Annotated in this window: 39 protein-coding genes (2 of these 39 only partly in view); 34 read left to right on the top strand and 5 right to left on the bottom strand. The window is 58.2% G+C overall.

The window, feature by feature from the left end; all coding sequences use genetic code 11:
• From FHS09_RS12785 to FHS09_RS12645, 29 genes are all read left to right on the top strand, one after another.
• Positions 1-86 carry the 3' portion of a cellulase family glycosylhydrolase gene (locus tag FHS09_RS12785; protein ID WP_183460487.1) on the top strand. 1,309 nt of this gene lie to the left of the window's left edge, so 86 of the gene's 1,395 nt are visible here — the last part of the coding sequence; its start codon lies beyond the left edge, outside the window; the stop codon is at positions 84-86.
• 153 nt (positions 87-239) lie between these two features.
• Positions 240-2,894, top strand: coding sequence for a rhamnogalacturonan lyase family protein (locus tag FHS09_RS12780; protein WP_183460485.1), 2,655 nt, complete (start codon positions 240-242; stop codon positions 2,892-2,894).
• A gap of 78 nt (positions 2,895-2,972) precedes the next feature.
• Positions 2,973-4,511, top strand: coding sequence for an RICIN domain-containing protein (locus FHS09_RS12775; RefSeq protein WP_183460483.1), 1,539 nt, complete (start codon positions 2,973-2,975; stop codon positions 4,509-4,511).
• A gap of 383 nt (positions 4,512-4,894) precedes the next feature.
• A complete protein-coding gene (locus tag FHS09_RS12770) occupies positions 4,895-6,283 on the top strand; it encodes a methyltransferase family protein (RefSeq protein WP_246394973.1) in 1,389 nt (462 codons plus the stop codon).
• Positions 6,284-6,693: 410 nt separating this feature from the next.
• Positions 6,694-9,489: a glycoside hydrolase family 9 protein gene (locus tag FHS09_RS12765; RefSeq protein WP_183460481.1), complete on the top strand. Its 2,796-nt coding sequence runs from the start codon at positions 6,694-6,696 to the stop codon at positions 9,487-9,489.
• Positions 9,490-9,549: 60 nt separating this feature from the next.
• Complete coding sequence (locus tag FHS09_RS12760) at positions 9,550-11,688, top strand: cellulase family glycosylhydrolase (RefSeq protein WP_221191989.1); 2,139 nt, start codon at positions 9,550-9,552, stop codon at positions 11,686-11,688.
• 372 nt (positions 11,689-12,060) lie between these two features.
• A complete protein-coding gene (locus FHS09_RS12755; protein WP_183460478.1) occupies positions 12,061-13,656 on the top strand; it encodes a cellulase family glycosylhydrolase in 1,596 nt (531 codons plus the stop codon).
• 672 nt (positions 13,657-14,328) lie between these two features.
• Positions 14,329-14,745: a TIR domain-containing protein gene (locus tag FHS09_RS12750; RefSeq protein WP_183460476.1), complete on the top strand. Its 417-nt coding sequence runs from the start codon at positions 14,329-14,331 to the stop codon at positions 14,743-14,745.
• A gap of 7 nt (positions 14,746-14,752) precedes the next feature.
• Positions 14,753-15,706: a caspase family protein gene (locus FHS09_RS12745; RefSeq protein ID WP_183460474.1), complete on the top strand. Its 954-nt coding sequence runs from the start codon at positions 14,753-14,755 to the stop codon at positions 15,704-15,706.
• Between the two features lie 25 nt (positions 15,707-15,731).
• Positions 15,732-16,223, top strand: a complete 492-nt coding sequence (locus tag FHS09_RS12740; RefSeq protein WP_183460473.1) for a hypothetical protein — start codon at positions 15,732-15,734, stop codon at positions 16,221-16,223.
• A gap of 8 nt (positions 16,224-16,231) precedes the next feature.
• Positions 16,232-16,369: a hypothetical protein gene (locus tag FHS09_RS12735; RefSeq protein WP_183460471.1), complete on the top strand. Its 138-nt coding sequence runs from the start codon at positions 16,232-16,234 to the stop codon at positions 16,367-16,369.
• A 254-nt stretch (positions 16,370-16,623) separates the two neighbouring features.
• Positions 16,624-19,104, top strand: a complete 2,481-nt coding sequence (locus tag FHS09_RS12730) for a DUF4062 domain-containing protein (RefSeq protein ID WP_183460469.1) — start codon at positions 16,624-16,626, stop codon at positions 19,102-19,104.
• 161 nt (positions 19,105-19,265) lie between these two features.
• Positions 19,266-20,051: an enoyl-ACP reductase FabI gene (locus FHS09_RS12725; protein ID WP_183460467.1), complete on the top strand. Its 786-nt coding sequence runs from the start codon at positions 19,266-19,268 to the stop codon at positions 20,049-20,051.
• A 48-nt stretch (positions 20,052-20,099) separates the two neighbouring features.
• A complete protein-coding gene (locus FHS09_RS12720; protein ID WP_183460466.1) occupies positions 20,100-20,477 on the top strand; it encodes a Tse2 family ADP-ribosyltransferase toxin in 378 nt (125 codons plus the stop codon).
• Positions 20,474-20,707, top strand: coding sequence for a hypothetical protein (locus FHS09_RS12715; protein ID WP_183460464.1), 234 nt, complete (start codon positions 20,474-20,476; stop codon positions 20,705-20,707). The genes FHS09_RS12720 and FHS09_RS12715 overlap by 4 nt, the downstream gene beginning before the upstream one ends.
• 317 nt (positions 20,708-21,024) lie before the next feature.
• Complete coding sequence (locus FHS09_RS12710) at positions 21,025-21,621, top strand: hypothetical protein (protein WP_183460463.1); 597 nt, start codon at positions 21,025-21,027, stop codon at positions 21,619-21,621.
• A 324-nt stretch (positions 21,622-21,945) separates the two neighbouring features.
• Positions 21,946-25,203 carry a M36 family metallopeptidase gene (locus FHS09_RS12705; protein WP_183460461.1) on the top strand — a complete coding sequence of 1,086 codons (3,258 nt, stop codon included), beginning with the start codon at positions 21,946-21,948 and terminating at the stop codon, positions 25,201-25,203.
• Positions 25,204-26,014: 811 nt separating this feature from the next.
• Positions 26,015-26,980, top strand: a complete 966-nt coding sequence (locus FHS09_RS12700; RefSeq protein WP_183460459.1) for a glycoside hydrolase family 6 protein — start codon at positions 26,015-26,017, stop codon at positions 26,978-26,980.
• Positions 26,981-27,157: 177 nt separating this feature from the next.
• Complete coding sequence (locus FHS09_RS12695) at positions 27,158-28,249, top strand: glycoside hydrolase family protein (RefSeq protein WP_183460457.1); 1,092 nt, start codon at positions 27,158-27,160, stop codon at positions 28,247-28,249.
• Positions 28,250-28,570: 321 nt separating this feature from the next.
• The gene (locus tag FHS09_RS12690; RefSeq protein WP_183460455.1) at positions 28,571-29,443 is read left to right on the top strand and encodes a peptidoglycan-binding protein; all 873 of its coding nucleotides are present in this window, start codon (positions 28,571-28,573) and stop codon (positions 29,441-29,443) included.
• 231 nt (positions 29,444-29,674) lie between these two features.
• Positions 29,675-31,480, top strand: a complete 1,806-nt coding sequence (locus FHS09_RS12685) for an endo-1,3-alpha-glucanase family glycosylhydrolase (protein WP_183460453.1) — start codon at positions 29,675-29,677, stop codon at positions 31,478-31,480.
• Between the two features lie 256 nt (positions 31,481-31,736).
• Positions 31,737-33,662 (top strand): hypothetical protein, encoded by a 1,926-nt coding sequence (locus FHS09_RS12680; protein WP_183460451.1) that lies wholly within the window; start codon positions 31,737-31,739, stop codon positions 33,660-33,662.
• A 175-nt stretch (positions 33,663-33,837) separates the two neighbouring features.
• Positions 33,838-35,421: a sialidase family protein gene (locus FHS09_RS12675; RefSeq protein ID WP_183460449.1), complete on the top strand. Its 1,584-nt coding sequence runs from the start codon at positions 33,838-33,840 to the stop codon at positions 35,419-35,421.
• Between the two features lie 51 nt (positions 35,422-35,472).
• Positions 35,473-36,120, top strand: coding sequence for a hypothetical protein (locus FHS09_RS12670; protein ID WP_183460447.1), 648 nt, complete (start codon positions 35,473-35,475; stop codon positions 36,118-36,120).
• Positions 36,117-36,914: a hypothetical protein gene (locus FHS09_RS12665; RefSeq protein ID WP_183460445.1), complete on the top strand. Its 798-nt coding sequence runs from the start codon at positions 36,117-36,119 to the stop codon at positions 36,912-36,914. Before FHS09_RS12670 ends, FHS09_RS12665 begins: the two co-directional genes overlap by 4 nt.
• Positions 36,915-37,317: 403 nt before the next feature.
• Complete coding sequence (locus FHS09_RS12660; RefSeq protein ID WP_183460443.1) at positions 37,318-38,625, top strand: PQQ-dependent sugar dehydrogenase; 1,308 nt, start codon at positions 37,318-37,320, stop codon at positions 38,623-38,625.
• 179 nt (positions 38,626-38,804) lie between these two features.
• Positions 38,805-39,344, top strand: a complete 540-nt coding sequence (locus FHS09_RS12655) for a DUF305 domain-containing protein (protein ID WP_183460441.1) — start codon at positions 38,805-38,807, stop codon at positions 39,342-39,344.
• Positions 39,345-39,459: 115 nt separating this feature from the next.
• Positions 39,460-39,849 carry a DUF6632 domain-containing protein gene (locus FHS09_RS12650; RefSeq protein WP_183460439.1) on the top strand — a complete coding sequence of 130 codons (390 nt, stop codon included), beginning with the start codon at positions 39,460-39,462 and terminating at the stop codon, positions 39,847-39,849.
• A gap of 366 nt (positions 39,850-40,215) precedes the next feature.
• Complete coding sequence (locus tag FHS09_RS12645) at positions 40,216-40,767, top strand: ester cyclase (protein ID WP_183460437.1); 552 nt, start codon at positions 40,216-40,218, stop codon at positions 40,765-40,767.
• A gap of 79 nt (positions 40,768-40,846) precedes the next feature.
• Here FHS09_RS12645 and FHS09_RS12640 read toward each other — a convergent pair whose 3' ends face one another.
• Positions 40,847-43,033, bottom strand: a complete 2,187-nt coding sequence (locus FHS09_RS12640; RefSeq protein ID WP_183460435.1) for a DUF6055 domain-containing protein — start codon at positions 43,031-43,033, stop codon at positions 40,847-40,849.
• Positions 43,034-43,094: 61 nt separating this feature from the next.
• Positions 43,095-44,150, bottom strand: a complete 1,056-nt coding sequence (locus tag FHS09_RS12635) for an expansin EXLX1 family cellulose-binding protein (RefSeq protein WP_183460433.1) — start codon at positions 44,148-44,150, stop codon at positions 43,095-43,097.
• A gap of 200 nt (positions 44,151-44,350) precedes the next feature.
• On the opposite strand from FHS09_RS12635, the gene FHS09_RS12630 reads away from it, so the two are divergent.
• Both FHS09_RS12630 and FHS09_RS12625 read left to right on the top strand, forming a co-directional pair.
• Positions 44,351-45,016, top strand: coding sequence for a class I SAM-dependent methyltransferase (locus FHS09_RS12630; RefSeq protein ID WP_183460431.1), 666 nt, complete (start codon positions 44,351-44,353; stop codon positions 45,014-45,016).
• Between the two features lie 81 nt (positions 45,017-45,097).
• Positions 45,098-45,571: a putative molybdenum carrier protein gene (locus FHS09_RS12625; RefSeq protein ID WP_183460429.1), complete on the top strand. Its 474-nt coding sequence runs from the start codon at positions 45,098-45,100 to the stop codon at positions 45,569-45,571.
• Between the two features lie 235 nt (positions 45,572-45,806).
• Here FHS09_RS12625 and FHS09_RS12620 read toward each other — a convergent pair whose 3' ends face one another.
• Positions 45,807-47,930: a TonB-dependent receptor gene (locus tag FHS09_RS12620; RefSeq protein WP_183460427.1), complete on the bottom strand. Its 2,124-nt coding sequence runs from the start codon at positions 47,928-47,930 to the stop codon at positions 45,807-45,809.
• A gap of 478 nt (positions 47,931-48,408) precedes the next feature.
• Entirely contained in the window at positions 48,409-50,994 is a 2,586-nt protein-coding gene (locus FHS09_RS12615; RefSeq protein WP_183460425.1) for a glycoside hydrolase family 3 protein, read from the bottom strand.
• Positions 50,995-51,333: 339 nt separating this feature from the next.
• On the opposite strand from FHS09_RS12615, the gene FHS09_RS12610 reads away from it, so the two are divergent.
• Positions 51,334-52,545, top strand: a complete 1,212-nt coding sequence (locus FHS09_RS12610; RefSeq protein ID WP_183460423.1) for a helix-turn-helix domain-containing protein — start codon at positions 51,334-51,336, stop codon at positions 52,543-52,545.
• Positions 52,546-52,907: 362 nt separating this feature from the next.
• Here FHS09_RS12610 and FHS09_RS12605 read toward each other — a convergent pair whose 3' ends face one another.
• On the bottom strand, positions 52,908-54,374 hold the full coding sequence (locus tag FHS09_RS12605) for a sugar porter family MFS transporter (protein ID WP_343057481.1): 1,467 nt from the start codon (positions 54,372-54,374) through the stop codon (positions 52,908-52,910).
• Between the two features lie 366 nt (positions 54,375-54,740).
• Here FHS09_RS12605 and tilS point away from each other — a divergent pair, with 366 nt between their 5' ends.
• Both tilS and pyrG read left to right on the top strand, forming a co-directional pair.
• On the top strand, positions 54,741-56,036 hold the full coding sequence (gene tilS / locus FHS09_RS12600) for a tRNA lysidine(34) synthetase TilS (RefSeq protein WP_343057479.1): 1,296 nt from the start codon (positions 54,741-54,743) through the stop codon (positions 56,034-56,036).
• 201 nt (positions 56,037-56,237) lie between these two features.
• Positions 56,238-57,671, top strand: partial view of a CTP synthase gene (gene pyrG, locus FHS09_RS12595; protein WP_183460417.1) — the 5' portion only. 204 nt of this gene lie beyond the right edge of the window; only the first 1,434 of its 1,638 coding nucleotides appear in the window; it begins with the start codon at positions 56,238-56,240; its stop codon lies beyond the right edge, outside the window.

Genomic DNA, 57,671 nt, shown 5'->3' with positions numbered 1-57,671 from the left:
GCCAACTGCAGCCGGGGCAGAGCGTCAGCTTCGGTATGCAGGGTGAGCCGGGCAGTCTGCCGGGCGTCAGCTGTACCGCCGAGTAATTCACAGCCGTGTTGTAGAAGCCTGCTTGCAGGCGAACCGGGGCCGCTACAGGCCCGTTATATGCGAGCCTGCTCGAAATTAAATAGCCAAAAACCGGGAGGCGAACTGCGATCGCAATTTAATCCGGATGCCCCCAAAAAGAGGAAACGGAAATGAAAAATAATCCATTCATCCACGCCTGGACCCTGCCGCTGGCCTGCGGCTGGGCCCTGTCGGCGCAGGCGCAGATATCCTGCGAAGTGGATTACCCCATCAGCGACTGGAACGGCGCCTACCAAGTGGACGTGGGCATTACCAACAGCGGCAGCGAACCCATCGCCGGCTGGTCCCTGGAGTGGGACGTCGGCACGGGGGAAACCCACAGCGGTGGCTGGAACGCCGATATCAACCAGAGCGGCACCCGCATCGCCGCGTCCAACCCGGCCAGCCATTGGAACGGCACGATAGCCCCCGGGGCCACCAACCGTTTCGGCATCCAGCTCAGCGACGGCGCGCCACCGGCCTCCCAGCCGACAGCCTTCACTCTGAATGGCGTCACCTGCAATGGCGGCGGTTCGTCGAGCAGCAGTTCGTCGAGCAGCAGCTCCTCCAGTAGCAGTTCCTCCAGCAGCAGTTCGTCCAGCAGCAGTAGCTCATCCGGCGGCGGCAGCGCGGTCACCCTGCAGGAAAACGCGATGGGCTTCTGCGGCGTCGACGGCACCATCGACAGCAACAACGCCGGCTACACCGGCAGTGGTTTCGCCAATACCACAAACGTCAGCGGTAGTGGCATCCGCTGGAACCTCAACGCGGCCGGCGGCGAATACCTGCTGGAGTGGCGCTACGCCAATGGCGCGGACACCCGGCCGGCGGAAGTACGGGTCAACGGTTCCACCGTCGCCGCGGTGGATTTCCTCTCCACGGGGGCCTGGGACAGCTGGGCCGCGGCGAGCGCGAGCATTTTCCTGGGCGAGGGCGAGAACCGCATAGAGCTGTCGGCCACCGGCGACGCCGGCCTGGCGAACATCGATTCTCTCACGGTGACCGGCAACGCCCCGGAAGCCGCTTCCTGCGCCTCCGGTTCCGGTCGCTACCGTATGGAAGCCCTCGGCCGCGGCGTCACCGTGGTGCCGAGCGGTGGCGGCAACCTGGTGAGCTGGCGCCTGCTGGGTACGGATGATCCGGCCGTGGCCTTCAACGTGTACCGCGACGGCCAGAAGCTCAACGGCTCGCCGCTCACCGGCGCCAGCAATTACCGGGACGGCGGCGGCTCGGCGAATGCGCAGTACATGGTGCGCGCGGTCACCGGCGGCAGCGAGGGCGCGGCGGCTTCCGCGGAAGCGGTGTTCAACGGCAGCGGCTACTTCGATATCCCGCTGCAGCGCCCCGCCGGCGGCACCACGCCGAGCGGCGAGGCCTACAGCTATTCCGCCAACGACACCAGCGTGGCCGATCTCACCGGCGACGGCCGCTACGAATTCATCGTCAAGTGGGACCCCAGCAACGCCCACGACAACGCCCACGAGGGCTATACCGGTAACGTTTACATAGACGCCTACCGGCTGGACGGCCAGCGCCTGTGGCGCATCGACCTGGGCCGCAACATCCGCGCCGGCGCCCACTACACCCAGTTCCAGGCCTATGACTACGACGGTGACGGCACCGCGGAAATCGCGGTAAAAACCGCCGACGGCACTGTCGATGGAACCGGCACCACCATCGGTAACGGCAGCGCGGATTACCGCAACTCCAGCGGCCGCATTCTCTCCGGCCCGGAATTCCTCACCATCTTCAATGGCCGCACCGGCGCCGCCATCGACACCGTCGACTACCAACCGCCGCGCGGCAATGTGAGCAGTTGGGGCGACAACTACGGCAACCGCGTGGACCGCTTCCTGGCCGGCACTGCCTATCTCGACGGCCGCAATCCGAGCATGATCTTCTCCCGCGGCTACTACACCCGCACGGTGATCTGGGCGGTGGATTTCGATGGCCAGAACCTTTCCACCCGCTGGATTTTTGATTCCAATCAGGCCGGCAGCCAGTATGAGGGGCAGGGCGCCCACAGCCTCTCCATCGCCGACCTGGACGGCGATGGCCGCCAGGATGTCGTTTTCGGCGCCATGGCCATAGGTTCCGGCGGGCAGCCGCTGTGGAATACCCGCCTGTACCACGGCGACGCCCTGCACGTGAGCGACTTCCTGCCCAATCGCCCCGGCCAGGAAGTCTTTATGCCCGGGGAGCACAGCAACCAGCCTTCGTCGCGGCTGGTCGATGGCACCAACGGTTCGATCATCTTCCAGACCGCCCCCGGCGGCGACAACGGCCGCGGCGTGGCCGCCAATATCTGGGCCGGCAACGCCGGCGGGGAATTCTGGTCGGCCCGCGTCAGTGGGCTGCTCAACGCCAGCGGCAACAGCGTGGGCAGCAAACCCGGCTCGATAAATTTCCTCAGCTGGTGGGACGGCGACGGCGAGCGCGAACTGTTGAACAGTACGCATATCGACAAGTACGACCCCTCGCAGCGGCTGCTCACCGGCTCCGGGGTCAGCTCCAACAACGGCAGCAAGTCCACCCCGGCGCTCTCCGCGGATATTTTCGGTGACTGGCGCGAGGAAGTGGTGTGGCGCACCTCGGACAGCTCGGCGCTGCGCATCTACGCCACCCCGCACGCGACGGAACTGCGCATTCCTACCCTGATGCACGATCCGCAGTACCGGGTAGCCATCGCCTGGCAGAACACCGGCTACAACCAGCCGCCGCATCCGAGTTTTTACGTCGGCAGCGAGGTGACGGACTATCCCTGGCCGGATATTCAAACACCCTGAGTGAAGGAACAGCACACCGGTTGTGGGAGCCTGCAAGCAGGCTCCCACAACAATCCCGACAAAAAAGGGAGAACTTCCATGAACAGATTTATCAGAATCCTGCTTACCGCAACTGCCGCCTTCTGGCTCGCGGCCGACACGCTTGCACAGGTCAATCCCGACACCTGGTATATGCTGGTCAACCGCCACTCCGGCATGGCCATGGATATCGAGGGCGGATCCACGGAGGCCGGAGCGCGGCTGGTCCAGTGGAATCCCAACGAGGCGCCCAACCAGCAGTTCCGCTTCCTCGATTCCGGCAACGGCTACTACCGCCTGGCCGCCCGTCACTCCGGCATGGTCCTGGACGTATACGAGTGGAACGACGCGGACGGCGCTGACATAGCCCAGTGGGAGGACCTGAACGGCACCAACCAGCAGTTCCGGCTCGACGATATGGGTGGCGGCTATTACCGGCTGGTGAACAACTTCAGCGGCAAGGCGCTGGACAACTGGGACTGGTCCACCGAGGCCGGCACCCGCATCTCCCAGTTCACGCCCACCGACGCCGCGGTGCAGCAGTGGCAACTGGTTCCCGTCGACGGCGATCCCCCCTCCGGCGACTGCGGCGGGGGCACGCCCCAGGCCACCGTGACCGGCGGCCCCGGCAATTACCAGGTCAATGGCAACAGCGTCGGCGGCAACTATTTCAATGCGATCAACACCGCCATCGCCAGCCTGTCATCCGGACGCAATTCACAGGAGCGGGTGACGGTATTCGCCGACGGCTCCATCGGCGCCAACTCCATAGTCCTGCCCAGCCACACGGCGCTGGAAGTGTGCGGCACCATGAATGTGGGCAATGCCGCGGGCAGGGGTGCCATACAGGCGATCGGGGTGGAGAACGTCTCGGTGCCTTTCCTGAAGATGACCGGCAGCCCCTACTTCGGTATGCGCTTCGCCGATGCCCACGACCTGCATCTGGGGCAGATCGACCTGCGCCTGAACGGCGGCCTGGGCATCCGCTTTGACCGCGATCGGCCCGGCAGTACCAATGTGCGGATGGATTACGTTTACGTCTCCGGCACCGGCAACCACGGGGTGGAGACCTGGAATATCGACGGGCTGGAAATCGGCACCATCATCGCGCGCAATACCGGCTACTCGGGCCTGCTGCTGAACAACACCCGCAACGCCGTGATCGGGCTGGTGGACGGCGAGGACACCGGCACCGGAACCGGCTACGCCACCCTGCGCTTTGCCAACGAGAATGGCCGCATCAACGGCGGCTACCCCACCAATATCTTCGTCGATCGGGTCATCTCCCGCCGCGGAGGGCGGGGCTTCTTCTGCGTTTCCAACTCCGGCGGCGCGGTGGTGAACAACATCGACTTCGCCGACAACGGCAACAACTCGATCCTGATCGAGAACTGCCACAACGTCACCGTGGACGGCGGCGTGATCAATGGTGGCGGTGAACTGCGACTGGCGGCGCGCTCCGAGTTCCCCAACAACAGCGACATCACCATTGCCAATCTCGACGTCTTCAACACCAGTGTCCGCGAACAACCTTGCGGCGAGAATGTCAATTGGATTGACGTGAACGTTCAGGGAGGTAACTTTAACGTCTGTAACTAGTGCACCAAAACATAGTTTTGTGCGCGGATTGGCGACCCGCCATGGATGGCGGGGCCGGGGCCTGATCGAAGGCAATGCCGTAGCGCCAAGGATGAGGCTCAGGGATGGGGCTAATGCCGAAACTATTCGGGAACTATTCGCCTGCAAGCGGGCTCCTACAGGGCCATATTCTTGGTAGGATGGGCACAAGGCGCCCGCGAAGCGGGCGAGCGCCATGGATGGCGAGTCAACGGAGCACAGCGACGTACCCATCGTCCGGGCCGGTGATGGGCACGCTTCGCTTTGCCCATCCTACAAAGCCAATAAAAAACGATAAGCACAAGAGGAAATCTTCAGATGCAGAGCAGACTTCCATTATTCAGCGCCGCTACGGGGGATGACCCTTGTCCAGCGGGGTAGCCAACGCGGCGGCGCTGGCCGCCGCAGACAGGGCGGAGAGCTGGATCACCGACCGCGCCTGGGTCGCCGGTGCCGTCGGTGCCATGGCGGTGCTTATCTGCGCGGCGGCCTACAATGCCGGCGGCCTGCTGAACAGCGGCCTCTCCATCGCCGGCTTCCAGATCACCGACAACCGCCTGGACAGCATTCTCGCCGCGCTGATCATCAGCAGCTGCGCGATGCTGGTGGTGGAGCTGCCGCGGCTAAGGCTCTGGCTGGGTCAGGATTTCTTTCGGCTGCACCCGACCCTGGCCCGCGGTCACTGGATGCGCTTTGCCATGGAGGCCCTGGTGCACTACCTGGTCTACCTGGGGCTGCTGGCACTGGTGATTTTCTTTTTCCGCACCGCCGGCGAGTACGGCTTTGCCCGCGGCAACGCCTACTACAAGCCCTGGTTCCGCCTGCTGGACCTGGCCTGGGCCGCCTGGCTCTGGGGCGGCCTGCCCTATGTGTTGCTGACCCGCGCACTCAAGCACTCGCCGGAGGCGGACAGGATGGACCTGGCAAACAGCTGCCTGAAGATGGTCTCGCTGTTCGCATTTCGCTGGCCGAAGTTCGACGAGTACGACCGTAAGAATCTGCGCGCACTGCTGGTGAAACTGTTCTTCGCACCGCTGATGACGGTGTTCTTCGCCGACCAATTTCCCCATCTGGTCAGCAACGTCGGCTATATGTTCGACGGCCTGCCCGCGGCCATCGCGGAAAACCGCTACAGCCACCGCCAGTTCAACCTGGATTTTTTCAATATTTCCGTGGCCCTGGTATTTTCCATCGACGTGGCCCTGGCCTGGTGCGGCTACATGGTTTCCAGCCGCTGGGTGGATAACCAGACCCGCTCCGCCGAGCCCACGATGCTGGGCTGGGTGGTGTGCCTGTTGTGTTATCCCCCGTTCCAGATGTACCTGGGCCTCTACTACGCCTCACCGGGGGAACGGGAAGTGCTGCGCCTGGGTAACCCCTGGTTCGTGACCCTGTTCACTTCCATGATGCTGGCCAGCTACCTGATATACATGGCCGCAACCCTGCACTTCGGGGTGCGTTTCTCCAACCTTACCAACCGCGGCATTATCCGCACCGGTCTCTATTCCCTGGTACGCCACCCCGCCTACGGAGCAAAAAACTTCGCCTGGTGGTGTGTGATGTTCCCGGCAATTGTCTACAGTGCCTTCCACGCCGGCTGGAAACTGGCCCTGGCGCAGACCCTCGGCCTGCTGCTGATGACCTGGATCTATTATTGGCGGGCGACTACCGAAGAGCGTCACTTGAGCGCGGACCCGGACTACGTCGACTACTGCCGGCAGGTGCGTTACCGGTTTTTCCCCGGGCTGCTGTAACGACGCCCAGACCTTACTGTTGTAGGAGCGGTCCGGCCAGCGGCCGCTCCTACAATGGGGCTCGGGAATGATTTCACGGCTTTCCCGGAAATCGGCAATCCTGCCGATTTGTATTCACCCTACAGCTTATTCATCCAGCGGTTCAACCTTGTGGTTTTTCACAAAGTTGAACCTGGTCAGCGTGAATAAATTGTGATGCTTCACTTATTTAGACGAATGTATAGGTTGCTGCCGTTAGATTGAAAGTGCGGTAATCAAAAAAATAAAACAACAGGGAAGGAAGGCCTGAGAGTGCGTCCCCGCGTGCGGCGGTCTGCTGTTTGGATCGTTTGCTTGCAATCGCAGCGACTGCTCAGTTTGTTCAGCGCTTCCCCAACCATAAAGAGTGAGGCATCTGTATGAAACGATTGATGAGAGTCTGTCAACCGCTGTGCGCGCTGGTTGCCGGAGTGACCGTGGCGGGAAATTCCCTCGCCGCTAATTACGGCGAAGCGCTGCAAAAATCCATTTACTTTTACGAGGCGCAGCAGTCGGGCCCCATCCCCTCCTGGAATCGCAACGAGTGGCGCGACGATTCCGGCATGACAGACGGCGCCGACAACAATGTGGACCTGCTGGGCGGCTGGTACGATGCCGGCGACCATGTGAAATTCGGCTTCCCCATGGCCGCCAGCGCCACCCTGCTGGCCTGGGGCGTGGTGGAAAACCGCGATGCCTATGCGCAGACCGGCCAACTGCAGCATATCCGCAATAACCTGCGCTTCGTGGCCGATTATTTCGTCAAGGCACACACCGCGCCCAACGAACTCTGGGGACAGGTGGGCAACGGCGGAACCGACCACGCCTGGTGGGGTGCGGCGGAAGTCATGCCCATGGCGCGGCCCTCCTACAAGATCGACGCCAACTGTCCGGGCTCCGACCTGGCCGGGGAAACCGCCGCGGCGCTCGCCGCCATCGCCATGGTGTTCGAGTCCACCGACGCCGCCTACGCGGCAAACCTGCTGAGCCACGCGGAACAGCTCTACAGCTTCGCCGACGACTTCCGTGGCGTATACAGCGACTGCATCACCGACGCCGGCACCTTCTACAAATCCCACAGCGGCTACAACGATGAACTGGTGTGGGGCGCCGCCTGGCTCTACCGCGCCACCGGCGACCAGGCCTACCTGGACAAGGCGGTGAGCTACTACGGCAACCTGTCCACCGAACCCCAGCAGTCCATCAGGTCCTTCAAATGGACCCACGCCTGGGACGACAAGAGCTACGGCAGCTACGTGCTGATGGCCCAGCTCACCGGCAACGCCGAGTACCGCGCCGACGCCGAGCGCTGGCTGGACTTCTGGACCACCGGTTACGACGGCCAGCGGGTGACCTACACCCCCGGGGGCCTCGCGCACCTGGACCAGTGGGGTGCCGCGCGCTACTCCTCCAACACCGCGTTTATCGCCCTGGTGTACTCCGACTACCTGCAATCCGCGGACCCGGGCAACGGCCGCGCGCAGACCTATTACGATTTCGCCGTGGGCCAGATGGAATATTTGTTGGGGGAAAACCCGATGAATATGAGCTACCAGATCGGCTACGGCAGCGTCTACCCCACATCACCGCACCACCGCACTGCTCACGGTTCCTGGAACGACAGCCTGCAGGACCCGGTGGACAACCGCCACACCCTGGTGGGTGCACTGGTGGGTGGTCCGGACACCAACGACAATTTCGTCAACGACCGCGGCGACTATGTGCTCAACGAGGTGGCCACCGACTACAACTCCGGCTTCACCTCCGCCCTGGCGCGGCTGTGGCTGGACTTCGGCGGCAACCCCATACCCGAAGCCCAGTTCCCGGCTCCAGAGGAGCGCGACCTGGAATTGTTCGTGGATGCCAAGCTCAACTCCAGTGGCCCGCGCCACACGGAGATCAGTTCCTACGTGCACAACCACACCGCCTGGCCGGCGCGCGTCACCGACAACCTGAGCCTGCGCTACTGGATCGATATTTCAGAACTGGTGGATGCGGGCTACGGTCCCGAAGACCTGATCCTCACCAGTGCCTACAGCCAGGGCACCGATTACACCGGCCCGCACCCCTGGGGTGAGTCCTCCGACAACCTCTACTATGTGGAAGTGTCCTTCGCCGGTGTGGACATCTATCCCGGCGGCCAGTCCGCGTCGAAAAAGGAAACCCAGTACCGCGTCGCCGTGCCCGAGGGCGCGCCCTGGAATCCGGACAACGATCCCTCCTGGGACGATTACACCAGCAGCCATAAACAGGCGCCGATGATCGGGCTCTACGACAATGGCCAGCTGGTCTGGGGCCAGGAGCCCGGCGGCGGTTGCGGCGGCGAAACCGGCGTCAACTGTGGGCCCAGCGCCGACAGCCAGAGCCTTTCCACTCCCTACGAAACCTCCCTGTCCATCACCCTGAGTGGCAGCGACAGCGACGGTACACTTGCGGATTACACTGTGGCCAGCGGGCCCGCCAATGGCACGCTCGAAGGCAGCGGTGCCAGCCGCCTGTATACCCCGGCGGCGGGTTTCTTCGGCACCGACAGTTTCACCTTCACCGTCACTGACGATCAAGGCGCGACGTCTTCGGCCGCCACTGTCTCCGTCAACGTGGAGGCACCGGAAATTCCCGCGGTCAATATTTCCAGCCCGGCCGAGGGCGCGCGCTTTGCATTGGGTGCGGACATCCCGGTGCAGTACAACCTGCAGAACGCCGAGGGTGTCAACCTGTACCTGGACGGCGCGCTGGTGGGTAGCGGCAGCGGCTCCGGAACCCTGGTGGTGCCGGCGCCTGCGGAAATCGGCCTGTACCAGCTGCAAATCGTCGCCACCGAGGGTGGGGAGGAACTGACCGCGAGCGACAGCGTCACCGTGGAAGTCTACGAACCGGTGGCCGGCGCGCTGAGCTGCGCCCCGGGCAGCGCCGACGTATGGAACAGCGGCTTCGTACTCAACAGCGTCACCGTGTCCAACGAGGGCGACACCGCGGTCCAGGGCTGGGAGATATCCCTTACCTTTGCCGAGCCGATCCAACTGGTCAACGGCTGGAGCGGCAACTTCAACCTGTCCCCGGACGGCTTGGTTCTCACCGTCTCCAACGCCGAGTGGAACGGCAACCTGCAGCCGGGCGACAGCACCAGCTTCGGCTTCCAGGGCGGGCACAACGGCAACTTCCAGACGCCGGTGTGTACGGTCAATTGATCTGAAAACGCGGGCGGCATCCGCCGCCCGCCGTTTCCCCAATAATCGATGGGACAAATCATGAAAATTCTACTTACCCTGGCGGCTTCGGCCGCCCTGCTCGCTGCTGCCCAGGCCCGGGCGGCGGAACCCCTTCCCGACGACGACTGGTTGCACGTGGAGGGCAATAAAATCCTCGACAAGCAGGGCAACCAGGTCTGGCTCACCGGCGCCAACTGGTTCGGTTTCAACGCCGGCGAACGGGTTTTTCACGGCCTCTGGGCCGCCAACCTGGAAGGGCGCATGCGCGACCTGGCGGAGCGGGGCATCAACCTGCTGCGCGTACCGATTTCCACCGAACTGATCTGGGAGTGGCAGAACGGCATGGCCGCGGTGCCCAACATCAACGCCCATGTAAACCCTGAACTGGAGGGCATGACCTCCCTGGAAATTTTCGACGAGGCCGTGGCCCTGGCGAAAAAATACGGGGTAAAAATCCTCGTGGACGTGCACAGCGCCGAGGCGGACAACGCCGGCCATTTCTACCCCATGTGGTACGAAGGCAGCCTGGACAGCGAAATCTTTTACCAGACCTGGGAATGGATGGCGGACCGCTACAAGAACGACGATACCGTTATCGCCTTCGATATTGAAAACGAACCCCACGGCAAACCCTGGGCAGACAACCCCTATGCCAAGTGGGACAGCTCCACCGACGTCAACAACTGGAAGCACGCCTGTGAAACCGCCTCCAAACGCGTGCTGGCGATCAACCCCAACCTGCTGGTGCTCTGCGAGGGCATAGAGTCCTATCCCAAAGATGGCGTTAGCTGGGGCGGCGGCGCCGGTCCGGACTACCACAATTATTGGTGGGGCGGAAACCTGCGCGGCGCGGCCGATCACCCCATCGACCTGGGAGCCAACCAGGACCAACTGGTTTACTCCCCGCATATCTACGGCCCGTCCGTTTATCAGCAGCCCTGGTTTGAGCCGGACTTCACTTACCAATCGCTGATAGAGGATGCCTGGCGGGCCAACTGGTTCTACCTCCACGAGCAGGGCCTATCGCCGCTGCTGCTCGGCGAGTGGGGCGGTCACCTGGACGGCGGCCAGAATGAAAAATGGATGGGTTATGCCCGCGACCTGATCGTGGAGCACGGCCTGCACCACACCTTCTGGTGCCTCAACCCCAACTCCGGGGATACCGGCGGCCTCTGGCACTACGACTGGACCACCTGGGACGAAGACAAATACGCGCTGCTGAAACCCGCCCTGTGGCAGGACGGCAGCGGCAAATTTGTGAGCTTGGATCACCGTGTGGTTCTGGGCAACTCCGAAGTGGGCACCAACGTCAGCGAGTATTACGAAGGACAACAGCCCTCGGTGGCCATCACCGCACCCGCGAGCGGCAGCCAGTTCCTGCCCGGATCGCAGATCACTGTGCAATACACCCTGGCGCAGGCCGCCGCGGTCAATATTTACCTGGACGGCGCCCTGCTGCAAACCGCCAGCGGCGGCAGCGCTGTTGTCACCGCGCCGGCGGTCGAAGGCAGTTACCAGCTGCAACTGGTGGCCGTGGACGGCCAGGGGCAGGAGCTTTCCGCCAGCGATACCCTGTCCATCCGCGTGGTCGATGAAGTCGTACCGGAGCCCGCAGTGGAAATCACCGCGCCGGCGGACAACAGCCGGGTGGAAGCGGGTAGCGAAATCACCGTCACTTACACTCTGGAAAACGCCGCCGGCGTAACCGCATCCCTGGACGGCAACAGCCAGACCGCAATGGGCGGCGACAGCCTGGACCTCACCGCGCCGCTGCTCGACGGTTTCTACCCTCTGGATGTAGTCGCGGTGGACAGCAACGGTGAATCGTTGGGCGCAAGCGACAGCGTCACCATCGAAGTGTTCACACCGGTCTCCGCGGAACTCGACTGTGAACTGGGCACCAGCGATATCTGGAGCAATGGTTTCGTACTCAGCAATATTGCGATAACCAACCGCGGCAAGCCCATACAGAGCTGGCAGTTGGTACTGAGCTTCGCCTCCCCGGTAAGCTCAATCAACGGCTGGAGCGCCAACTTCTCCCTGTCCCCCGACGGCCACACCCTCACCGTCTCCAACCTGGAATGGAACGGCAATTTGCAGACAGGGCAGACAGTGACCTTTGGCTTCCAGGGAGAGCACGGCGGAGACTTCGCACTACCGACGTGTTCCGCTAACTAAATAAACGGTACGGAATTTTTGTAGGATGGGCAAAGCGAAGCGTGCCCATCAACACCGCAAAGATGGGCATGTCGCTGCACTCCTTTGCCCATCCTACAAGCTGAATGCTCTCAACCGGATGGCACTAAGTTAATCGGAACCTCCCTGTAGGAGCCTGCTGTGACCGCCATGGATGGCGGAATGCCGCCCAGCGGAAATGCAGATTTTGCAGGAGCAAAAATCTGTCAGGCGAATAGCGTCGCGACAAGGCACAGCAATATTCGCCTGCAAGCAGTCTCCCACAACGCAACATTCCAAATGTAGGGTGGATAAGCGAAGCGCATCCACCATTCCGGCTACACCTCGTATAGAGCCCACACGGAAGAATTAAAAATGAAAAACCAAACAAAAGAAAATTTCCTTCGTCGCCGGTGGTTCACCGTCGCCGCGGCACTTTTAATATCACTACTCGGCAACACCACCCAGGCAGTAGAACCCCTAACCGTAAACGGCAACCGCATACTCGCCGGCGGCCAGGCACGCAGCCTCGCCGGCCCCAGCTTCTTCTGGAGCAACACAGAATGGGGCGGCGAGCGGTTCTACAACGCCGGCGCGGTGAGTTGGGTGAAGAGCGACTGGAACGCCACCCTGGTGCGCGCCGCCATGGGGGTGGATGCCGAAGGCGGTTACCTGGAGGACCCAAACGGCAACAAAAGCCGCGTTATCGCCCTGGTGGATGCCGCCATCGCCAACGATATGTACGTAATTATCGACTGGCACTCCCACCACGCCGAAGACTACACCGCCCAGGCGGTGGCCTTTTTCGAGGAAATGGCCCAGACCTACGGCCACCACGACAACGTAATCTACGAGATCTACAACGAACCTTTGCAGGTCTCCTGGAGCGGCGTGATCAAGCCCTACGCGGAAACCGTGATCTCCGCCATTCGCGCCATCGACCCGGACAACCTGATCATCGTCGGCACACCCACCTGGTCCCAGGATGTGGACGCGGTCTCCTGGGACCCGATCCAGGGCTACGCCAATATCGCCTACACGCTGCACTTCTACGCCGGCACCCACAAGCAATACCTGCGGGACAAAGCGCAGACCGCATTGAACAACGGCATCGCGCTTTTCGTTACCGAGTGGGGCGCTGTCAATGCCGACGGTGACGGCGCGGTGGACTATGGCGAGACCCAGACCTGGATGAATTTTCTCGAGGACAATAACCTCAGCCACGCCAACTGGGCCCTGAACGATAAAGAGGAGGGCGCCTCCGCACTCGTACCCGGCGCCAGCGTCACCGGCGGCTGGGGCCAGGACCAGCTCACCGCATCCGGCCAACTCGTGCGGGACATCGTCCGCAACTGGGACGGCGGCGGCTCTGCCTGCGGCGGCAACTGCCCACCGGTAGCCGACAGCCAGAACCTCTCCACCGCCTACCAAACACAATTGCCGATCACCCTGAGCGGCAGTGACAGCGACGGCAGTATCACCGGCTACACCGTGCAGAACGGTCCCGCCAATGGCAACCTCAGCGGCAACGGCGCCAACCGCCTCTACACACCCAACAGCGGATTTTCCGGCAACGACAGCTTCACCTTCACCGCAACCGACAACGCCGGTGCTGCCTCCGAACCGGCCACAGTTTCCATCACCGTGGGAACACCGTCCGGAAACGGCGGCGTGACCTGCGAATCGGGCACTGCGGATGTATGGAGCAGCGGCTTCGTGCTTAGCAATGTCACCGTCACCAACGGCGGCAACTCCACCACCAGCGGCTGGCAGGTAACCCTGCAATTCCCCGAAGCCGTAGAGCTGACCAACGGCTGGAACGGCAACTTCAAACTGTCCGCGGATGGCAGGACTCTGACCGTTACCAATATCGGTTGGAACGGAAACCTGCAACCGGGGCAGTCCGCCAGCTTTGGATTCCAGGGTAATCATGACGGCAGCTTTCAGATGCCAGTGTGTGGTGCAAACTGACTTTAAAAACGCGGGCTGGGACCAACTTGCGAGCCAGACCCGGCACAGTTGCGTTGGACCACTTTTGTAGGAGCCTGCTTGCAGGCGAATGACCACGGAACTCCGTTTCTGTTCGTCTGCAAGCAAGTCCCTGCAGAGGTTAGGGCGAGTTAGCTCAACAGCATTGCAGTTGCACCAGCGAAGCCCAAGCCGGACAGCCAAGGCATGGATGCCGAAGCGAGCACACGCAAAGCGCGTGGCCTGAGGGCATGGCGCAGGAGCGCCATCCAATCCGGAAACTCTCCATTTATCCGGGCTTCAGATTCGCCTAAATGCCGAAATGCACTTATTCAGAACCTCCCCCTAATCCCATCTAATTTGATGTACCGTTGTACCAATTGATAAGTGAATCGTTGCTTGAGATACCCTGATGGTTGTCGGGCACTATGGCCAGTGGCCGCGAAAATTGAGCGCGGAGCCCGATATTTTCAAAATAGATGATGGTATATCAAAAAGCCTAATAAAATCATAAGGTTACAAGGTCTAAAGGAGTGGGGGGTATGAGGCTTAGCGATTACTTTTGTAGATGGAATCAAGCACGTTGAATTGCCTGTAAGCTTGATGTTTTCTGGTTTTCGGTGCATTCTTGGCCAGTTTTTACCAATTGAGATATGGGGTGGGGGATATTGATCGATGCCACAATTAAAAACCTATAAATTATTTATTAGCCACTCTTGGGCTTACGGGAACGCTTACGAGAAGTTGGTTAAATTTTTTAATGAACACCCTAATTTCACCTGGATAGATTATTCAGTTCCTAAGAATGATCCCATTCATAATGCGCCAAATGATAAGGCCCTATATGAAGCAATAAAAAGGCAGATGCCGTTTGTGAATTGCATTGTCATGATGGCAGGTGTGTATAGCACATATTCTAAGTGGATCAATAAAGAAATAGAAATTGCAAAGAAAGTTTATTCAAAGCCCTTAGTTGCGGTGGAACCCTGGGGTTCAGAGAAAACCTCAAAGATAGTTAAAGATAATGCAGACGCAATTGTTAGATGGAGCAGCGCGTCAATTGTGAACGCAATAAGGAATCACTCAATTTAGGCGCCTTATGAGAAAAGCACTTATTGTGGGTATCGATTACTATGAAAATATTAATCGTTTGCACGGATGTGTGAATGACGCATACGCGGTAAAAAATGTTTTAGAGCGACACGGCGATGGTTCGCCGAATTTTGGGGTAAATACTGTTGTTTCGTCAGACGCGTCATCACCTGTGGATAGACGAAAACTGAAGGACCTAGTGAGCGAGCTTTTTAAAGATGATGCTGATATTGCTCTCTTTTATTTCTCGGGCCATGGATATATCGAATCAACAGGAGGGTATCTCATTACATCTGAGTGCTCTGATGGTGATGATGGATTTTCTATGGATGAGCTATTAACAATAGCAAATGCTTCAAAAGCAAAAAATAAAGTGGTGATACTTGACTGCTGTCATTCAGGTGCTGCTGGTAACCCGTCCCTTGCGCCGGATAAGTCGTATTTGAGCGAAGGTGTCACTATTCTTACCGCATCTGCTAAAGAGCAATATTCGATAGAAAATGGCGGCTCAGGTGTCTTTACATCACTATTTGTAGATGCTCTAAATGGAAGTGCTTCGAATCTAGTCGGTGACATTACGCCCGGTAGTGTTTATGCTCATATCGATCAATCACTAGGTCCTTGGGAGCAGCGTCCAATTTTCAAAACAAATGTAAAGCGCTTCATTTCTCTGAGAGAGGTTCGACCTCCTATTGATTTAGAAGATTTGCGCAAGATAAAAGAAGTATTCCCCGATACCACGCACATATTTCCTCTAAATCCAAGCTTTGAGCCGACCTCTGATGAACCAAATGATAAAAATACCGATATTTTCGCATTGTTACAAAAATATAATCGCATCAATTTGGTTAAACCTGTTGATGAGGAGCATATGTATTTCGCTGCAATGAATTCCGCCGGTTGTAAATTAACTGTGCTTGGCGCTCATTATTGGAATTTGGTGAGCAAGGATAGGATCTAACAGGTGCTGCAAGGGGAAAAGCGGAATGGTACAAGCACAATACTGGAAAGAAATATACCAGCTTAAGACCCATATTGGCTTTATTGAGTTTCAACTTGAGAAAGCTGAAAGTGTTGATCGGGCATTAAAGATAGTTTTAGCAATTGCTTCAAGCTCTAGCATTGGCGCATGGGTAATTTGGAATCATTTGTCGTGGGTATGGGCCGGAATAATTGCCTTTTCTCAGGTGGTTTCAGCGGTCAATCCATACCTACCTTACAAAAGCAGAATTAAGGCTTATTCATCTCTTCTTCATGAGTTAGAAGAATTAATGATCCAGGCTGAATTCAAATGGCATGCTATTGCGGAGGGAAAACTTACGGCAACAGAAATAAATAAGGCTAGGTTTGAAATTCGATCCGCGAAACAAAAATCACTGAAAAAACATATTCAGACTACGATTTCCACAAACAATTCAATGCACGCGAAGGCAGAAGCATCTGCTACCGAATATTTAAGTAATTTCTACCCGGCATAGGAGGCGATATGTCAAAAGATAAAAAACCATCAAGCGAAACCCCGCGCCCGCAGCCACTAGCTGAAGAGAGAGGTCTTCAGCCTGCAAAAAATCCGCCTCAAATGCCGCAGGTTAAGCCACCTAAGTCAGAAAAGGGCAGCAGCTAACAAGCAAGGCGCTGTTGTCGCCGCTATCTCAGCTGGGACGGCTTACCGCTCCAGCCGCTCCAAAGCTTGATGTTGGGCGCGAGTTGAGAAATCCAGATATGGCCTTAGCGGATCATCTCTTAGGAGAACATGGCCGGATCTGCGAAGCGTTTTGTTGATACTGTTGATGGTCCCTTTGTGCCGGACTATGGGGAGTTCATTTTTGTCAATCGTTAAAAAGGCTTTCTGCAAGTCGCAAGTCTTGGTAATCTGATATGCCTAGTACTCGAAAGATCATTCGCGCATTTATAGCCTCACCTGGCGACCTTCAGGAAGAGCGAAAAGCTATTCGGCATGTAGTTGACGAATTTAATGAGTCTTGGGCGAACGAACTTGGATATCAAGTCGAGCTTATGGGTTGGGAGGAAACCGTCGCTGGATTCGGTCGGCCGCAGCATCTCATTAACCAAGATCTCGATCGGTGTGATTTATTTCTTGGAATGATTTGGAAGAGGTGGGGTACTCCGCCAGATCACGATGGAGAATTCTCCTCTGGGTTCGAAGAGGAATTCAAACGGTCGATATCAAGATGCGAGGAGACCGGAATTCCTGAGATTTCGCTATTTTTCAAGGAAATTCCGAAGGAGTTCATGGTGGACCCAGGAGACGACCTGAAGAAAGTTCTTGAATTTCGCGAGAAAATCATTGCCAGCAAGAAAATCCTGTTTCAGAACTTCTCGATGACGCGGGATATAGAAGCGCTAGCGAGGAAATGCGTCACTGCTTATGTAAATCGTGTTAGGGCCGCAGATGAATTATCCGAGCCCGATGAGCTGCGAGCAAAACGTGCTCGAACCAGTTCTAGGGAGGAAGGTGGGAATGAATCGTCTCCGTTGTCTGCTGAAGGCTTTGAATTTCTCGAGAATCTCGTCGGAAGGATCAGGCAGCCGGACTCTTTAGACGCGCTGAGCGCGAGTGATATTGCACGGTTTAGATTGCTGGCGAACTCAATATCGAAGCCAGGTAACGAGGAGATGAATCTAGGTGTCCATGACACCAACATCCTCTCTGCGGCACGTCTCGAAGGCATGGAGCTGGGTAAGAGAGAGAAATACTATCTAGCTCGTTTGGGTTTTCAGCATCTCGCTTACGAGAACGTACCCCTGTGGTGTTGGTATTCGGCTCTAGCGGATTCACAGGTCGATCCCGCTATTCTTTCCTCTTTCCTCGGAGTTGACGAGAACGAGAAGGTTGGAGCGATTTCCGTGTTGACCGCACTGGCTCTCGATCTCCCTACGGATGATGACGGGATCAAACGAGACAGGCTCATCAATGCTTGGTTCTCAGATAACTCGTCGACCAAAGTCCGGGTGGCGGCTCTCGGATATCTCGCCAAATGCGGCACTACGGGGGACCTGGAGATCGCCAAGAAGGAATACGATCGGAGCGACTACGGGACATCTCGCAGCGCACTTGAGTGCATGGTCGAGATTCTGCTTCGAACTGGTCAGCCGAAAGCGGCCCAAGAGCTGGTCCTAGAGTCACAGTTCGAGACGCTCAACACTGATCTGCTGAGATCTGTGCTATCCGGGTTCGAAGGCTTGGAAACCTCCGTGCTGCTTCTTGGTCTTGAACATCGCAATTCCCAGGTTCGGCTGTGCGCAATGAAGTCGCTGCACAGTCGGGGAGCGCTGGATATCGGTATGGCTGGACGGCTAACTGGGGATAGCAATGCTCCAGTGCGTAGTGAGGCTGTCAGGGTGCTATTGAAACTTGGAAAACCGCTTGCTGAGGAGGAGGTCAAGAAGATCCTTGTCCCACCACAGAAGCAATCTAGACCTGGCCTTCTGGGTTTGGCCAGTACGGCGGACTCAGATGAGACTGGAGAGGAACTCTTTCAACAGTATCGGCTGGATGTGTTAAAGGGTCTTCCTGAGCCGGAGCTAGAGAAGAAGGTTGGGGCGAGCTTCATGCACGACGATGCCGCGTATTTCGCACTTGTGGAGAGATACTTCAGAAGTCATGTCGATGAGCTGCGCCGCAACATTGACGACAGGTTTAGTACGTACTTCGAGGAGCGGATTCGACGAATAGAAGCTAAATTCGGTGATAGCTACGACACTCGAGATCTTGTAAAGAAGACAAGAGAACTGGAAGGATTTATGAGAAGAGATCTCACGAGGCGAGGGTTGAATGTGCTGTGTGTGGCGAAAAAACCCGAGGATTTGCAGAGAGTAAGGGCCAACCTCCGTGACGGCTTCGCAGGGGCATCGAAGCATGAGGCTGAGTATCTAGGAAGGTACGGAGAGTGGATTGATATACCTATGCTTGTGAACGCCGAGGGACCAAAGTTCGGTGTGGCACCGCTAACGATATCTCGTGATGAGGAGTTTAAGGTCGAAGTTGCGAGGGCCATAACTTCAATCGGTAAGAGACACTCAGTCTCAGATCTTCTTTCTATAGGTATGCCATCGGCTATTCTGAAGAAAACAATTGAACTATGCGCGGAATCAAGATTCGCAAAAATATCGCGGGATGCCTTGCTAGCCCTCTTCAATCACGAGTCAGATGAGGTGCGTAAAGCTGCGGCTGTCTTGACTGTCCGGGCACTCTCGGCGAAGCGGATCAAGTCGATTCTTCGCGAATATGTCCTCAGCGATAACTATCGCTACTACAACGTCATTCATTGGCTGGACCTAGGGGCATCAATGCATCGGGATGACGCCAGAAAGGTGGCGCGGACAGCCGGCAGCTAGCAAAGCTCCCCACAGATTAGTCCAACAGCCTTGATTGATTGATTCTGATGTTTGTGCGTAACAAGGCGCTTGTTCGGATGCAAACTACGCTGTGCAGCGTGGGTTGTGAATGCCGTTACGAGAGTAAAAATTTCGTACAACTAGCAATACAAGGTAAGTAAATGGCAATTTTGGAAGGTAAAAAGATATTGGTAGCAGGAATAGCTAGTGAGAGATCTATCGCCACTGGGATAGCTGATGCCCTATATAGAGAAGGTGCTGAACTAGCTTTTACCTACCTTAATGATAAATTGAAGAGCCGCGTAGAAGCGGTTGCGGGACGGTGTGAGTCAAATCTGCTGTATCCATGCGATGTGTCTTCAGATGAGCAAATTGAAGACCTATTCAAGAATCTTTCGCAGAATTGGCCTAAGTTCGACGGGTTTATTCATGCAATTGCTTTCGCTCCGGCAGAGCAACTTGACGGTGACTATTTGGACTGCGTCACAAGGGAGGGCTTCAAAGTAGCCCATGACATAAGTTCCTATAGCTTCGCAGCGATGGCTAAGGCAGCTCGCCCATATTTGAATGATGAATCCTCTTTGATCACCCTAAGCTATCTGGGCGCAGAGAGATCCATGCCCAACTATAACGTGATGGGGCTTGCCAAGGCTTCATTGGAAGCCAATGTCCGCTTTATGGCAGCTAGCTTGGGTAAAAGTAGTATTCGGGTGAACGCTATATCCGCAGGTCCAATCAGAACGCTCGCGGCAGCAGGAATCTCAAACTTCCGGAAAATGCTCACTCAGTTTGAAAAGTCAGCGCCATTGGGGCGCTGCGTTACTATTGAAGAAGTCGGAAATAGCGCTGCATTCTTAGCAAGCAATTTTGCTTCGGCGGTAACAGGTCAAGTACTACATGTAGATAACGGTTTTAGCACTACCACGTTGCCAAGTACGGACACTTAGAGAGTAACCAGTTTACTCGTTAACTTTCATTGAACAAAGGAGATGGTCATGTTTCCAAAAGAGTTTTTTATACTTCCGGAAGAGCTTTTTCGGCTGGGTAATTCGAGCAGTTCTAAATTGTCAAATGTTCGTTCAAGGGATGTGGATACGATAGAGATAAACGGCATAACGGTGATAAGGGCCAATGGGAAAGGTATTAGTGTGTTTGATACGGATGGTATTAATGAGTCGCCAATGACTGGTTGGGTGTGGCGGTTTCCTCCTAATACGCAACCGCCATTTGGTCTCAAACTGGTCCAGGATAAGCCGCATCATTTTTGCATAGCTCCAACTCAGAATATGCCCATAGACAAATACAAGGGCTTGTTGGAAGAAATGGCTCTCAAAGCTACTCGCGTATTTAAGAAAGAAGGTAAAGTGGTATGAGTAATTTTCATTTAGAGTTGGCACAATCTGAATTAAAGATTGTTCTCGAAGCCCTGACTGAAATGGAGGCCCGTAAGAGTGCTATTTGTGAGACTTCCGATAATGAAGATGAAATTGCGGATATTGGAAACGAATTGATCGAGCTGCGCTTGCTATTAAAGCCTCTCAGAGAAAGAGCTATAAATGAGTACGGTAACAATATAGTAAATTTTTCTCGCGAATTACTGTGAGAAATTAATAAGAGTCGTAAATTCGCGCGGCAATTCTTGCAATACGACAGGAGGGCCCCCTCCCGCTGGCGGTTCTCCGTATTTAGTCATGGGATGCGCTTTAACCATCTCTCATTGTAAGTAAGTGCCTCGGTGAGACAGCTTGAGGCAGTCACTGTGCCAAAATGCTGATCTAGTTTATTTGCCGTAGGATAGCCATGAAATTTTTGGATGAATGAGATCATATCAACTTTATGGCGTTGCGAGCACTATTTTTTGCGCAAAATATAACCAGAAAGTGGGCTGGAGTTTTTCTACAGCCTCGTTAGGTAAAGAGAATGTTCCAGAGACTTAAAGTAAATAGAGAGCTGGAAGATGAAGCTCTGAATACTATATTTTTCGAAGACGGAGAGTATGAGGGGCGCTCTGTAAGAGTAAGCAAAACAAACTATCTTGCTTTTCTCTCTATGCGAGGCAATAAAGTTTCAGAAGAAATAGACAAGTTGATCGCTCTGCTAGATGGATTCCCGAGAGAACAGATTGAATTAGATTTAATCCACCTTTTTCACGCAGTAAACTGGCGGTTTCATAATATTGCGTGTGCTTTTGTAGCTCTGGGATTTCATAGTCAAAAGGTTGTAGCGGCGCTTTGGGAAAGAATTGAAGCAGGTAGCTGGGTTTCTCCACAATTGGTTGCTACCGCTTATTTTATCGATGAAAATTTTGAAGATCGAGCGATTGAATTGTTCAATTCAGAAGCAACATACTACAAATCTATCGTTTCTATAGCTGCAATACTGGACTCCCAGTGTGAGATTGAGACTGTTTCTGAGTGTTCAAGGGCAAATCTAGAAAAAGCGAAAGAGTTCGATACTGATGATTCCGGTAATATTTCCCTCAGGTGGCTAGGTTCACTTAGAGAGACAATTTCCTAATCAAACTTCAGGGAGTGGTGAACCTCTCCCGCGTATGAGGCAGGGATGCCGATTACGAGCGTACAGGGGTGTATATGCAGCGTGTCCCGGGAGAGCGAGATCCTTTTCTTCCGAACCGGTAGTCAATTAGAAGCTGAAATGTACAGGTAATAGTTGAGGATTCCACTCTAGCACCGGTGGACGACCGTGCTGTAGCTATGAAACAGCTTCTAAGTTAAATTTCGCTGCTCTCTTGTAGTAAACCGAGCGGCTTCATTTTGCCCCGCATCGCCGCGATTAAAGCGCGCGGTGCTTGGCGGCATGACTAATCAAGGAGAGTTTTTGATGCGCCGTATTGTCTGCCTGTCACTGGCGTTCCTGTTCATATCCGTGCCCGGCCTTTCGGCCGATTTCATAACCGTCGACCCGTCCAAATTGGCAATAGAGCCAATCGGCTGTACGGGGAAGGGCATAGCGCCCTGCAATGCCGATCCAGGGGTGGGCTCCAGCAGTATTCCGGCTGACCCTCCTTCCAACAGCGGGCAGTGGACCGAGCCGGATTTTGCCGGCCGTACACTATTGCTGTTCGACGACGACGGGGTGTCCCTGTCGCTGATTCATCCGAACCGGAATTCCAGGCTGGCCGACGCTCCCGGTTTGGCGCAGTTTCTGCAAAACACCGGACTCGACCTCTCCGGCGCGCCGACCGACTGGAAACTGTCGCTGGCACACGACACGGGGCAGGGGCCGATAATTCTGCGGATACAGCGCATCTTTAACGGTTCACCGGTGATCGGCCAGCATTTCAATATCGTGATGAACCGCGCGGGCGGCGTTACGGCGGTGACCGGCGGCTTCGATCATATGGCGGAGATCCCGGAGTCGGAAGATGCGGGGCTGCAGTTGGCGAAATCCGCCTACGTCAAATCACCGGAGGATGTGATCCCGGCGCTGATTGCCGACGTAACCGGCGGGCGCCAGCAGCCGCAGGGAGAAACGGATAGCGCACAACAGTGGCGCGCACCGGCAATGATTAAGAACTCACCTTCACGCCCCATCGAAACGCGCAGCGTGATCTGGTCCGACAAGGGCCGGCTGGTAGACGCCTACCGTATCGACATACCACCGATGGTCGATGTCGACGGACGGCCCGTTGCCGCCACCTATTACGTCGATACCGACGGCGCGATCCTGGGGAAGATTAATAACATTCACCACTATGAACCCTTCCATTATCGCATTTACGGCGATGCGAACGGCTATCCATACGACGATCCCTATGGCCGTATCCTTCCCCACCCGAGCGGCATGCCCACCGGTTACAAGCCGACGACGCCGGCACTTCAATCGCTGGTGGAAGTCTCGGAGTTGTCGAACCGGCACAACGACCCCTGGCTGCCGGATGGCGCGACCGAGACGGTGGGCAACAATGTGGATGCCTTCTTCAATTCGCTGATTACGCCGGAAGGTACGCTAGGCGATTACGATTCGCCACAGGACGGTCCCGACTACCGGCCCCAGGACGGCGATTTCCGCGCGAAGGTGACTGCGCCCGGCGTATTCGACTACGTCTATAACGTAGCGCATGCGCCGGACGACTATTTCCAGGATCCGCTCGATCCCGATCCCGCGCCGGTTGATCCCGTCCCGACGGACAGCCCGCAGCTCAATGCCAAGATCGTGCACGCCTTTTACGTCAACAACTGGTTGCACGACCTGTTTTACGACGTCGGCTTTGACGAGGCTGCCGGCAATGCCCAGGCGGATAATTTCGGCCGCGGCGGACTGGATGGAGATCCGATGCTGGTGCACGCCGGATATTACAGCACTTTCATTTACACGCCGGAGGACGGCATTTCGCCGAACATGCGGCTCGGTCTTAACCGCTACAGCACCTCGCGCCGCGGTGCATCTTTCGATCTGGCCGTCATCGGTCACGAATGGACGCATTACATGGTACGCCGCCTGGTCGCTGCCGGCATCTATATGGGCAACATTCAGGGTGCCGGCCTGAATGAAGGCTGGTCGGATTTCATCGGTCACTTCCTGACCGTTGAAGCGTCGGACGGACTGCCCGCCGGCGCCAAAGCCTGGGACGGCACCTACGCGGTCGGTGTCTATTACAACCGGGATTACGAGCTCGACTATTATGACGGCGTCGGCGCGCCCGAGGACAGCTACTATTACGGCATCCGGCGGTATCCACTGTCCGTCGACATGACCCGCAATCCGCTGACTTTCCGTCACATCGAGCACGGCGTAGCCCTGCCGGCCGGGCTGCCTTTCTTCGACTGGAAGGGACGTTCGCTGTTTAATGCCGAGTATCACAGCGCTGGCGAAGTCTGGGCCGTCACTCTTTGGGAGGCCTATCACGATTTGCTGGAGCAGCGCAGCGACTTGCCCTTCGCCGAAAAACGCCGCCGCATGGCCGAGTACCTGGTGGCCGGCATGAAAGCCACCCCCGAAAACCCGACCTTCCTGGAGGCGCGGGACGCATTACTGGCCGTGGTGCGGGCTTCGGACTTGAGTGATTACAGGATTGTGCAGCGGGCGTTCGCCCGTCGCGGCATGGGCGCCGGCGCACGGGCACCTGCGCGCGACGCGTCCGACAACGCCGGCGTGCAGGAAAGCTTTCACCAGGGCGAAGCCGCCCTAACCGTCACGAACATCCAGGTTACCGACCGGGGGTATGGCAGGGACGGCGACGGCATCTGGGATAACGGCGAACTGCCGCTGGTGAAAATGACAGCGCGAAATACCGGGTTCCGGAAAGTGGAGGATGCAAAATTTTACGTGCAGCTCGAATTCGACGAGGGCCACTTCCTCACCCAGGGGCCGTTCGACTTCCCCGCCATACAACCGGGCCAGCGCGCACACTTCGCGCTGCCGATTGCCGGCACCATAGACAAGGCGGGTGTCCATGAAGCGCGTCAGATACGCATCATGATCAGCCACTATTCAGGGCCGACCTATCCGCAACACATCTTCAGGGACCGGACATTTGTCAACTACGACATTAAGCGTAACAGCAGGTCCGATAGGCTCAATTTCGAGGAAACCTTCGCCGCCTGGGAGACGGCACGCGAACTTGGGGAATACGGATCGCTGTTGGCCGATGTGAAATGGGAACGCGGCGAACTCGACGGGACCCCGGTGTACCGGGCCATGAGCCGCAATGCCGGCTTCCGGGGTTACCTCATCTCACCGCCGCTGAAAGTCAGCGCCAACCGGGATTTCGAAATCCTGCTCAAGCATGCCTGGGACTTCCGGGACCCCCGCTACGAAGTGCGGGGCAACGGTTTCGTGGAGATCAGTACCGACGGCGGCGAATCCTGGTACATTCTCGATGTCGCCAATATGGAATTTACCGAGGTATCGCCGGAATATCCCGCGATGACAAGAACCAATCTGAATCTGGGTCTGGCGTATGCCGGTCAGACCGTGCTGATCCGCTTCCAGGCGAATCTTTATTACATGGCCACGCCGCATGACGCGATTGAAACCGGCTGGGCCATCGGCGGCATCGAATTCCGGGGCATCGACAACCGGCCGCTGCTGGCAGTGGTGCCTCACCCGAATGACGGTTACAGCCCCTGGTGGTAACCCGATGCAGACAGCGATTGCCGCCATTTTCGCGCCATTGACCCGGACAAGCCACTTTTGTAGGAGCCTGCTTGCAGGCGAACGACTGCGGAGCTCCGTTCCTGTTCGCCTGCAAGCAGGCTCCTACAGAAGGGTGCCAAGTCTTAACTCAACAGCGTCGTAGCTAGAACAGCGACAGCTGAGGCATGGTGCGGGAGCGCCATCCAATCCAGAAACCCTTCCTCTGTCCGGACTTCAGATTCATCGAAATGCAAGAAAGCCTCCCAGAGGCTTTCTGAGAGGCCGTTATGCCCCATGCTAATTGGGTACGGTGACCTCGACTCGAATTTGAACTGATTAACACCTTCACCCCTCCTGCCAAGATCCATAGTCCAAAAACTTGACAAGTGACTGAAAGACAATCACGATGATAAAATATTCGTTCAGAATAATCTATGCGGTATAAAATATTCCTAAAAAAGGATACACCGTCATGTCAACGCATTCCTCAGACGAGCCAACGCTTCTCACTCGCCGTCAGATTCTGTCGCGCGCCCTTATGGTTACAGGTGCCGTCACGGTGCCATCAGTATTGATACCGTCCACAGCCTCAGCTCAAGCCACCGTCAATAGGTAAAGGGGATCTGGGAGGCCTCGTATCGCACTATTCCTGGCATCCTTGGCGAACCGCTTTCGAAATTTGTTGGGCGTGCATAAGACGCACTAACAAACGGCTGTTGTCGCCCCTTCGGGGCCGGGACGGCCTTTCCGCTGCTTCGCAGCTCCAAGTCCGCCCCAAAAAAAACCGGGCGTTACGCACACAGGTGAATAAATGAAAATTTCTATTCTATTGTTAATTTTCCTTAGCGTATTCGCAGGAGAATCTCATTCAAACGACACCTCGCAGGCGGTCAATGAGTTCTACACCGACCCCGGCTCCAACGCCTACAAGTGGGTGGGGCTGAACGGCGGCAGCGCCAACGCCGAGACCATCAAGACTTATATTGCCGAACAGGCCGGCGGCAAGTGGTACGGCACCCAGCACGACCAGCCGTGGGACGTGCAACCGGTTGGGGAGTACGTCTCCGACGCCGCGGCGGCCGGACAGATCCCGATCGTGGTGGCCTACAACATGTACCAGCGCGACTGCGGCGGCGAGTCCAACGGCGGTGCGAGTTCGAAGCAATCCTATAAGGCCTGGATCGACGACTTCGCCTCGGCTATCGGCGACCGCAAGGCCCTCGTCGTCCTCGAACCGGACGCCCTCACCCAATACCTGGTGTGCGGCAACATCGACAAGCCCGCCCGCCAGGAACTGCTGGCCTACGCGGTGAACTCCCTGGCCACCAAGGCGACCAACGCCCAGGTCTACCTTGACGCGGGCAACGCCGAATGGCCCGGCGATGCCTCCTCCATCGCCGCCGCCCTCCAGGAGGCCGGCGTGGATAAGATCGACGGCTTCGCCCTCAATGTCTCCAACCACTACGAGACCTACAAGTCCTACGACCGGGCCGGAACCATCAACTACTTCCTCGGCACCAGGGCCGGCTATGTGGTCGACACCAGCCGCAACGGCGCCGGCAAGACCGACACCAGCGAGAACAACTGGTGCAATCCCAGGGGCGCCAGGCTGGGCAAGCACTCCAGGTATACCCCCGAAGGCCCGGCCGACGCGGTGCTGTGGCTGAAGGTCCCCGGTGACTCCGACGGCAGCTGCAACTACGGCGAGGGCATCCCCGCTGGACAGTTCAGCGAGAAGCTGGCCATGGCCCTCATAACGGGCGAGTACGACGAATAGCTCCGGCTCTCACAGGATCCGAGCGGTTCACCCCCTAAATTGATCCAAGCGATGTAGGAGCGGCCGTTGGCCGCGATTGATGGTGGGCTACCGGCGAGATTGATCGCGGCCAACGGCCGCTCCCGGCCGGACCGCTCCTACATAGGGTGAGTAGTTAAATTGAGAAGGTTAAAGCTGATGAAACTTCTACCTATTTCCTTATTTTCTCTAGCGGTCATGCTGAGCCTTCCGGTGTTCGCCGGCGGTCCGACCGACGCGCCGGACACCACGGCCGCGGAATTCCAGCTCGGAGTCACACATGAGCGGCACAGCGCCGACTGGTGGGGCGACGAGGAGGCCGTGGCAGATGCCAAGCGGATCCTCAGCAGCGTCGGTCCGCTGCAGAACCAGCATCTGATGGGCTTCGGCGCCGTAAATCCGTGGCCGGAGCAGCACTCCGACGAGCGGGACTGGCAGAGCCTGGACGAGCGGATCGAACTCATTGAGGAAACCGGTGGCACCCCGGTGATCACACTGTGCTGCGCGCCCGGGTGGATGACGCCCGGTGGCGAGGACTGGCCGGACAAATACGAGGCTCCCCAACCGCAGTTCTACGGCGATTACGCGCAGTTGGCCGCCGAGGCTGCGCAGCGGTATCCGCAAGTTACGTACTTCCAGGTTTGGAATGAATTCAAGGGCTTTTGGAACAACGAGGCCAATCGGTGGGACTACGAGGGATACACCGAGCTGTACAACAAGGTGTACGCGGCGGTTAAGGAGGTGCGCCCGGACGCCGAGCTCGGCGGCCCGTACCTGTCGCTGAACACCTATACCTACTGTACGCACGACTGCTCGGACCTGGAGGGGTCCTGGGGAACGGTCGATCAGCGTGACCTGAACGCCATGGAGTACTGGCTGGCCAACGCGGTTGGCGGCGAGTTCTTCACCGTCGACACTTGGTCATCGACAAATGATGGATACCATCCGACACAAGTGGAGACCTACCAAAAGTTCCAGGCTATCACCCAATGGATTACCGATCGCACCGAGTTGCCGGTGTGGTGGTCGGAGTTCTACGCTCCGGAGAGGGCCGGCAGCGAGGCCAGTACGGTGGGCCTGCTGCGCGCCGCTATCGAGGGCATGCGCGATGGTGGAGCCGCGGTCGCACTGCTGTGGGGCCCGGAGTGCCAGTCTGAGCTGCCCTGTATCTGGACGGCCACCGATCAGGCCGGTGGCGGCCACCCCACCGAGTACCTGCCATTGGTCCAGGAGTTCTCCACCCACCAGTAACACGCCTGCTTGGCTACCCGCGCCCGGCCACCTCGTCGCCGGATACGAGTGCGATTTCGTCGAGACCCAGTTTTCTTCGAGATCGAGCCCCTCGACGACGGCGCCTACTCGATCGTCGCCCACGCCCCCCCCCCGGTGCCTAGGTGACGGTTGCCGCCCGTAACAAAGACTCGAATTTGAACTGATTAACACCTTCGACCTTCCTGCCAAAATCCGTAGTCCCAAAACTTGACAAGTGCCTGAAAGACAATCACGATAATAAAATATTCGTTAGATGTAGTTTGTTCGGCATAAAATATTCATAAGAAAGGATACACTGTCATGTCAAAGCATTCCTCAGACAAGCCAACGCTTCTCACTCGCCGTCAGATTCAGCTACGCGCCCTTACCCTTATGGTTACAGGGGCCGTCACGGTGCTATCAGTACTGATACCGCCAGCAGTTTCAGCTCAAACCACCGTCAATATGGAACGACTGGTTGTAGCCGCCATGGTCGATCCGCCAAAGTCCGGCACCGGAATCACACCCGGAGCCGGAGCGCACGTTGAGAGTGTGGAGCGGGCCTTGAGCGCTAAGGGGCTGCTGAGCTCGCGCTATGTTGACGGGCACTTCGGATCGTCAACGATCTCGGCCTACGCCCAATGGCAAAGAAATCTGGGTTATTCAGGCCTCGATGCTAACGGATTGCCCGGGCCAACCTCCTTGAGGCAGCTCGGCAGCGGCCGCTTTAACGTAACCCGCGTGATCAATACTGGATCTCGTTGGGAAAGCTACGGCGGCAAGCGCGTCAATACCCGCACCAAGCGTATGCTGGCTGCGGCCGATGCCAAGGTTTCCTGGAGTTTGGTTCTCACCCAAGGTTCCTATACCTCGTCAAATCCCGGTTCCGCCGGTACACACGATGGAGGCGGAGTAGTTGACATCAGTGTGAGTGGAATGTCTGCGACCCAGCGTTGGAAGACAGTCAAAGCTTTGCGCGACGTTGGATTCGCGGCTTGGCTACGCACACCAGCCCAGGGCTTCGCCTACCATATTCACGCGGTTGCGGTAGCGGACACGGACATGTCCAGGACGGCGCAAGCGCAGGTACATGACTACTACTTCGGCAGGAATGGATTACGCGGTCACGCTGGTGATAACACGCCGTCGAGTTATCGGAGCAGCTTCACCTGGTGGGAGCAGTCCCGACGTTAGGTCGATCGTACTGGTCGGCCATGCGATAAATAAGGTAACCAAAACACACAGCCACAGGCTCCAGGCGAAAAAGCGCAGGAGTAGCAGCGCTAATCCAGGCTTTTTCAACGCGACCTGCCTTTGGTGAAGCAATCGGTTACAGAATTTACGCATGGCCCATCACGCATCCTGTGGCAAGTACGCCAACGAATACGTCCAACCCTCCCAACCTTTGTTCAAGAGGAAATGTGTATGCGATTGCGTTCATGGAAAACGACGTTGACCATTGGAGCCATCCTGGCACTGGCTACCAGCGCGGCAGTGGGCTCGGGTGAGTCCGACGAGCAGGTGCTGCCCTTCGATCTGCCGTCGGCCGAGGTACTGCAGGCATCGGACCGCAAGGTCTTCGCCCACTACTTCACGCAGTTCCGCATCTCGATCGACAATCGGCCGGCGGAATCCGACTACTACACCCGCAACTACCTGAACCCGGAAGGCGAGGGCGGCATCCACGCCGCCTACGGCGGGTTTCTCCGGGACCGACCGTTACCGCGCGAGCCGCTGTCGGGTAACTGGGAGTTGACCGATAAAGTCACGGAGGTGACGCGGGCCCACGAGGCTGGGCTGGACGGTTTCACCCTGGACATGCTGAGCATCAACCGGTCCAGTTACCACTGGCGGGCGATGAACGATCTGCTCACCGCTGCGCCCATGGTGGACGACGGCTTCGACATCGTGCTCATGCCCGACATGAACGCGGGGACCATCCGGCGCACCGACGCCGCCGGACTGGCCGCAGCCGTCGCCGAGTTGGCCGCATACGACGCGGTATATCGGCTGGACGACGGCAGGCTGGTGGTGGCCCCGTTCAAAGCCTCCAACCGCAGTCCGCAGTGGTGGTCGGAGTTCATGTCCATTATGGCCGACGAGCACGGTGAGGAGGTCGCGTTCGTGCCGATGTTCCTCAATCTTCACGACGTCAAGCACGGCGGGTTGAGTAACCTCGATGCCTACAAGTCCATCAGCTACGGCATGTCGGAGGGCAGCCACGGCGCGCCCGCGGGCCAGGCGAGTATTCCGTCCGAGATCGCCAGGGTGCAGGATGCCGGATTGATCTTCATGCCGACCCTGGCTCCCCAGGATACGCGGCCCAACCAGGGCAACTATTACGAGGCCAACAACACCGAAAACTTCCGCGCAGGCTGGGAGGCGGCCATCTCCGGCGGCGCCGACTGGGTGCAGTTGATGACCTGGAACGACTACTCGGAAAATCACCAAGTCTCACCGTCGGTGGCCAGCGACGGCGTCTGGCTGGATCTCGCCTCCTACTATCTGACTTGGTTTAAGACCGGGCAGCCGCCCGAAATCCAGCGCGACACCCTCTATCTCACCCACCGCAAGCAGTTTGCCCACGCGCGGCCAACGTCGGGACCGCAGACGAAGTTCCAGACCGTCCGCCGCAACGGCGGCACGCCGCGCGACACCGTGGAGGTGCTGACCTTCCTGACCGACAACGCGGTCGTGGATGTGTCGATCGGCGGCAGCCCGTACGACTACCCGGCACCGGCCGGTGTGAACGCCGAACTGTTCGAACTCGATTACGGGTTCCACAGCGCGGTGGTGACGCGCGACGGTACCGAAACCGTGGCGGTGTCCTCGCCGTGGGAGGTCACAGACGACTTCGTCTCCCAAGACCTGTTGTACTGGGCCACTAAAGACAGCGATGCAAGCGGAGGCAACCCCTATACACCCGAAGAGGCTTGCGGCAGTGGTTACTCGGTAATCAACTCGCACGCTCTCACTGGTGGACGCATCTACCTTCTGCACAATTCGAGCAGCGGCTACAAATGTGTGGTGACGATGAAGGCGTCGAATGTGGGAACACCGTCGGCTATGTCGGCCTCCCTGCAAGTGCAGGGAGAGACTAAGGCAACCGATCCCGGCAATTTCAGTTACTACGCTGGACCAGTCGAGAAACACGCGCACGGTACCTGCGTCAAATGGGGCGGGTCAATCGGTAGTAGTTCCTGGGAGAGTCCCTACCAGCATTGTGAATGAGTTAGCAGTGTCGCCGGTCCGGGCGCGATTTTGGTTGCGATTGGACCAGCTGCTTCCGTGTTGAGGGGGTTCGTGAAACCGACAGCGGATCAGTTTTCCCGTTATTTCAACAATTGAACAGTCTTACTAATAAGAACCAAAGTAGCCGGACATGATTACGGTTTAAACGCAGATTTGTGGCCTGAAAAATGGAATTTCGCATGTCTCGATACTTACTTGTCCCATTAGTATAAAACCAGATAAAAAGAGCGAAACCATGGATAGAATGATAACGAGTATTAACCGAGTGGCGGCATTGCTGTTCTGTCTGTTGGGGCTGTATTGTCCCTTCAGCCTGGCAGCGCCCGCTGACACGCCCGATTACTACCTGTGTAACAACCGGGTCGGAGGTGAGTGGAACTTTGGCCGCGTGCCCGCCGCCTGTGACGTCGATCCCTGGGGCGATCCCGCCTATGTGATCGACCAGTTCGTTCCCGTGATTTTCGACGATAATGTCACCCGCTCCACGGAAAGGCAGCGCTATATGCTGGAAGTCCACGCAATGCTGCGGGACTCGGTGGAATACTACCTGCTGGCCCGCAAGCCCTCTGCCAGCGGGGCCGAGGTTGCCGCCTGGCAGCGGGCCAATTTCGCCAAGGCCCACCAGGAGACCTTCTGGACCCACTATCGCGAGGCTACCGACGACAATATAAAAATGGTCCGAGGCGATTCCGGCCACGGCCACGGTATGGTGCAGATTGACGACCGCTGGCATTTTCCCAAGCTGGAAGAGGGCAAAGGGTGGCATATTTTCGAGAATATCATCTATGGTATGGAGCTGTTCTACGATGCCTGGCAAGACGCCGCCAACGCCTCCTGCGTAAGTAGCCCCAGCAACTGGCGGAATCGCGCGCGCAGCGCCTACTCGGTGTATAACGGCGGCGCCAGCAAGATCTGCCGCTGGACCAATCCCAACGATCCCTGGGCGCGGAACGATATCGGCTATGCCGACAAATACGATAGCCGGACCTGGTTGAACTATATCAGCAACAGGGACCACGAAACGACACTGGATATTCCCTGTTTTATGGAGGGAAATGCCGACTGTGCCGCGGTAGAGCCCGTGGACGCCGACGATCCGGCCAACTGGCCCGGGCGGCAAATCAACCTGGCCTCCGGCGAGGCCTGCCGCTTTGAAAATAATGCGTTCGAGTGCGTTGCCGAAGCGGTGGATATGCTCTGTCTGAATATTCAGTACGGTGCATCCACTGGCGGCTCTCTGTCGCCGTCTGCCAGTGTGACCGACGCTTACGGTAAAACGGTGCATGAAAAGCACGCCTGTTTCGCCGGTGCTGTGACCGGTCTGTCTATGGTTGGGCAATCCATAACTTCGGAGGTTGAGATTAACGTGCGTGCCACCCCGGGCGGCAGTGCCCTGGGTTTTACCTCCCAGCCGGGCAAGGTCTACCAGGTGCTGGATTATGTGGTCGACGATATCGACGCGCAGCATCGCTATTACCTGATCAGCGAAAACGGAAAGCTCGGATATATCTACGCTGGCGAGGCCGGTGACCACACAAGCTGGACCACCAGAGCCAGTCACAGTGGACTGGGTGAGGTTTTCATTCCCCTGGCCGGCGACCAGATACAGGTCGTCCCGTCCTCCGGCATCAACCTGCGCGATGTACCGGCGGGCAACTTGATCGGCTTGGTGCCCACAGATGAAATACTGTCTGTAATTTCCGTTGTTATTCAGGGAACCGATAACGACGTCTATTACGAGGTCAGCTACGGCGGCAAAACCGGATATATCTACGGTGGCAAGGTACTGAATGGCATGACGCTGCAGGATTGGATCGTTCCGTATGACGAAGTCGAAAGCAATCCATATACACCTGAAGAAGCTTGCGGCAGTGGTTACTCGGTAATCAACTCGCACGCGCTCACCGGTGGGCGCATCTACCTGCTGTACAAATCGAGCACTGGTTACAACTGCGTGGTGACGATGAAGGCGTCGAATGTGGGAACACCATCGGCTGTGTCGGCCTCCCTGCAAGTGGAAGGAGGGACCAAGGCAACCGATTCCGGCAACTTCAGTTACTTTGCCGGACCAGTCAAAAAACGCGCTCCCGGTTCCTGTGTCAAATGGGGCGGGTCAATCGGTAGTCGCTCCTGGGTGAGCTCCTACCAGCATTGCGACTGAGTTAGAAATGCCGCTGGTCCGGACGCGATTTTGCTTGCGACCGGACCAGCTACTTCCATAAGGAGTAAACAATGAAATACCTGCTCAGCGTGATTGCGGTGGCGCTGGTAAAAGCTCTGCAGAGCAGCCGGCTGAGCGCTTGCCGAATTCCCATCACATCCTAAGGATAAAAACCATGAAGCATATAAAGATCGGCAGGAGATCCGTTCTGATGGCCTGCGCCGGCGTGCTGGCGGGTCTGGTAGGCGCGACCGTGGCCCAGGCGGCGAATGCCGGCCCAGCGCACAGCGAGAAGCTGCTGTTCGACGGTGGCGGTGGCGAGCGCTTGAACGGCATTACCTACCACTCGTTCCGCATCCCATCCCTGGTGCGTACCAAGGAGAACACACTGATCGCCTTCGTCGAAGGCCGGGCGTCCAACAACCGGGACTGGGGCAACATCAACGTGCTCTTCAAACGCTCTACCGACAACGGCGCCACCTGGTCCGCGCTGGACGAGGTGGTCGGTGCCGGCCCGGGCACCTGGGGCAACCCCACGGCCGTCGCCGATCGGCAGACGGGCACCATCTGGGTTTTCATGTCCTGGAATCCGGCCGGCTACAGCCTGGGCGGCAAGGACGGCACGACCAAGATCACCGCATGGAGCCACCGCAAGGTGTACGTCTCCCGCAGCACCGACGACGGCCGGACATGGAGCAAGCCGGCGGACATGACGGCGGCCCTCAAGCCGAGGACACGCAGCAACGGTGCCACCTGGGCATGGGACGCGATGGGACCGGGCGTGGGCATCCAGATGTCCAATGGTCGGCTGGTCATCCCGGCGAGCCACCGCAACATCTACAGCGACGACAACGGCGCCACCTGGAAGGTGCAGCGCATCATCGATGCCTCGACCGGCGGTTACCAGGAGGTCACCGGTGAGGGCAGCGTGGTTGAGCTGATGGACGGCAGGCTGATGCGCAATGATCGCGCGGGCGGCTCGGTGTGGGAGAGGGGCAAGCGCCGCTGGGTTGCGCGCGGCACCATCGAAGGCGGCTTCGACACCTATGCGCCCGACTCGACGCTGCTGGATCCGCGCTCGCAAGGGTCGATCCTGCGTTACAACCGCGACTCGCCGGCCCGGATCATATTCCTGAACTCGGCCAGCACGGTGACCCGCACCAAGATGCGAGTGCGGATCAGCTACGACGGGGGAAAGACCTGGCCGATCTCACGCCCGCTGAGCGACGCGCCGCTACCCTCCTGGCGGGGCCTGGGAGACGGCAACTGGGCCGAGGGTGGCTATTCCAGCATGGCCAAGACAGCCGACTTCGCCGTCGGTGCCCTGATCGAGGTCAACGAGAACACCCACAGCAGTGCTACCTCGCACCGCTCGATCGCATTCCGCAAGTTCAACCTGCCATGGATCCTGAACGGCGGGACCGAGGGAGGCAGCCCAAACCCCTATACACCCGAAGAAGCTTGTGGCAGTGGTTACTCGGCAATCAACTCCCACGCGCTCACTGGTGGACGCATCTACCTTCTGTACAACTCAAGCAACGGCTACAACTGCGTTGTGACGATGAAGGCGTCAAATGTGGGAACACCATCGGCTGTGTCGGCCTCCCTGCAAGTGGAAGGAGGGACTAAGGCAACCGATTCCGGCAACTTCAGTTACTTTGCCGGACCAGTCAAAAAACACGCTCCCGGTTCCTGTGTCAAATGGGGCGGGTCAATCGGTAGTAGTTCCTGGGAGAGCCTCTACCAGCATTGTGACTGAGTTAGAATTGGTAAAAGGCAAAGGGAATTGCCTTCCAAAACGGGATTGACCATGCAAAAAGTTTACAGTCTGATAATTGCTCTGGTGATTAGCGTACCGGCTCTGGGAGAGACCACTGCCGAGCAGCAGTGGCACTCCATCAAAGAACAACTGGCACAGCTGGAAAATTGCGAAGAGACCCAAAGTTGCCCGCAAGACCTCACCAATCCCCGCAACAGCTTTTATCTGTTGGGGGAACAAATCAATGAAGAGCTGGACAAACTGGCGGAATGGCAGCGACAGTTTGGGGTCAGTGACGAAAGCCGCGCGCTGTTGCATCACTACCTGATTTACCCCAACGAGTTTGTACAGACGAAGACGGTACAGATACTGGCGGAAATGAGTGCCGATGACGCCACAGCCGAACAACTGTTGACCGTACTGCCCGACGTCAAAGATAAACAACTGCTGGTTCCGCTGCTGGTTCAACTGCAGCGTTACCCACACCTGCGACAGGAGATTGACGGCGCTTTTGCTGATGTTTTGCAGCGGGGCAGTTTTAATGCCGCCAAAGTGCTGGCGCAACACATTCAACCGTTCCTGACGGCGGAAAACCTGCCCTTTTATCAACAACTGCTCGGGCAGTTACCTGAGAACAGTGCCAAGGCCCGCGCCCTTAAAAAAGCCATTGATCGCCAGATGGCAAGGAATAAACCATGAAATACCTGCTCAGTGCGGTTATGTTGGCGCTGGTCGGTGCACTACTTTTGACCGCGGAATTCGGGCAACAGCAGGCCCCGGCGCCAGCCACGGCGGAAGAAAAACCGGGTGAAGCCGACCGGCCCGCCTCTCTGTCGGGCGAGCCAACGCCACAAGAATTGACCCTGGACCAGCCCAGGGTGCAGCGCCAAAGCCTCGATGACCAGTCCAGGCAGGAAAGAGGCCTCCTGCACAGACAGATAGTGGAGCTGGCCAACTGCCATCAGACCTATAGCTGCCCGCAGAATCTCAGCGATCCGCGGGCGTCCGATATTCTGCAGGGAAAAATGCTGGCCGAGAAGTTGCGGGCCTATGCCGATTTTCACCGCGAGAATGACTACTTTGACGGAGAAAGCGCCGAAATGGCCCGTGCCTTTCTCGACCATCCGGATGGCTTCGTGCAGGAGGCAGCCATTGATCTGATGAGCATGCAAGCCCCCAATAGAGACAATGCCCTGGTGCTGATAGAGGCCCTGGAGAGCAGCTACGACGCCAAGATCGTGAACCAGGCTATGAAAGAGCTGCAGCGTTACCCGGACTTACAGCCCCAGGTTGATCAGTTGTTGGCGCAATCCCTGCAAACCGGCAGCCTGTTCGTCGCCCAGGAAGTGGCCCTGAATATCCTGCCTCACTTGAGCCCGCAGAATCTTCAAGCGTTTGAGGAGGTGGCCGAAAAGCTGCCCCAGAATTCCCAGCGAGCCAAGGCTTTGAAATCCAATCTTCGCGAGTTCCGGTTGCGCCAATCCGGCGGGTGAGCGGTTGCCTTTCCCGAGTGGCACTGAATTAAGCCGAACCCTTCTTGTAGGAGCCTGCTGTGACCGCCAGGCAGAACTCCTACATTTGTAATGGGCACATCCATGCGCCCAGCCCGTTGGGCAGCTTCGCAGCTCAAATTACTCCAAGCAATTTGGCTCGCATTCCCGTCATCCATGGCGGTCAGAATTATCAATGAAATCGAGAATATCTCCCCGGTGGTCTACGATGTTTCCAGGCCGTCGGCCAGGCTCCCGGCCTACCTGCCCAAGAAGTAGCCGGGCCTCACCGAAGACTGCAGCCTGATGCTTTGAATTACGAGGGTAAGTGCTGCGTTGGCGGATGCCGGCACGCGGCATTGGCTGATGAGGCGGCGCGCCAGGATAATTTGAAAAGGATATCGTTATGTATCTGCACCGCCTGGTTGCTTTCATCTGCTTCGCGCTGACACTGGCCGCTTGTAGTGAAATGGCCCGCCTGCCGGTCTCCGCAGGAACCGGTCCGAACCCGGTATTGCCACCGCCCAGGGAATCCTTGATTCCGACGGTGAATATCGCGCCGGCCAAGGGCTGGCCCGGAGGGGCCAAACCATACTCGGCCACCGGTACCGCGGTGGTGGCGTTCGCCTGGGGACTCGATCACCCTCGCTGGCTTTATGTGCTACCCAACGGGGATGTACTGGTCGCAGAAACCAACAGACCTCCCAAGAAAGGGGGAGGGCTGAGGGCGTGGATTGCCGGCCTGTTGATGAAAAAGGCCGGTTCGGGTGGCGAGAGTGCCAATCGCATTACCCTGCTGCGTGATACCGACGGCGATGGCGTGGCGGATCGGCGTTCGGTGTTTCTCGAGGGATTGCATTCACCCTTCGGCATGGTGCTGGTCGGTAACGATTTCTACGTGGCCAATACCGATGCGCTGCTGCGTTTCCCTTACGAGGTGGGCCAGACCCGAATCACCGCACCGGGGGAAGTGATTATCGGGTTGCCCGCCGGGCCCATCAATCAGCACTGGACCAAAAGCCTGATCGCCAGCCCTGACGGTAGCAGGCTCTTTGTGGGAGTGGGATCGGACAGCAACGTAGGCGAGTATGGCCTGGAAAAGGAATGGGGGCGCGCCGCCATCTGGGAGGTCGACCCCCGAACCGGCGGTTATCGAATCTTTGCCTCGGGGCTGCGCAATCCCGTCGGCCTGGCCTGGCAACCGGACAGTGGTGAACTCTGGGTGGCGGTCAACGAGCGCGATGCTCTCGGTAGCGACCTGGTGCCGGATTACATGACCTCCGTGCGGGATGGCGGCTTCTACGGCTGGCCATACAGTTACTTCGGTCAACATCTGGATAAGCGGGTCGAGCCACAACGCCCTGACTTGGTTGCCAGTGCCATTGTCCCCGATTACGCCCTGGGACCGCATACCGCTTCGCTGGGCTTGGCCGCAGCTGAAGGCAATTCACTGCCCGGACGTTTCCGCAACGGCATGTTCATCGGCCAGCATGGCTCCTGGAATCGCAAACCCCGCAGCGGCTACAAGGTGATATTCGTGCCCTTTGACGACGGTATGCCTACCGGTGAGCCGGTGGATGTGCTGAGCGGATTTATCAGCGCGGATGGCGAGGCATTCGGCAGGCCGGTGGGAGTGGCGATTGACCAGAGGGGCGGATTGCTGGTGGCGGACGATGTGGGCAATGTCATCTGGCGGGTGAGTCGTGCGCGTTGATAGCGTTGAAGTACGCCCTGTGGTAGTCCGCGTCGGTCGTCTTGCCGTTATCCAGCGCGACGGAATCAACGCGCCTGGTATGCGGAGGGATCAGTCAGGTCAGAAAGAATTAACCTGTAAGGGCAAGCGCATCCCTTGAAGCTTTTCTGCTTCCTTATCGAACTTTGGAGATCAATATCATGGGAAATAACCAAGGTACACACGGGAGTTACACGAAGTTTTTTGCGATGATCGGGACTGCGATGGTCGCGATGTTTGTCTTGATGTATTTGAATTCCTACCAGATTTTCGACCATGCGTGGTTCAGTGAAACGCGACTGTTTATGACGTTCATTATGGGTTCCGCAATGATTGCGATAATGCTGGCGTTCATGCTGGGTATGTATAAGAGCAGTAAAGTCAATATGACGATTTTTCTTGGTGCCGGACTGCTGTTCCTGTCCGCTGTGTGGCTGGTGCGTAGCCAGACAACGGTTAGCGGAGTGGACTATATGGAAGGCATGATTCCACATCACTCGATCGCTATCCTGACCAGTGAGCGCGCGCGGATCGAGGACCCTCGAGTCCGGGAACTTGCAGATAAGATCATCAAGGCACAGCGCAGGGAAATTAAGGAGATGGAGTGGCTGATCGCCGATATCAGGGCCAATGGAGTGGCTGGCAGCCAGGCAGAGGCGGACGCGAGACCGGTTCCGGAGTTCTCCGGCACGCCCGAATAATAGATGAAGAAATAGCATCAACATTGCAGCTTGGCGCCACCTGGGATGGCCCAATCCAGATCGATACCGGGATATCAATCTTACAGTCTATAAGGGGGATATGAAGGAGAAAAACATGGATGAAGCCAATCGCATAAAATTCTTACGCGTCGCTCTTATAGTCGTAGGGCTTGTCTTTATTTTCGGTATATGGCCTCTCACTATCCTATGGCCTTCCGGTTGGTCTTGGCATACAGGAGGCCGATCGGAGTACCTCCAAATGATTCTCGGGATCTATGCGACGCTTGGCGTATTCCTGATCATTGCTTCGCGTAATCCAATGGCACACTTAAGCCTTATTTGGTTCACTGTCTGGTCGAGTATCGTGCATGGAGGGATCATGGCCGTGCAGGCTCTCGTTGATCCACAGCATATTGGACACCTGTTGGGTGATGTTCCTGCGTTAATAGTGGTAGCTGTGGTGTTGGCAGTTCTTACTCCACGCCAAGGCTCAAAAATTACATAAAGAGGCGTTAAAGATGTCCAATTTTTAGCCTGATAACAGCTTGACGACGAGCCGTAGAGTCTCACAATACTCGTATATCACTTGCAAATTCCACCGCCTTCTCTCTCCGGTTGGCGCCTCCAGACGCTCTCTCTGTGTTCCCATAGGCTTTGATGTTTCCTGGTTTTAAGTGACTTCTGTCAGGATTGTCCCAGTTGAATTATGAGCCGGGAGATACTGGTTTTTGGGACTACAATACAGAAGTCGCTCTTGAAGCAGCAGAAAGGAGACCGGTGCGACTGGTGAAAAACCATGGCGCGAATTAGGTTTGGTCCTGGCGGATAGTCGGCTGCCATGTCGCTAATAACCGAAGGAGGGCGGAAAACTATGGATAGTAATGACCTATCCCGGAAACAGCAGGCAATGGTCGAGATGTGGGATCGGCACACGGCCGCCGAGTTCGAGCAGAAAAATATCGACGCCACCATGACGACGATGACGCCGAATCCCTTCGTCAATAATGTCCCTGTAATGACGGGCGGTGTCGGCTCAAGTGAGGTGCGTCACTTCTACAGCACTTATTTTATCCCGGATAATCCACCGGATACCGAATCCGTACCGGTCGCTCGCACAGTCGGAGACGACCGGATCGTGGATGAGCTGATTCACAAGTTTACGCATACTATTGAAATGCCGTGGATTCTCCCCGGCGTCCAGCCGACGGGCAAACGCGTCGAAATTGCCATTATCGTCGTTGTGCAGTTCGAGGGCGGAAAGATCGCGGGTGAGCGTATCTACTGGGACCAAGCTTCTGTACTTGAGCAGGTCGGCTTGATCGATGCGGAGCAACTGCCGGTGAGGGGGATCGAGGCCTCCCGCAAAGTGTTCGATCCTTCATGTGAACCATCCAACAGCCTAATCAAGCGGGCAATCGGGTAAAGAAGATACACTGGGCTTCCATAAAAAGCCCGGAGAAGAGCTTTCTCCAGGCTTTTGTTTTATGCCGTTGAAAAACTACTTATAAGTCCCGCGGCTGTGCGCCGGTAATCTGTACCTGGTAGTCCAGTCCCCTGATTTCCGGATCATCGCCTTCACTTGCAAAGGCATCATAGGTATACAAAGTGTCCGGTGTATTGGCAACCACCAGGGTGGCTTCCTCGTTGCCGTTGACGAACACGGAACCATTTCCAGACGACAGTTCTTCGTAACGCACGTTGCCGGAGGTTGAGCGTATTGCGACCATCGCCGTGAAATTGCTCTCCGGAAGACCGTTGCCGAGATTGGTAATCGCGAAACTGACGTTGCCGTCGCCGGTGACTGTCAATGGGATAATATTGCTGCCGCCGTACATGGGCTGCCGCGACCCGATGACCCTGTAGAACGAGTTTCCGGTGGAGGTCAGGTTCCGGTAGGCCCGCTGCCGAAAAGCGCTGTTGTTGATGACGTTCATCAGGCGCTGCTGTGCCAGCGGATGGCCGATGTCCAGATAGGCCATGCGGGCCCAGTAGGAGGCCACCACCTGCTGCCATGGTGTCGATGTCATGCGCGCGGCCGTATGCAGCGGCGTTTCGTTGCCCTGGTGGGAGCGATACATGGCGCCCACAGCGTTCTGACCGAAACCCGGGTAGCCGTCCGGATTGCTGTTGAGGTAAGTGAGGAAGGGCCAGGCTTCGTAACGATTATCCGCGTGCACGAGCGTCAGGTACGAGCGGCCGATCACGGTGTCGAGATTGATGATCGTGCTCGTCGTCGGCTGGCCGTAGCGTTGGGCGACCGGGCCATACTGCGGCGCGAACGCCACGAAGTCGTCGGTATGCCATTGCGCTGTGGTTTCCCACCAGGCGCCCGTGTTGCCCTTGTCCACCCAGTTATACTCGGACAGCGTGATGCAGTGGCCGAACTCATGGACATAGACGTTGGGGCTGTCTATTGAGTTGGTATGGACGACCAGATAAGGCAGCCCGGCGTTGAAGTCATAGCCCATGACGCCGGCAGCGTCGAGGTCCACCGTCGAATAGACGTTTATCTTGAAGGGGCCGCCCGGACGGCCATTCACCGGCCGGCCGGGTGAGCGGAAACCGCGTTCCACCATCCAGTAGTCGTAGGCGGCTTCCAGGAAGTCCAGTACCTGTATCACTTGTGCCTGGCTGTTGTGCCCCACTATGCCTCCGGCGTCGCGACCGTCGGTGCCGTAGTAGACGCGGAAATGCTCCGAGTCCTCGAACAATGCATTGTCGGTCGTGATGCCGCGATACACGTACTCCGTGGTGACCGGGGTGTAGACGCTGCCGGAGGAGCTGGAGGAGCTGCTGCTCGACGACGAGCTGCTGGAAGAAGAGCTTGTTCCCGCCGGCGTACCGGACACCCGCCATTCAAGAATGCCCGTCGACTGGCTGGTGTTGAGCATCGATACCCGCAGGCGGTTGGTGGTAACGTTGTCGATAAAAATCGTATTGAACGCGTCTTCGGCCAGGGGCACGTCGCCAATGGTCATCCAGGAGCTGCCGTTCCAGTATTCCATGTAGGCGGTGGTGGGCACGAGGACGCCGCCGTTGTCGTCGAACCAGTACACCTGCGAGGAAGTCAGCGTGTAGTTCTGCGGCCAGTCATATTGCACCCACTGAATGGAATTCGGGTTGTTCCAATTGCCGTAGGCGCCGCTGGACTTGTCGTTGGAGTTTGTCGGGCTGCTATTGTCGTTGACCGCGCTCAGCGTCTCCCAGGAGGAGACATAGGAGGTGCTGGCGGTGGCCAGAGGCGCGATATTGGTGCCGCCCGAAGTGGAGCCTGAGCTGCTGGAGCTCGACGAAGAACTCGAAGTGCTTGAGCTGCTGGAGGAAGTGCCGTTGCCGGAACAGGTCGGCGTCTCAAAGCTGCCGTCGTGCGTACCCTGGAACCCGAATGTGGTGCTCTGGCCCGGCGCCAGGTTGCCGTTCCAGCCGCAGCAGTTGGTGAACGACGGCGAGGTGGTGTCGCCACCGGTCATCGTCACGTTCCAGCTGGTGGTCACATTGGCCGGTTCACTGAAATCGACCTGAACCATCCAATCGCTGATGGAATCGGGACCGTTGTTGGTCACCGTAATATCCAGTTGATAATCGCTGTCCCAGACGTTTGTCGGCGACACCGTACAACTGTACGAACCGAAGGCCTGGCTGACCAGCAACATGCAGGCCAACACAATTGCCAGTTTCGCTTTATACATAAACCTCTCCCTAGAATTTATTATTGATTTGATAATCCGGCGACCAAACAGATTACGAGGTTCATAGCTCGTAGCTCCCGCAGAACCCAAACTCAGTCGATGCGCCAGCATCCAATGTTGCATTCCAGGAAACCCCCGATGCCCTGAGAAGAGTCCCGGCTTGCGACCACTCGACATTCCAAGCCGACGTTATGGTTGCGCCGATATCGAGTTCCACTGTCCAGCTCAGTGCCGTGCTGTTCGGGTTGGTAACCGTTACGGTCGCGCAATAACCGGTATCCCAGGAGCTGTCGGTGCGAATGGAGGTTTGGGCATCTCCAGTCGTACCGCCACTGGAGGAGCTGCTGCTGGAAGAACTACTGCTCGAGGAGCTACTACTCGAGGAACTGCTGCTGGAGGAACTGCTGCTGGAGGAGCTGCTGCTGCCTCCGCCAGACACTTCAGAGAACTGAGTGCCGGTATCAATTTCTGTGTTCAGCACCAGCGAGATACCGCCGACTTCCACTGTCTGGCCCCAAAAGTCAGTGATACGAAAGTCGTAGGGGCCAACACCAAAACCACTGGTAGCAACGAAGTAGTTATAGGGCTCCCGGGGAAGCTGGGTATAAGTATCGCTGGAACCGGTGATGCGATACTCCAGTGCGGATATCGGGTATAGATGGTCTCTGACCTGGACTGCGGTCCACCACTGGCTGGACCCCTCTTTGAAATAAAGTTTCATATTGCCCGCCACCGGATTGGCAATATAGGTCCAGCTGATCGGGATCCGGCCTTTTGTTGTGTCATCAATTTGGGCAAACGCCTCCTGATCCAGGTCGACATCGCCTTCTGCACATTCCGGGCATTGATCATCGATGCGAACTGTTACACTGAGACCCGTGTCGATACTGGTAACTACGATAACCCCGCCGCAGGTGGCTGAACCGGCGTAATCAGTTGCGTTCATGGCCGCGGTCAGGATGTTGTCCGGCACTGTCTCGAAACTGCAGTTGCCGCCACCACCGTATCCGTAAAAAGTGCCCTCTCCATTGTGTGTTGAGCTGTCGGCCTGAGCAGAGGTGCCAAGTGTCAGAATGCACAAAGCCAGGAATGGATTAACTTCCTTCACAATCCTCATGGAGGTGCCCCTTTAAAATGTGGTTTGTATGACGAAAGAAACAGGCGGCCAGTCTATAGTGACTGGCCGTCTTGGATAGTTTGAAATCTCATTTTTGCCAAATGCTTCACACGGAGAGGTAGACCTTATGAAGTTTCAAGCGCAGGGTTGGCGAACAAAGTTAATGGCAGTCATCAATTGGAAATAAAACGGCATCAGCAATGGACGCACAGTCTTATGAATCCTGGTACGAGACACCACGAGGCCGATGGATCGGGGAACGGGAGACCGCGCTGATTCTTGAGGGCCTACAACCAAGCTCGGGGGAATCGTTGCTCGATGTCGGGTGTGGGACGGGGTTCTTCACCCGTAATCTTTCCGCTTCGATGGATGGCGAGGTTGTTGGCGTTGATATCAACCAAGAATGGCTAGAGTATGCGCGCCTTCATAGCGATGGCCGCGCAACCTTTGACATCGCCGATGCGCGTTCACTTCCGTACGCCACTGCGAGCTTCGACCTGGTCATTTCCATTACAGCTCTCTGTTTTATTGAGGAGCAGCTTGCCGCGGTTCGTGAAATTCTCCGCGTTGCCCGTCGGCGATTTGCTATAGGCTTGCTTAATCGGCATAGCATACTTTGGTTGCGGAAAGGTTGCGGCGGCGGTACGGGAGGATACCAAGGCGCTCATTGGAACACTGTAAACGAGGTGCGCCGACTTTTCAGAGATCTTCCGGTGGAGCGATTACGATTCCGGACCGCCATACAAATTCCAACTGGAGGGCCGATTGCGCGTTTTATCGAACGCATTTCTCCATCCACTTTGACAACCGGTGCGTTTCTGCTGGTGATTGGGGAGGTCACCGGGGGTGCTCATGGGCAACCTTAAAACAGGTTCAACGTCAGCCTTGGGGAAGCGACACACATCCTCGGACGATTAACACAAACGGTACATTGACTGGATTTCAGAATGCTTTCAAAAATCATAAGCGGAGGACAAACGGGCGCCGATAGAGCTGCATTGGATGCGGGCCTTGAGACGGGGTTCCCGATTGGTGGAGCCTGCCCGGCCGGAAGGATGGCTGAAGACGGGCCGATAGGGGACGTATATCCCCTGGTGGAAATCAGTGGCGGTTACCGTCAGCGTACCAGGAAGAATGTCGAGGAATCCGATGGTACAGCGGTCTTTTATAAATCGTACCTTAAAGGCGGCACAGAGTTGACAGTGCTGCTCTGTATCAGGTTGGGGAAGCCGCATAAATTGATTGATATTGAACTTGTCAGCCCGAAAGTTGCGGCCACTCTTTTAGTGGACTTTATTACGGCGTCTGGTATCAATGTCCTGAATGTTGCGGGTCCGAGGCAGAGTGGGTGCCCTGAAATATACGGGTATGTGAAGCAGGCGATGGGCTTGGTCATAAAGCGATCAAAAGAGCACCCCTAAAAATGGCAGTTCCGCTGCCGTAGGGTGCGCCGTGCGCACCATTCCAGCTGATGCAGGCGTCCGTTTCTTACGGTGCGCACGGCGCACCCTACAATCCCGTTTGGCGTCAAGGCAATCAAATGGCTTCGGCCAAATGAATTCACTGCCCAGGTTTATCATATGGACGCCCGTGTTGGCGGCGGCACTCCGCCATCCCTGGCGGTCGCCGCTCCTACAATGAGGAAATCTGTCTTCGTTAGAAGCTGTAGTTCACGCCCGTATTGATCGTGGTTCCCAGGCCCATGGTGTGGTAGGCGCCGCCGCTATAGGTGAACGCCTGGGCGCGGGCGGAGAAGTATTCCTCATTGAGGAGGTTTTCCACACCGGCGAAGAAGTTCCAGTTGTCCCGGCGGTAATTGGCGCTGAGATTGACCACGTCATAGGCGCTGACCGGGGCGAAGGAGCCGCCCCAATTGCCGTTTTCGTCGGGCTCGAAGCGCTTCCTTTCTCCAACGCGATAATAGGTCAGGGCCAGGTTGGCGTTGTCCACCGGGCGCCAGTCCAGGTGGGCGACGAACTTGGGTGGGGAGATGATCCGCGCATCCAGGTATTCGTCAGTCTTCTCGTTCTTGCCTTCCACCCAACTGTAGTTGGCGCCGACGTTGAGGCTCTCGGAAATGCGGTACTTGAGCGCGAACTCGTAGCCCCACATTTTATGGGGCGCGCGGACCGGTTCGTACACGCCGGTTTTGGGGTTGTAGAAGCTGGCGGTGCCCAGTTCCGAGGTGCTCTTGTAGGCGGCGATGCTGAAATCGAAATTGTCAAAATGGGTGTCGAAGCCGATTTCGTAGTTGTCGATGATGGAGGCTTCGGTCTGGATCAGCGCGATATCGTTGACTGTGGCGGAGCGCAGCAGGCCGCCGAGGTCGGAGATGTCCGCGCCCTGGGAGTAGTTGGCGAAGGGGCTGAAGTGGTCGTTGATGTGGTAGCGCAACGCCAGGTTGTAGGTGGTGGCTTCGTAACTGAGGGTGTCTCCCTTCACATCCATGGGCACGGAGCAGGTGTCCGCGTTCGCGCACAATTTCAGGGTGCGGTAATCGTCCACCACCAGATCGATGTTTTCGCGGCGCACGCCGGCCTTGAAGATCCAGTCGTTGTCCAGAATCCACTTGGTTTGCAGGTAGCCGGCCAGGCTGTCCATGTCCATTTCCGGAACCCAGATGCGGCCATCGAGCAGCGGCTGGGAGGTGACGTCGTTCAGGGCGTCCAGGCCGTAGGTCAGGGTGCCGTCCACCCATTCCCAGCTGAGCTGGGTGTTGAAATTGAAACGCAGGCCTTTTTTCCCGGATTTGATCATCGACTGGCCGCCGTCATAACCCTCTTCCGGGTTGGACAGGGCGGTGGAGAAAAAGAATACATTCTCGATCTTCTGTCCGTAGGCGTCGATGGTCATCTGGGTGTTGTCGGTCAGGTGGTCGTCCACATATTTGATCGCCAGGTTGTGGTTGCCCCTGGGGCCCTGGGCATCGCCCAGTTTGGTGTCGCCGTCGGAGAGGGGCAGGGCATAGGTCTTGGTGCCCTCGTTGACGGAACCCAGCACATCCACTAAGTCGGCGTTCTGCCGGCCTTCGTAATAGTTGTAGGTGAGCTGCAGGGATTTCTCATCATCCAGCCGGTAGCCCAGCTTGGTGAAGTAGTTCTCGGTCACGCTCTCGGAGAGACCGTAGATGGTCCCCATGACGTCCCCTTCCGCGTCCCGCTCCACGCCGCGCTCGTCGCGAGAGGCGCTGACCACGAAGCTGAATTTGTCGCGGGTGCCGCTCACCGAGCCCTGGGTGCGCAGGCCGGCGCTGTCCTCGAACTTGGCTGCGCTGAAGCGGCTGGAGACCGAGGCCTGGGCGGCGAATTCGCTGTCCGCGGCGCTTTTGGTGATGTAGTTGATGATCCCGCCGGCGGCGCCGTTGCCGTAGATGGAGGTGGCCCCCTTGATCACCTCGATGCGCTCGATAACGTCCGGGTCCAGGGTGCGCATTCCCAGAGCGCCGTTGCGGAGCGGGGTGGACTGGGGCACGCCGTCGATCATCACCAGCGGCGAGCGGCCGCGCAGGGTGGTGCCGAAATTACTGGTGCTGCCGTTGGCGGCAGCCAGGCCCGGGACATGGATGGCCAGCAGGTTCTGCAACTCGGAGCTGACCTGCAACTGCTGTTGAATGGTGTCCCGGTCGACGACGGTGACCGAGACCGGGACCTCGTCAATGCTTTCCACAAAGCGGCTGCCGGTGACGATGACCTGCTCGATATCCCGGTTGGTTTCTTCTGCGTAAGACGTGGTGGTGCAGGTGGCCGCCGCCAGGGCGAGGGCCAGTAAGCGCATTTCCATCGATATTTTCCGATTGATTGTGATTAGGAAGTCGTTGAGTTCTATGGAGGAGCCTCCAATAAAGAAGCTAATGATAACGATTTGCGTTAGCTTTTGTAAGTGTTGTGTTTGCCGGTTGCTTTGCGCCAGCGGGAAGAGGGGGCTGGGAGGAATGGCACTAAGTTAAAGCTTAGGGGCGGGCCTGCTGCCGGGGGTTCTTTACGGGTCACGGGCTAGGCGCCCCCCGTAAATACGTCCTTGTAGGCTTGTCTGCGAGGTCCCTCTCGCAGACAGTCCCGCAAAGAACCCCCGGCATCAGGCCCTTCGCATCGAACTTATGGCTTAACTTAGTGCCATTGGGGTCTGGGAGGATTTTCGTAGGATGGGCAAAGCGAAGCGTGCCCATCTTCTGCGGCCTCGATGGGCACACTTCGCTTTGCCCATCCTACAAAAGAAATGGCCGCAGGCACGATTGCCCCCGGCGGCCGGTTTCATAACATCAGCCCTGACAGCGGATTTGCGCGGATTCCGCCCCGCCCGGCACATACTTGATATTCGCCACCGCCAGGGACAGCGGCCCCTTGCTGCTTAGCGCCAGGCCGTGGGAGATGCGCGAGAAGTCCGCGCCGCTCTCGGCGAAGCACTGCAGGTCGATGGTCAGGTGGGACCAGTCCCCGGCGGGCAGCGACTGCAGCGGTTTCAGCAGCGACAGTTCGCCAGCGCAGCCCTCCGCGCAGGCGATCTGCGCGTACACTGGTTTTTCGGGCTGCCGGTCCACGCGGATATCCAGGGCCAGTGCGGCGTTTTCGTCCAGGTAGCGGCTCAGGTCCTGGGGCTTCTGTGCGCGCAGCTGTACGCTGCCACGGCGGAGGCCTTTCCAGTCGATCAGGCGCGCGTCCTCCTGGGATTCCATATCGATGGAGGCCACGGTGATGTTGCCGTCCCCGCTGCTGGCGCGGTTGCCCGCCACTGGTACCGGTTCGCCGCCGTCGGCGATAAACAGTCCCCAGGGCTCCCGCGGGCGGGATACCATCAGCCAGGCGTCTTCCAGCGCCCCTTGGGCGTAGGTGTCACCGTCCTCCGGCAGGTCGCTGGCGATCTGGACCTTGTCGTTGTAGTCGAGGCCGTAGCCGTAGGCGAACAGCGGTTCGTAGGATTTGTCGCCGGGGTTGAGGGTGGTCTGGTGGACCAGCTTTGGCCAACTGAAGGTGAGCTGGCCAGTGAAGTCGTGCTGCACCTCGCCTTCGGCGTCGGTGAGAATCACGTCGGCAACGCCGGCGCCCTCGGAGCCCGGCAGCCAGGCGGCGACAAAGGCATCGGACGTGTTCATTTCCTTGTTGACCCACAGGGGCCGCCCGGAGAGGAAGATGCTTACCACGGGAATTCCCTGCCGCTTGAGCTTCTTCAGCAGTTCCAGGTCCTCCTTGTTGCCCAACTGGTACTCGATGCTGGCCAGGTCGCCGTGCCACTCGGCGTAGGGTTCCTCGCCGTAGACCACCACCGCCACGTCGGGCTTTTTGCCGTTGGCGAAGGTGTCCGCGGAGAAATCGCCGTTTTCACTCAGCGCCGCTTCGCCACCGGCCGTTTCCACCGCGGTGCGGATGCCCTGGTAGATGGAGGTGGCCCCGGGAAAGTCCTCGGCGGTGGTGCCGGTGCCCTGCCAGGTGATGGTCCAGCCGCCGCTCTGCTTGGCGATACTGTCCGCGCCGTCGCCGGCCACCAGGATGTTCCGGCGCGGGTCCAGGGGCAGCAGCTGGTCGTTGTTCTTCAACAGCACCAGGGATTTGCGCACGGCCTCCCGGGCCAGGGCGCGGTGCTCGGGATTGCCGAGGATATCGGCACGGCCCGCCAGCGGGCGGTCGCGCTCAAACAGGCCGGCGCGCAGTTTGACCCGCAGAATGCGCGATACCGCATCGTCGATCCGCGCCGGGGGAATCTCCCCGCTCTTCGCCTGTTTCAGGGTGTTCACGTAGAGCGCCTTCCAGTCCGAGGGCACCATAAACATATCCAGGCCGGCGTTGATCGCCGCGGCACAGTTATCCACGGTGCAGCCCTCCACGAAGCGGTGGCCGTTCCAGTCCCCCACCACGAAGCCGTCGAAGCCCAGGCGGTTTTTCAGCACCTCGGTGAGCAGGTATTGATGGCCGTGGAGGCGGTCGCCGTTCCAGCTGTTGAAGGAGGCCATCACCGTCTGTACGCCGGCCTGTAGCGCGCTGATATAACCGGCCGCATGGATTTCCGCCAGTTCCTGTTCGCTCACCCGGGTATCGCCGCGGTCGATGCCGCGGGTGGTGCCGCCGTCGCCGAGGAAGTGCTTGGTGGCGGAGACCAGGTGGTGGCCGTCGAGAAATTCCTTGGAGCCTTTACTGCCCTGGATGCCCTCGACCATGCTGCGGGCGTATTCGCTCACCACGTCCGGAGCTTCGGAGTAGCTTTCATAGGTGCGGCCCCAGCGATCGTCGCGCACCACCGCCACCGTGGGGGCAAAGGTCCAGTCCACGCCGGTGGCCGCCACCTCCCGCGCGGTGGCGCGGCCAATGCGGTGAATCAGTTCGGGATCGCGGCTCGCGCCCAGGCCGATGTTGTGGGGAAACAGGGTGGCCCCCACCAGGTTGTTATGGCCGTGCACCGCGTCGCTGCCCCAGATGATGGGGATGGCCACGCCGCCATCGGAGGTATCCATGGAGGCTTCGTAGTAGGCATCCGCTAGTTTCTGCCAGTCCTGGGCGGTGGCGAACTTGTCGTTGTTGGGGTAGGTGCCGCCGCCGTTGAGGACGGAGCCGATATGGTATTCCTTCACTTCTTCCGGGGTAATGTACTTGATTTCCGCCTGGATCAGCTGTCCCACTTTTTCCTCCAGGGACATGCGCTGCAGCAGACCGGCGATTTTCTCCTCCAGCTCGGAGTTCCCGGGCAGAGCCGGCTGAAGCTGGGGCCAGGCGCTCCCGGTGGTTGCGGTGACCGTTTCTTTCCTGGGTTCCGCCGGTTCGCCGGCATCCGCATCCGCCGGTGAACGCTCGCCGCAGGCGGTAAGCAGGGCGCTCAGTGCCAGGGCACAGGCCGCGCATTGTTGTTTGTAGAACATAGACACTCCGGGAAATAGGGTTCAGTGAAAGTACGGGAGGTCCCGCAGGAATACCGTCCGGTCGGAGGCGCGGTGATGTCGCCGGTCCGGCAGTGAACATCACTGCCGGTGCTCCCTCTGTTATCGTTAGAATCGGGTTTCGATGTCTCGGCGGTATTTTCCCGTCGGGCCCGGCCACAATCGTCCTGATTTGTGCCGCTTCACAATTTTGGACGTCCAACTTTGTGCGCAGTGCAAAGTTGGACGGAATGAGAAGTCATCACTTGCCTGGCACCTGGTTAACAATTAACCTTTGACGTCGGATTTACAAGAACAAACAAGAGCGATGGTAGAGCGGATATGGATATTCTTCTGTTCAATTTTCATGATGTAGTCCTAATGATGACCAGCTACCAGTGCACTCTGTTTGCGCTGTTGCTACTGGTAATCCGCAGGGAGGGCTATATCAGCAATGTGCTGCTGGCACTGTTTCTATTCACCCAGGCGGCGATACCGCTGGATATCCTGATCAATTTTGGTGCGGGTTTCCGCGACTGGGCAATTCATACTTCTCCAAACCTTTTCTACGTATTCGGTTTCGGCTACTGGCTGGAAGGGCCGGTACTGCTCTGGTACACCCGCTCGCTGATCTACCGGGAATACCGCCTGACCCGCCGGGACCTGATCTACCTGGTGCCCTTCATCGCCTACGCATTGTTCGAATACTTTTCTTATTTCCGCTTCGATACCGCGACAAAAGTCTCCATGCTCGAGGGTTACACGCCCTACGATGAGACGCTGCTGAACCTGGCGATCGGTTTCGGGCGGGAGGTGTTGCGGGTGGTGTTCGGCGTGCTGTGCCTGCTGGAGATCCACAACTGCCGCCGTCGGATACAGGATTCCTATTCCAATATCGAGAAAATCGACTTCACCTGGCTGATGATGCTGGTGCTGGGCTTCCTGGTGATCCGCAGCTGGGCAGTGCTGGTGAACATAGCGCTCACCCTGGCTGCGCAACTGGATATCATGGTGGACTTCCGCATTATGGGGCTCACCAGCAACTACACGGTCTTTATCCTGATTAGCGCGATGATTTTCTTCAGCCTCAGCTACTCCTCCATGTTCGAGGGCCTGGAGCGGAAAGCGGACGAAGATGAGCCGCAGCAAAAGGCGGAGGAGAAGCCCGCGGTGGACAGTGCGCTCGCGGAGAAAATCACCCGTTATATGGAAGAGGAAAAACCCTTCCTGGCGCCGACCCTGACCCTGGAGCAGCTTTCAGTGCAACTGGAGATACCCAAGCGGGCGCTGTCCAACACTGTCAACCGGCACTTCGGGCGCAACTTCTTCGAGTTCGTCAACCACTACCGAATCGAGGAGGCCAAGCGCCGCCTGGCGGACCCGGACTGCGCGGAGCAGACGGTGATGGATATCATGCTCGACTCGGGTTTCAACACCAAGGCGACTTTCAATTCCTTCTTCAAGAAGCTGGTGGGTATGACACCCACCGAATACCGGCACCGCAACCAGCCGGAGAAGGTTGCGGCGACCGGCGCAGGCCGGTATCCAGTCTAGTGTGGTGTAAGGTACTAATTGTGTATATCAGAGCCCCCCAAATTGTTCACAGTTAGGCGCAGCTCGCAGGGAATGGTCATTCCATTTTCAAGAGCTGCAACGCAGCTGTGGACGATTTGGGGGGCTCCCTTCGGGCGGGCCGCTAAGCAGCCATCTGCGGCGTTGCATTTGCTTGACATAGATGACTATGCCGGCGCAAATGCGCCTTGCGGCTGGCCGCTTAGCGGCCAGCTGATATACACAATTAGTACCTTACACCACACCATGGCATCTGGGTTCCGGTGCTGGATCAACTCCGGCATGACGTTCCTGCGCCGGAACGACGAAATTGCGTTGTAAGGGGCCGGATCAGCGCTGCGGGCTCAACCTTCCATCTGCTCCAGTTCCCGCCCCATCGTCTCCCGCACCATGCGGACCACGAAGGGAATGGATAGAACCGCGAACAGCAGGTAGATACCGTAGGCCCCCGCCAGGCCGATGCCGGCCAGTAGCAGCGGGAAGGTCATGGTGATGACGAAGTTGGAGCCCCACTGGGACAGCCCCGCGACCGCCAGCCCGGAACCGCGGATCTGGTTGGGGAACATCTCCCCGAGCAGGGTCCACATCACCGGACCCCAGGAGCCGTTGAAGAAGAACACGTAGGCGTTGGCCGCCACCAGTGCCAGCAGGCCCATGGAATCCGACAGCACCAGTTTGCCGTCCGCGCCGATATCGGCGCTGGTGAACGCCATGACGACCAGGGCCAGGGTCATGGCCATGCCGAAGGAGCCCGCCAGCAGGATCGGCTTGCGGCCGATCTTGTCGATCAGGCTGAGGGTGATCACGCAGGCAGCGATGCTCACCGCGCCGGAGATGATATTGATTAGTAGCGCGTCCGCCTCGGAGAAACCCACCGCCTGCCAGAGTACGGCGCCGTAATAGAACACCACGTTAATACCCACCAACTGCTGGAAGGTGGCCAGGCCGATGCCCGCCCACACGATGGGGCGCAGCCGCCCGGCCTTGTCGAGCAGATCGCTCAGGCGCGGCCGGTGGTCTGCGGCGATGGACGCGTCGATATCCCGCAGTTTGGACTCCACGCTGCCTTCGCCGTAGAGTCTGCGCAACACCTTGCGGGCGCGCCTGGTCCGCCTGGACAGGACCAGGTATCGGGGACTTTCCGGAATCCACAGCAGAGAGACAAAGAAAATGGCTGCCGGAAGTATTTCCACCCAGAACATCCAGCGCCAGGCTTCGAAGCCCATCCACCAGCTGATGCTGGCGGAGCCGGCGGTTTGCGCCAGCAGGTAATTGCTGACAAACGCGGCGAACAGACCGGAGATAATGGCGATCTGGTTGATGGTGATCAGGCGCCCGCGCCAGGCCGCCGGCGCCACTTCGCTGATATAGGCCGGCGACATCACACTGGCGGCACCCACCGCCAGCCCCCCCAGTATCCGGTAGAAAACGAACTCGGCGGAACCGCCGGCAATGCCCGAACCCCAGGCGCTGATGACGAAGAACACCGCCGCGAGCAACAGCAGCTGCCGGCGCCCCCAGAGATCCGCCAGGCGCCCGGCGAAGAAGGCCCCGGCGGCGCAGCCCAGCAGCATGGAAGCCACATTGAAGCCGGTGCCGGCGCTGTCTGAATCAAAGGCCTCCTGCAATCCGGCCACGGTGCCGTTGATGACGCCGCTGTCGAAACCGAACAGGAAACCGCCGATGGTGGCGACGCTGCAGATAAGAATGATAAAGCCCAGCGAGGCTGTGGATTGCTCCTCGGCCATGCCGGCTTGAGGAAGACTTTCGGTCGCTTCCATGGTGATGCTACCTAATCTATTGGTTTCGATATGGGAGTGGTCGTAGGAGCCAATCTTTCCGTGAATTCTGTCGCAAATCGTCCGACTTCTGGAAAAATCGCAAAGTTGAACCGGGTAAAAGTGCGAACAGTCTGCAGAAACGGGCCACTAAGTAGCACTTGCCAGCCTTTCGATCAGGTGATAGCCGGAATTGAGGGGCAGGAAGGCCGCAACCGCCGGAGGGAAGCCCTCCGGCGAAATGCCGACCGGAATCAAGGCAAGGTTAAGCGCCCCTCAAGGCTGGACTCGGCATCGGAGAGGAGTAGAGAGAGGCCCCGCCACGGGTCGCCCGAGCGTCCTCGCCTGCGGGCGGGTATATACTGTCGTGCAAATTCCGCCTGGGGATTCCCGTTTACCGTGCCCGCTTCCGACGCAAAGCTACCTGATATTGTCCGTGCCGCACTGCAATCGCATCCAGCGTCGGGTCGTCTGTGGCTCGGCTATTCGGGGGGGCTGGACTCCACCGTACTGCTTCATCTAATCGCCGCCCTCGGGACAGAGGTGCGGGTACTGCATATCCACCACGGCATCAGCCCCAACGCGGACGACTGGCGGCGCCACTGCGAGGCCGAGGCCGGCCGGCTGGGGATGCCCTTCCGCTGCGAGTCTGTGTCCGTGAACACCGCTGGCGGCGGGCTGGAACAGGCCGCCCGCGCCGCCCGCTACCAGGTGTTCGAGGAATTGTTGCAGCCGGGCGATCAACTGCTGCTGGCCCAGCATGGCGACGACCAGGTGGAGACCTTCTTCCTGCGCCTGTTGCGCGGCGCCGGCGCTCTGGGTCTGGCCGCCATGGCGGGCAGCCGCTCCCTCGGGGGGGCGACCGTGCTGCGTCCGCTGCTCGGCGTGGGCCGCCCTCAGCTGGAGGCCTATGCGCGCGAGCAGCGGTTGCAATGGATAGAGGACGAGAGCAACGAGGACCAGTCCCTGGACCGCAACTATCTGCGCGCGGCGGTGCTGCCCCTGCTGCGCGAGCGCTGGCCGCTGCGCGAGCGGGTAGGACGGGCGGTGGACAACCTGCGCGAGGCCGCCGAGCTACTGCAGGACCTGGGTAATGCGGACCTGAACTCGTGCGACCGGCGCCGCGAGCGCTTCGGTGAGAGCGTCGCTCTCGGCGCGCTGCGGGAATTGCCGGAGCGCCGGCGGAAAAATCTGCTGCGCAGTTGGTTGGCGAAGTGCGGCGGCGATATGCCGGAGGCGGCGCACCTCGAGCAGGCCCTGAACCAGGCGCTGCAGGCCGCGGGTGACAGTCAAATGGCTGTCTCACTGGGCGGTCTTGTGGTGCGCCGGTTCCGCCAGCGCCTTTATATAACCCCGCCGCTGTCCGCCGCGGACCTCACTGGTGAGTGGCGGTGGAATGGCGCCGGGACTCTGGCGCTGCCCGGTGGCTGGGTGCTGGAACCGGGGCCCGACTGGCCGACGGGACATTACCAGGTCCGGTTTCGCCGCGGCGGCGAACGGGCCAGACCGGCGGGCAGGAAGCACTCCCAGACGCTGAAGAAACTCCTGCAGGAACAGGCCCTGGAACCCTGGCTGCGGGACCTTGTACCCCTGGTCCACCGCGGCGGTGAACTGGTTGCAGTGGGGGATATTTTCCTGTGTGGCGAGGGGCTTGCAGGAACGCTCAAATGGCGCTATGGCGGGGCCTGCGAGTGATTGGCGATTGAGCGGACAGGGCCTTTCTGGTAGTCTGGCGTCCCATCTCGAAGGCACTAGAGCGCCTCAGAATTTATTGCACGTGCGCCGGCGGCGGCTCGCTGCGATTTTAGAGACGCTCTCTGGGATGGGTCCTCAAGCCCTCCCGAGCCAGCCCCGCACGCTCGATTCCATCGGGCATTCAACTGACCAAGGTTTTGCATGACGCGCTATATTTTTGTCACCGGTGGCGTGGTTTCCTCGTTGGGGAAAGGTATCGCTTCCGCCTCCCTGGCCGCTATTCTCGAAGCCCGCGGCCTCAAGGTCACCATCCTCAAACTGGACCCCTACATCAACGTGGACCCGGGCACCATGAGCCCCTTCCAGCACGGCGAGGTTTACGTCACTGAAGACGGTGCCGAGACCGACCTGGACCTGGGCCACTACGAGCGCTTTATTCGCACGCGCATGTCCAAGCGCAACAATTTCACCACCGGCCGGGTCTACGAAACCGTGCTGCGCAAAGAGCGCCGCGGCGACTACCTGGGCGGTACCGTGCAGGTGATCCCCCATATTACCGATGAGATCAAGCGCCGCGTCTTGGAGGGCGGCCGCGATGTGGACGTGGCCATCGTCGAGATCGGCGGCACCGTGGGCGACATCGAGTCCCAGCCCTTCCTCGAATCCGTGCGTCAGCTGCGCGTGGAGCTGGGCCTGTCCCACGCGCTGTTGATCCACCTGAGCTATGTGCCCTACATCACCACCGCCGGTGAGACCAAGACCAAGCCCACCCAGCACTCGGTGAAGGAACTCCGTTCCATCGGCCTACAGCCGGATATCCTACTGTGCCGCTCGGAGCGCGCCATCGACGATGATTCACGCCGCAAGATCGCCCTGTTCACCAACGTGGAAGAGCGCGCGGTAGTGCCGTTGCCGGATGCCAAAACCATCTACAGCGTGCCGCGCATGCTGCACGACTACGGCCTGGACGATATCGTGGTGGAAAAACTGCAGCTGGAATGCGCCCAGCCGGACCTGTCCGAGTGGGACGCGGTGGTGGACGGCAAGCTGAACCCGCAGCACGAAGTGAAAATCGCCATGGTCGGCAAATACATGGAGCTGCTGGACGCTTACAAATCCCTGATCGAATCCCTTACCCACGCCGGTATCAAGCATCGTACCAAGGTGGATATCGATTTCATTAATGCCGAAGACGTGGAGGCCGAGGGCGGCCTGGAACTGATCAAGGATGCTGATGCTATCCTGGTGCCCGGCGGTTTCGGCGAGCGCGGCCTGGAAGGCAAGCTGGAAGCGGTGCGCTACGCCCGCGAGAACAATATCCCCTTCCTGGGCATCTGCCTCGGCCTGCAGTCGGCGGTGATCGAATACGCGCGCAATGTGCTGGGCCTGAAGGACGCCAACAGCACCGAGTTCGACGTGAATACCCCGCACCCGGTGATCGGCCTGATCACCGAGTGGATCGACAGCGAGGGCCAGGTGGAGAAGCGCGATGAATCCTCCGACCTGGGCGGCACCATGCGCCTCGGGGGCCAGGAGTGCCGGCTTACCAAGGACAGCAAGGCGCAGGAAATCTACGGCTCCGACGTGATCGTCGAGCGCCACCGCCACCGCTACGAGGTGAACAACAACTACGTG

Origin of the sequence: Microbulbifer rhizosphaerae, from assembly GCF_014191725.1 — a bacterium.
Taxonomy (GTDB): Bacteria; Pseudomonadota; Gammaproteobacteria; order Pseudomonadales; family Cellvibrionaceae; genus Microbulbifer; species Microbulbifer rhizosphaerae.
This window is presented reverse-complemented; position numbering and strand designations above follow the sequence as displayed.

What these genes read in the sequence shown, in the direction of transcription:
- FHS09_RS12780 (WP_183460485.1), top strand. Translation starts at nt 240, where the DNA reads ATGAAAAATAATCCATTCATCCACGCCTGGACCCTGCCGCTGGCCTGC.
- FHS09_RS12775 (WP_183460483.1), top strand. Translation starts at nt 2,973, where the DNA reads ATGAACAGATTTATCAGAATCCTGCTTACCGCAACTGCCGCCTTCTGG.
- FHS09_RS12765 (WP_183460481.1), top strand. Translation starts at nt 6,694, where the DNA reads ATGAGAGTCTGTCAACCGCTGTGCGCGCTGGTTGCCGGAGTGACCGTG.
- FHS09_RS12760 (WP_221191989.1), top strand. Translation starts at nt 9,550, where the DNA reads ATGAAAATTCTACTTACCCTGGCGGCTTCGGCCGCCCTGCTCGCTGCT.
- FHS09_RS12755 (WP_183460478.1), top strand. Translation starts at nt 12,061, where the DNA reads ATGAAAAACCAAACAAAAGAAAATTTCCTTCGTCGCCGGTGGTTCACC.
- FHS09_RS12750 (WP_183460476.1), top strand. Translation starts at nt 14,329, where the DNA reads ATGCCACAATTAAAAACCTATAAATTATTTATTAGCCACTCTTGGGCT.
- FHS09_RS12745 (WP_183460474.1), top strand. Translation starts at nt 14,753, where the DNA reads ATGAGAAAAGCACTTATTGTGGGTATCGATTACTATGAAAATATTAAT.
- FHS09_RS12740 (WP_183460473.1), top strand. Translation starts at nt 15,732, where the DNA reads ATGGTACAAGCACAATACTGGAAAGAAATATACCAGCTTAAGACCCAT.
- FHS09_RS12735 (WP_183460471.1), top strand. Translation starts at nt 16,232, where the DNA reads ATGTCAAAAGATAAAAAACCATCAAGCGAAACCCCGCGCCCGCAGCCA.
- FHS09_RS12730 (WP_183460469.1), top strand. Translation starts at nt 16,624, where the DNA reads ATGCCTAGTACTCGAAAGATCATTCGCGCATTTATAGCCTCACCTGGC.
- FHS09_RS12725 (WP_183460467.1), top strand. Translation starts at nt 19,266, where the DNA reads ATGGCAATTTTGGAAGGTAAAAAGATATTGGTAGCAGGAATAGCTAGT.
- FHS09_RS12720 (WP_183460466.1), top strand. Translation starts at nt 20,100, where the DNA reads ATGTTTCCAAAAGAGTTTTTTATACTTCCGGAAGAGCTTTTTCGGCTG.
- FHS09_RS12715 (WP_183460464.1), top strand. Translation starts at nt 20,474, where the DNA reads ATGAGTAATTTTCATTTAGAGTTGGCACAATCTGAATTAAAGATTGTT.
- FHS09_RS12710 (WP_183460463.1), top strand. Translation starts at nt 21,025, where the DNA reads ATGTTCCAGAGACTTAAAGTAAATAGAGAGCTGGAAGATGAAGCTCTG.
- FHS09_RS12705 (WP_183460461.1), top strand. Translation starts at nt 21,946, where the DNA reads ATGCGCCGTATTGTCTGCCTGTCACTGGCGTTCCTGTTCATATCCGTG.
- FHS09_RS12700 (WP_183460459.1), top strand. Translation starts at nt 26,015, where the DNA reads ATGAAAATTTCTATTCTATTGTTAATTTTCCTTAGCGTATTCGCAGGA.
- FHS09_RS12695 (WP_183460457.1), top strand. Translation starts at nt 27,158, where the DNA reads ATGAAACTTCTACCTATTTCCTTATTTTCTCTAGCGGTCATGCTGAGC.
- FHS09_RS12690 (WP_183460455.1), top strand. Translation starts at nt 28,571, where the DNA reads ATGTCAAAGCATTCCTCAGACAAGCCAACGCTTCTCACTCGCCGTCAG.
- FHS09_RS12685 (WP_183460453.1), top strand. Translation starts at nt 29,675, where the DNA reads ATGCGATTGCGTTCATGGAAAACGACGTTGACCATTGGAGCCATCCTG.
- FHS09_RS12680 (WP_183460451.1), top strand. Translation starts at nt 31,737, where the DNA reads ATGGATAGAATGATAACGAGTATTAACCGAGTGGCGGCATTGCTGTTC.
- FHS09_RS12675 (WP_183460449.1), top strand. Translation starts at nt 33,838, where the DNA reads ATGAAGCATATAAAGATCGGCAGGAGATCCGTTCTGATGGCCTGCGCC.
- FHS09_RS12670 (WP_183460447.1), top strand. Translation starts at nt 35,473, where the DNA reads ATGCAAAAAGTTTACAGTCTGATAATTGCTCTGGTGATTAGCGTACCG.
- FHS09_RS12665 (WP_183460445.1), top strand. Translation starts at nt 36,117, where the DNA reads ATGAAATACCTGCTCAGTGCGGTTATGTTGGCGCTGGTCGGTGCACTA.
- FHS09_RS12660 (WP_183460443.1), top strand. Translation starts at nt 37,318, where the DNA reads ATGTATCTGCACCGCCTGGTTGCTTTCATCTGCTTCGCGCTGACACTG.
- FHS09_RS12655 (WP_183460441.1), top strand. Translation starts at nt 38,805, where the DNA reads ATGGGAAATAACCAAGGTACACACGGGAGTTACACGAAGTTTTTTGCG.
- FHS09_RS12650 (WP_183460439.1), top strand. Translation starts at nt 39,460, where the DNA reads ATGGATGAAGCCAATCGCATAAAATTCTTACGCGTCGCTCTTATAGTC.
- FHS09_RS12645 (WP_183460437.1), top strand. Translation starts at nt 40,216, where the DNA reads ATGGATAGTAATGACCTATCCCGGAAACAGCAGGCAATGGTCGAGATG.
- FHS09_RS12640 (WP_183460435.1), bottom strand. Translation starts at nt 43,033, where the DNA reads ATGTATAAAGCGAAACTGGCAATTGTGTTGGCCTGCATGTTGCTGGTC.
- FHS09_RS12635 (WP_183460433.1), bottom strand. Translation starts at nt 44,150, where the DNA reads ATGAGGATTGTGAAGGAAGTTAATCCATTCCTGGCTTTGTGCATTCTG.
- FHS09_RS12630 (WP_183460431.1), top strand. Translation starts at nt 44,351, where the DNA reads ATGGACGCACAGTCTTATGAATCCTGGTACGAGACACCACGAGGCCGA.
- FHS09_RS12625 (WP_183460429.1), top strand. Translation starts at nt 45,098, where the DNA reads ATGCTTTCAAAAATCATAAGCGGAGGACAAACGGGCGCCGATAGAGCT.
- FHS09_RS12620 (WP_183460427.1), bottom strand. Translation starts at nt 47,930, where the DNA reads ATGGAAATGCGCTTACTGGCCCTCGCCCTGGCGGCGGCCACCTGCACC.
- FHS09_RS12615 (WP_183460425.1), bottom strand. Translation starts at nt 50,994, where the DNA reads ATGTTCTACAAACAACAATGCGCGGCCTGTGCCCTGGCACTGAGCGCC.
- FHS09_RS12610 (WP_183460423.1), top strand. Translation starts at nt 51,334, where the DNA reads ATGGATATTCTTCTGTTCAATTTTCATGATGTAGTCCTAATGATGACC.